47 protein-coding genes (1 of these 47 only partly in view) are annotated in these 57,671 nt (G+C 36.1%); 14 read left to right on the top strand and 33 right to left on the bottom strand.

Annotated elements, in window-relative coordinates:
- Positions 1-123: 123 nt before the first annotated feature.
- The 8 genes from E0I26_RS07015 to E0I26_RS06980 all read right to left on the bottom strand — a co-directional run bounded on the left by E0I26_RS07015 (position 124) and on the right by E0I26_RS06980 (position 14,545).
- Entirely contained in the window at positions 124-462 is a 339-nt protein-coding gene (locus tag E0I26_RS07015; RefSeq protein WP_131915781.1) for a cupin domain-containing protein, read from the bottom strand.
- Positions 463-467: 5 nt separating this feature from the next.
- Entirely contained in the window at positions 468-2,678 is a 2,211-nt protein-coding gene (locus tag E0I26_RS07010; protein ID WP_131915780.1) for an alginate lyase family protein, read from the bottom strand.
- A 12-nt stretch (positions 2,679-2,690) separates the two neighbouring features.
- Entirely contained in the window at positions 2,691-4,127 is a 1,437-nt protein-coding gene (locus E0I26_RS07005) for an IPT/TIG domain-containing protein (protein WP_131915779.1), read from the bottom strand.
- A 14-nt stretch (positions 4,128-4,141) separates the two neighbouring features.
- Positions 4,142-6,442 carry a polysaccharide lyase 6 family protein gene (locus E0I26_RS07000; RefSeq protein WP_131915778.1) on the bottom strand — a complete coding sequence of 767 codons (2,301 nt, stop codon included), beginning with the start codon at positions 6,440-6,442 and terminating at the stop codon, positions 4,142-4,144.
- Between the two features lie 11 nt (positions 6,443-6,453).
- A complete protein-coding gene (locus tag E0I26_RS06995; protein ID WP_131915777.1) occupies positions 6,454-7,953 on the bottom strand; it encodes a RagB/SusD family nutrient uptake outer membrane protein in 1,500 nt (499 codons plus the stop codon).
- 14 nt (positions 7,954-7,967) lie between these two features.
- Complete coding sequence (locus tag E0I26_RS06990) at positions 7,968-11,108, bottom strand: SusC/RagA family TonB-linked outer membrane protein (RefSeq protein ID WP_131915776.1); 3,141 nt, start codon at positions 11,106-11,108, stop codon at positions 7,968-7,970.
- Positions 11,109-11,354: 246 nt separating this feature from the next.
- Complete coding sequence (locus tag E0I26_RS06985) at positions 11,355-13,136, bottom strand: chondroitinase-B domain-containing protein (RefSeq protein WP_131915775.1); 1,782 nt, start codon at positions 13,134-13,136, stop codon at positions 11,355-11,357.
- A 677-nt stretch (positions 13,137-13,813) separates the two neighbouring features.
- Positions 13,814-14,545, bottom strand: a complete 732-nt coding sequence (locus E0I26_RS06980; RefSeq protein WP_131915774.1) for a FadR/GntR family transcriptional regulator — start codon at positions 14,543-14,545, stop codon at positions 13,814-13,816.
- A 547-nt stretch (positions 14,546-15,092) separates the two neighbouring features.
- Here E0I26_RS06980 and E0I26_RS06975 point away from each other — a divergent pair.
- On the top strand, positions 15,093-16,997 hold the full coding sequence (locus tag E0I26_RS06975; protein WP_131915773.1) for a sialate O-acetylesterase: 1,905 nt from the start codon (positions 15,093-15,095) through the stop codon (positions 16,995-16,997).
- A 148-nt stretch (positions 16,998-17,145) separates the two neighbouring features.
- On the opposite strand, the gene E0I26_RS06970 is transcribed toward E0I26_RS06975, so the two are convergent.
- The 11 genes from E0I26_RS06970 to E0I26_RS06920 all read right to left on the bottom strand — a co-directional run bounded on the left by E0I26_RS06970 (position 17,146) and on the right by E0I26_RS06920 (position 32,380).
- A complete protein-coding gene (locus tag E0I26_RS06970; protein WP_131915772.1) occupies positions 17,146-17,343 on the bottom strand; it encodes a hypothetical protein in 198 nt (65 codons plus the stop codon).
- An 11-nt stretch (positions 17,344-17,354) separates the two neighbouring features.
- On the bottom strand, positions 17,355-19,007 hold the full coding sequence (locus E0I26_RS06965; RefSeq protein ID WP_131915771.1) for a sodium:solute symporter family protein: 1,653 nt from the start codon (positions 19,005-19,007) through the stop codon (positions 17,355-17,357).
- 126 nt (positions 19,008-19,133) lie between these two features.
- A complete protein-coding gene (locus tag E0I26_RS06960) occupies positions 19,134-19,808 on the bottom strand; it encodes a beta/alpha barrel domain-containing protein (protein ID WP_131915770.1) in 675 nt (224 codons plus the stop codon).
- A 29-nt stretch (positions 19,809-19,837) separates the two neighbouring features.
- A complete protein-coding gene (locus E0I26_RS06955) occupies positions 19,838-20,842 on the bottom strand; it encodes a sugar kinase (RefSeq protein ID WP_131915769.1) in 1,005 nt (334 codons plus the stop codon).
- A 21-nt stretch (positions 20,843-20,863) separates the two neighbouring features.
- A complete protein-coding gene (locus E0I26_RS06950) occupies positions 20,864-21,748 on the bottom strand; it encodes an SMP-30/gluconolactonase/LRE family protein (RefSeq protein ID WP_165929416.1) in 885 nt (294 codons plus the stop codon).
- Positions 21,749-21,758: 10 nt separating this feature from the next.
- A complete protein-coding gene (locus E0I26_RS06945; protein WP_131915767.1) occupies positions 21,759-22,547 on the bottom strand; it encodes an SDR family NAD(P)-dependent oxidoreductase in 789 nt (262 codons plus the stop codon).
- A 38-nt stretch (positions 22,548-22,585) separates the two neighbouring features.
- Positions 22,586-23,752 carry a mandelate racemase/muconate lactonizing enzyme family protein gene (locus E0I26_RS06940; RefSeq protein ID WP_131915766.1) on the bottom strand — a complete coding sequence of 389 codons (1,167 nt, stop codon included), beginning with the start codon at positions 23,750-23,752 and terminating at the stop codon, positions 22,586-22,588.
- A 255-nt stretch (positions 23,753-24,007) separates the two neighbouring features.
- Positions 24,008-26,926 (bottom strand): glycoside hydrolase family 2 TIM barrel-domain containing protein, encoded by a 2,919-nt coding sequence (locus E0I26_RS06935; RefSeq protein WP_131915765.1) that lies wholly within the window; start codon positions 26,924-26,926, stop codon positions 24,008-24,010.
- A gap of 97 nt (positions 26,927-27,023) precedes the next feature.
- Positions 27,024-27,716, bottom strand: a complete 693-nt coding sequence (locus E0I26_RS06930; protein ID WP_131915764.1) for an RraA family protein — start codon at positions 27,714-27,716, stop codon at positions 27,024-27,026.
- A gap of 116 nt (positions 27,717-27,832) precedes the next feature.
- Positions 27,833-29,332, bottom strand: a complete 1,500-nt coding sequence (locus E0I26_RS06925) for a RagB/SusD family nutrient uptake outer membrane protein (RefSeq protein WP_131915763.1) — start codon at positions 29,330-29,332, stop codon at positions 27,833-27,835.
- Positions 29,333-29,359: 27 nt separating this feature from the next.
- Positions 29,360-32,380, bottom strand: a complete 3,021-nt coding sequence (locus E0I26_RS06920; RefSeq protein WP_131915762.1) for a SusC/RagA family TonB-linked outer membrane protein — start codon at positions 32,378-32,380, stop codon at positions 29,360-29,362.
- 131 nt (positions 32,381-32,511) lie between these two features.
- On the opposite strand from E0I26_RS06920, the gene E0I26_RS06915 reads away from it, so the two are divergent.
- Complete coding sequence (locus tag E0I26_RS06915) at positions 32,512-33,381, top strand: AraC family transcriptional regulator (RefSeq protein ID WP_131915761.1); 870 nt, start codon at positions 32,512-32,514, stop codon at positions 33,379-33,381.
- Between the two features lie 198 nt (positions 33,382-33,579).
- Here the strand turns inward: E0I26_RS06915 and E0I26_RS06910 are convergent, their stop codons facing one another.
- The 13 genes from E0I26_RS06910 to E0I26_RS06850 all read right to left on the bottom strand — a co-directional run bounded on the left by E0I26_RS06910 (position 33,580) and on the right by E0I26_RS06850 (position 45,587).
- Entirely contained in the window at positions 33,580-34,842 is a 1,263-nt protein-coding gene (locus E0I26_RS06910) for an alginate export family protein (RefSeq protein ID WP_131915760.1), read from the bottom strand.
- 2 nt (positions 34,843-34,844) lie between these two features.
- Positions 34,845-35,513: an SCO family protein gene (locus E0I26_RS06905; protein WP_131915759.1), complete on the bottom strand. Its 669-nt coding sequence runs from the start codon at positions 35,511-35,513 to the stop codon at positions 34,845-34,847.
- A gap of 30 nt (positions 35,514-35,543) precedes the next feature.
- Positions 35,544-36,242, bottom strand: coding sequence for a formylglycine-generating enzyme family protein (locus tag E0I26_RS06900; RefSeq protein ID WP_235831731.1), 699 nt, complete (start codon positions 36,240-36,242; stop codon positions 35,544-35,546).
- A 101-nt stretch (positions 36,243-36,343) separates the two neighbouring features.
- On the bottom strand, positions 36,344-36,721 hold the full coding sequence (locus E0I26_RS06895; RefSeq protein ID WP_131915757.1) for a c-type cytochrome: 378 nt from the start codon (positions 36,719-36,721) through the stop codon (positions 36,344-36,346).
- A 53-nt stretch (positions 36,722-36,774) separates the two neighbouring features.
- The gene (nirK, locus tag E0I26_RS06890; RefSeq protein WP_131915756.1) at positions 36,775-38,265 is read right to left on the bottom strand and encodes a copper-containing nitrite reductase; all 1,491 of its coding nucleotides are present in this window, start codon (positions 38,263-38,265) and stop codon (positions 36,775-36,777) included.
- 109 nt (positions 38,266-38,374) lie between these two features.
- A complete protein-coding gene (locus E0I26_RS06885) occupies positions 38,375-38,611 on the bottom strand; it encodes a cytochrome C oxidase subunit IV family protein (RefSeq protein WP_131915755.1) in 237 nt (78 codons plus the stop codon).
- A gap of 3 nt (positions 38,612-38,614) precedes the next feature.
- On the bottom strand, positions 38,615-39,196 hold the full coding sequence (locus tag E0I26_RS06880; RefSeq protein WP_131915754.1) for a cytochrome c oxidase subunit 3: 582 nt from the start codon (positions 39,194-39,196) through the stop codon (positions 38,615-38,617).
- Positions 39,197-39,219: 23 nt separating this feature from the next.
- The gene (locus E0I26_RS06875; protein ID WP_131915753.1) at positions 39,220-39,945 is read right to left on the bottom strand and encodes a carbonic anhydrase; all 726 of its coding nucleotides are present in this window, start codon (positions 39,943-39,945) and stop codon (positions 39,220-39,222) included.
- Between the two features lie 126 nt (positions 39,946-40,071).
- Positions 40,072-41,037 (bottom strand): DUF438 domain-containing protein, encoded by a 966-nt coding sequence (locus E0I26_RS06870; protein WP_131915752.1) that lies wholly within the window; start codon positions 41,035-41,037, stop codon positions 40,072-40,074.
- 8 nt (positions 41,038-41,045) lie between these two features.
- Positions 41,046-42,821: a nitric oxide reductase activation protein NorD gene (locus E0I26_RS06865; protein WP_131915751.1), complete on the bottom strand. Its 1,776-nt coding sequence runs from the start codon at positions 42,819-42,821 to the stop codon at positions 41,046-41,048.
- A gap of 11 nt (positions 42,822-42,832) precedes the next feature.
- On the bottom strand, positions 42,833-43,612 hold the full coding sequence (locus E0I26_RS06860; RefSeq protein ID WP_131915750.1) for a CbbQ/NirQ/NorQ/GpvN family protein: 780 nt from the start codon (positions 43,610-43,612) through the stop codon (positions 42,833-42,835).
- Positions 43,613-43,719: 107 nt separating this feature from the next.
- Positions 43,720-45,141: a cbb3-type cytochrome c oxidase subunit I gene (locus tag E0I26_RS06855; RefSeq protein WP_131915749.1), complete on the bottom strand. Its 1,422-nt coding sequence runs from the start codon at positions 45,139-45,141 to the stop codon at positions 43,720-43,722.
- An 11-nt stretch (positions 45,142-45,152) separates the two neighbouring features.
- Positions 45,153-45,587: a c-type cytochrome gene (locus E0I26_RS06850; RefSeq protein ID WP_131915748.1), complete on the bottom strand. Its 435-nt coding sequence runs from the start codon at positions 45,585-45,587 to the stop codon at positions 45,153-45,155.
- Positions 45,588-45,893: 306 nt separating this feature from the next.
- Between E0I26_RS06850 and ric the strand changes: the two genes are divergently transcribed.
- The 10 genes from ric (at position 45,894) to E0I26_RS06805 (ending at position 53,118) form a co-directional block, all read left to right on the top strand.
- Positions 45,894-46,625, top strand: coding sequence for an iron-sulfur cluster repair di-iron protein (ric, locus tag E0I26_RS06845; RefSeq protein WP_131915747.1), 732 nt, complete (start codon positions 45,894-45,896; stop codon positions 46,623-46,625).
- Positions 46,626-46,664: 39 nt separating this feature from the next.
- A complete protein-coding gene (locus tag E0I26_RS06840; RefSeq protein ID WP_131915746.1) occupies positions 46,665-48,770 on the top strand; it encodes a ribonucleoside triphosphate reductase in 2,106 nt (701 codons plus the stop codon).
- A 201-nt stretch (positions 48,771-48,971) separates the two neighbouring features.
- Positions 48,972-49,133 (top strand): anaerobic ribonucleoside-triphosphate reductase, encoded by a 162-nt coding sequence (nrdD, locus tag E0I26_RS06835; RefSeq protein WP_131915745.1) that lies wholly within the window; start codon positions 48,972-48,974, stop codon positions 49,131-49,133.
- Positions 49,117-49,806: an anaerobic ribonucleoside-triphosphate reductase activating protein gene (locus E0I26_RS06830; RefSeq protein ID WP_131915744.1), complete on the top strand. Its 690-nt coding sequence runs from the start codon at positions 49,117-49,119 to the stop codon at positions 49,804-49,806. The genes nrdD and E0I26_RS06830 overlap by 17 nt, the downstream gene beginning before the upstream one ends.
- Positions 49,807-49,860: 54 nt before the next feature.
- Complete coding sequence (locus E0I26_RS06825) at positions 49,861-50,310, top strand: CopD family protein (RefSeq protein ID WP_131915743.1); 450 nt, start codon at positions 49,861-49,863, stop codon at positions 50,308-50,310.
- 11 nt (positions 50,311-50,321) lie between these two features.
- Positions 50,322-50,786, top strand: a complete 465-nt coding sequence (locus E0I26_RS06820; protein WP_131915742.1) for a hemerythrin domain-containing protein — start codon at positions 50,322-50,324, stop codon at positions 50,784-50,786.
- Positions 50,787-50,862: 76 nt separating this feature from the next.
- Positions 50,863-51,297, top strand: coding sequence for an RrF2 family transcriptional regulator (locus E0I26_RS06815; protein WP_131915741.1), 435 nt, complete (start codon positions 50,863-50,865; stop codon positions 51,295-51,297).
- Between the two features lie 175 nt (positions 51,298-51,472).
- On the top strand, positions 51,473-51,646 hold the full coding sequence (locus E0I26_RS16470) for a hypothetical protein (protein WP_165929415.1): 174 nt from the start codon (positions 51,473-51,475) through the stop codon (positions 51,644-51,646).
- Positions 51,647-52,252: a hypothetical protein gene (locus E0I26_RS06810; RefSeq protein ID WP_131915740.1), complete on the top strand. Its 606-nt coding sequence runs from the start codon at positions 51,647-51,649 to the stop codon at positions 52,250-52,252.
- 146 nt (positions 52,253-52,398) lie between these two features.
- Positions 52,399-53,118 (top strand): GNAT family N-acetyltransferase, encoded by a 720-nt coding sequence (locus tag E0I26_RS06805; RefSeq protein ID WP_131915739.1) that lies wholly within the window; start codon positions 52,399-52,401, stop codon positions 53,116-53,118.
- 174 nt (positions 53,119-53,292) lie between these two features.
- On the opposite strand, the gene E0I26_RS06800 is transcribed toward E0I26_RS06805, so the two are convergent.
- On the bottom strand, positions 53,293-55,107 hold the full coding sequence (locus E0I26_RS06800; RefSeq protein WP_131915738.1) for a hypothetical protein: 1,815 nt from the start codon (positions 55,105-55,107) through the stop codon (positions 53,293-53,295).
- A gap of 411 nt (positions 55,108-55,518) precedes the next feature.
- Here E0I26_RS06800 and nadA point away from each other — a divergent pair, with 411 nt between their 5' ends.
- Both nadA and nadB read left to right on the top strand, forming a co-directional pair.
- Positions 55,519-56,448 (top strand): quinolinate synthase NadA, encoded by a 930-nt coding sequence (gene nadA, locus E0I26_RS06795; RefSeq protein ID WP_131915737.1) that lies wholly within the window; start codon positions 55,519-55,521, stop codon positions 56,446-56,448.
- A protein-coding gene (gene nadB, locus E0I26_RS06790) for an L-aspartate oxidase (protein WP_131915736.1) crosses the window boundary here: on the top strand, positions 56,448-57,671 show its 5' portion. The gene runs 339 nt beyond the window's last position; only the first 1,224 of its 1,563 coding nucleotides appear in the window; the start codon lies at positions 56,448-56,450; its stop codon lies off the right edge, out of view. The genes nadA and nadB overlap by 1 nt, the downstream gene beginning before the upstream one ends.

Genomic DNA, 57,671 nt, shown 5'->3' with positions numbered 1-57,671 from the left:
ACTCTAATTACTTATAAAATCTCTGCTAGCAAAGTGTGTTTTTCCATAATTCGATAATTTAAAAACGCTATTCGTCTCGAGAATTTGATAATTCCATACTCAACAACAATTGGAAGATTTTTATTAAATAAAATCTTCTCTAATCGGACTGAAAACATCAATCAACATTCCGCCTTCTAGGCAAATTGCTCCGTGAAGAATGTTGGGTTCAATGTAAAAAGCATCTCCTGCCTGGAGAATTTTCTTTTCATCATTGATAGTCACTTCAAATTTCCCTGAAACAACATAAGACGTTTGTGAGTGATAATGTTGGTGAATCGGGCCAATTCCTCCCTTTTCAAAGGCTACTTTTACCATCATAATACTGACATCATAACCAGTGATTTGCCTTTTTACACCTTCGGCTACTGCTTCCCAAGGATTTTCGCTTTCTACATAAAATGCATTTGTTCTGATATTCATTCTTTCTAATTTGTAATTAATGTATAACTGCCCTTCCACTCCATATTTTTTCCTTTGAGGAAAATTTTATGTTTTGAAGTTGACGATGTTTCTTTATTTGCGAATATTAATGTGTACGATTTATTATTTTTGAAGTTAACCAAAATCGCCGTATAATTTTCGTCCTGTTTCAAAACCTGGATGGATTCTAATTTTGAATGCGGATCTTGAACGGATTCTAATTTTGCATCAAAGCTTCCGTGAGGTTCTATAACACTAACGAAAGTGTAATTTTGCTTATCGTTAGTTCTGATCATATAGCCTGATTCATTTCTCAAATTGAAGTTCGGATCGTTCGCTCCAAGTCTTGTAACTACTACTTTATTTGAATCATCTGTCAAAGTTGAAATGGTGTAAAATCGGCTGTCATTCAACCATGTGAATTTTGAAAGACCTTGATTTCCTTTGGCTTCTGCCAATTTCCATAAATGCTGGTAGCCGTTGTCTTTTCCTAGTGGAGTAAGATTTGTAAGCGATGGTACATAATCAAAATTTGTTTCCATAATTTGCCCGCTGAACATGAAATTCAGGTCATATTGATGTTTTTCTTTTGATTTTAAAGAAAAAATATCCAAAACAAAAGGCATTTCGGCCCCAATCAAAGCGACCGTTCTTTGCATTTCAACTCCAGCATAAGCATTGTTTTCCACAGCACTTGCAATCTGGATGATTTTTGGATTGGAAATATCCGAAAAGACAGTGTGAGGAACTTGTTTTTCGGCTTCTTTCCAATCACCATTGTAATGTGATTTTTCGTCAACAATTACAGTATTATGCGCCACAGATTGTTGTGCCCAAGTTTTGTTTTCATCTAAATATCTACCGCCGTTTTTTGATTCTACATTTAAGAAGCGTGCCGCACCATAATCTTGAAGAATTTCTCTGTCATTATTGAAAAGCATAATTCCTAAACGATCAAAATGTCCGTGTCCCATTCCTTGTGAAGCGAATTTGAAAACTGCTGTCAATTGCTCGTCTTTTTTCTTCGTATCCATTCTGAATAAAGCCAAACCACCTGATTTTCCTTCTGGTCCGTCAGTAATAATCATTGGATCTTTTACGAATTCTTGCTTTTTCATATTCTGAACAGCCTCTGAAGATTTCAAACCAGCTCCAGTAATAGAAACCTCATTTTGCTGTTGGATTACAGGAAGAATCGAAGTGTCGCTATAATTTTCGAAAACAATATTCGTAGCGAAAACCAATTCTTCAGTCATAAAATTCTTTTCCTTCAAAGCATCATTTATTGGAAAAAAATAACCGTTTGAATCGGTTAGTTGCAAAACCGTATTTGACGCTTTTTTCAGTAATTGATTCCTGTATTCAAAAATCTTTAATTCAGGTTGGTTTCTGTTGATTGCTTCTGCAAAAACCATAAACGGTTGCAATGCATATCTTTGGTAATAAGGCCCTTCAGAATAATATCCGTCAGGAGAGAAAAGCATATCGATCTGTTTCAGGAAACCCGATTTTTTATCTTTTGAAGAACCTGTTAAAGCACGTACCACCATATCTTTATCCCCTAAAACATAACCAGTCATTCCAACAGCGGCTACTGCCCAAGTTCCATGATTATGGATTTTGTTAAAGGTGTCTTTCCCGCTTTCGCTTTCGCTCAAAAAGGCAGCCATACTTCTAAAGACATCTCTTTCTATAATCGCTCTGTTTTTTGGGCCGATACTTTCTTTAACCAAGTCATAAGCCTGAATTCCATTTACAAGCCAAACACAGTCGTTCAGACCTTGCCAGAATAATTTCCCCGAATTTTGCTCTGCTTTTCTCTTTGGATGCAAAGGCAAACCGGGATAAATCTTTGCATATTCCAAAAGCATCTGTTCTACAAATTTCGCATATTTTTTCTCAGCGGTAACTTGAAAAGCCAATCCGGCATAATATAAATCCCTGTAATTTTTTTTATGCTTTTCGTGCGTATATCCACCTCCGTTGTCAATTGGAATTGGAACCTCGATTGGCTTTTCTAAAGCTTTGTCAGCATCCATTTTTACTTTTGAAAAAGACTTTCCCAAAATTTTATAATCGCCTAAATGCTGACTGATATTTTTTGCTTCTGATTTTGACAAAAGCAAAAGTGGCTCATATTGCTGGGCAAAAGTGATGTCAGACAACACTAAAAAAAGTGCTGTCAGACCAATTGCTTTTATTGTTTTAAATTTCATTCTGTAAATTTATTAATTAAATGAGCTGGTCAAATCGATTGCGCCAACTCCAGTTAAAACTTCATCTGTAATGATAAACCAATCTGCATTCACTTCTAACGGAACATTAGCCTGATTATCAGTCAAATAGCTAATCCTCATATAATTTCCACTTACAAAATCAGAAGCCGTAACCGTTGGAAATAAATCTCTCAAACGAACTGCGACCAATTTCCATGCACCACCAGTATTATAGTGAACCAATTTTTTACTTGCTGCAGAAGTCGCATATAATCTTAAAGTAGGAGTTGTATTATTTGTATTTAGCCAAAAATGCAAAACTGGATTATTATTGAAAGCTCCTGCATCGAAAGCAGTTTTCCAAGTTGCATTTGTAGCAAAAGAAAATCTCATAAAAGCAATGCTGCTTCCATTATCAGTTGGCGAAAGCATTTTTAAATGGTGGTAATTGGTGCTGTTTGGAAATGGTGATTGATCTACTGTTCCATTCAATTTGTTTGCCGTAATTTGTGCCGCTACACCGGTTGAAATCACTTCCATTCCTTGTGCTTCAAAGTTGAAATAAGTCTGAATATCCCGATTTATGTAAGCAATTTGAGGGCTTAAGACTTCCATTCCGCTACCATAAATAAGTTTGATTACATAAAATCCTGTAGGCAAATCTGCTGGTGGAGTAAAAGAAACACTTGTTGGAGTCACATTAAAAGTTGCAATAGCTCTAGTTCCAAAAACGATTCCTGTCACTAAATTCATATCCGTTCCTCCAATTTGAACCTGCGTATTCTTAATCATCAATTTTGGATAACCGGTCACTTCTGGAGATGGAATATCAACAGTGTAATTGCTTTCCAATGGAACCGCAACTTCTCCTGAAACTGTATTATAGCTGTATGCCAAAACCAACGGACTTGGCCCTGTATTTGGAGTTTTTACAATTAAAGTTCTGTTGTCTTGGTATTCAATAATTCCGTCAACTGTACCAAAAGTAACTCTTTTAATTACTTGAAGATTTTGTCCTGTAATCGTAATAACCTCATTAACGATTGAGATTGTTGGAATTTTCGACTCTATAACGGGAACTGGATATGTAATTAACACATTTTCGGTAGCTGAAGCTTCTTTACCAGAATCAGTAGTTAATCTGATAATTCCATTTACAGCGCTCGCAGGAACTTTTATAATCAATGTACTTGAGTTTTCTCGAGAATAAATTTCTGCTTCAACAGCTCCAATATATGCTTTGGTCACAAAATTCAAATTAGTGCCTTTAATGGTAACCAGGCTTTGAATTGGCGCTGAAGTTGGCGAAAAAGATTCCACAGTTGGCTGTGCTGCAAGAATCTCTTCAAAAGTTTTATCCACTTCGATACCTGCATCGCAGGCAAAAAATACCATCGCAAAGATGATGCTGATTAACCCGAATATTTTTTTGTATAATGTGTTTTTCATATTTTTTGTTTTAATTATTTAACAACTGAAATTCCAATATCCTTTTTGTCTGTTCCTGCTACTTTCAATGGAGATTTGTCTTGTAGGATAAAATTTTGCAAATCTTGATAAGAAGGATTCTTATAGTTTAAATTTTCTGAAACTGCATTTCCTGAAAGTTTGATTGCTCCGGAATTATAGATCACAGAATTTTTAATCGAATTATTTTTTCCATTCAAACGAATTGGATTTGTGACTTTTGAATTTTCAAAAAATACACTGTTTGAAATTTTCAGGTTTACGATTCCTTTGTTTTGGAATACTAAATCTTTTTCTGTAGCACCAACTTTTGTAAAAATGCAATGATCAATTACTAAATTTCCGCCAATTGTTGATTCATCGTTTCCGCCTCTGTAATAATTCAAAACCCATTGCGAAAAATCTGTGAAAACGGTATTTTCAAGAATTACATTTTCAGCATTGTATTTTCCTTTATCCTCCTTTTCAGAAGAAAGATTGATACCTCTGAAATTATTTCTTAAAACAGAATTACTGATTTTAATTGTGTCAGCAAAAGTTCCTTTTGAAGCTTTGAAAACCGAACCCCCTTCTGCATTTGTAAAATCAGAAATAATAGATTTATTTATAAAAACGCTATATAAACCCGGAGTATCATCCTTTGGAGAAACAATTGCATACTTTACAGCCTGTGTGTTCTTTGCTGTAAGGCTTACATTTTCAAGCAATAATCGTGCTCCAGATTCCACTCTGAATAAATAATTCGAGATTTTTTCCGCATCTGGATTAAAGCTGATGATTGTTGTTGAAGCTACATCTTCTCCTTGAATCGTAATATTATCCGTGATAATTATCGAATGGTCTAAAAGATACGTTCCTGGAGCCAAAACGAATTTGGTTTTTCCTTTCACTTTTTTTATTGCTTTTTCAAGTGTTCCTATTCCTGGTTCTACTTTGATGGTTTCCTCTTGAATGGCAACTTTTTTAGCAATAGGATTCCAAGAAGTTCCTGTTTTGTTAGCAATTACTTTTGAGAAAACGGAAAAATTAACTCCACTTTTTTCATTAGGAATAAAAATTTCTCCCTCTTTTTTCCAAGACAATTTCTTTGACGTAAACCCTTCTAATTTTTTAGAATTTTTACTGTCAATGATGTTGTTTTTAAAAGTAATTCCTTTCCTATCATCAAAGAAAGTGATTGCTTCAGAATCGCTTTCGGAATATACAATATTATCAGAAATTGTAGAATTTATAGGTGCTAAAGATCGCTCTTCATCTTTTCCAGCACCAAGTTGGAATGCACTGCAATTGTAAAAAAAGTTATTCATCACTTTTGCGTTTTTCACTTGGTTGTAGCGATTCAATGGACTGTTTGGAACACCATTCATTAAGACCAGCGAGCCTCTGAAATCTTGTCCGGTCAAGCCATAGAAATAATTATTTTTTACCGTATGTCCTTCGTTAATGACACGAACGCCACCGGTATAAGGTTGATTATTCCCAAGGAAGACATTGTTCTCCACAAGACAATCATTTCCGTGACGGAAAACCATGGAACCTTGAGATTCTAAGAATAGATTGTTTCTAAAAATATTATTGCAAGACTTGTTTGAAACGATTTCAGTTTCACCGTTGCATTTTTCAAATTTATTCCATTCCACTATTGTATTGGATTGAAACATGGAGTTATGACTTGTTCCAATTCTGATGGTTTCGCCACCATTTGATCCCAAAGGCGGGCGTTCTCCAAAATAATTGTGGTCAATTCTGTGGTAGTTTTGGTGACTTTCTTCTCCTTTCAGCCAAACAACCAAAGTGCATCCTCCATTATTTTTTCCAGCGACATAATTGTTATCGAAACGATTATTTTTTCCCCATAATTCGATCCAATGATTCTCTTCTGTTTTCGTTGTTGGATTGTAATCAATTATAGCACAATTTGTTACTCTTGAATTGGTAGCTATTTTGTCTTTGCTTGAAAAAGAAATCACGAATTTACTATACCCATTTTTGAACCAAAGTCCTTTTGCTACAAGGTATTCACCCGATAATTTCAAAGAAGAATTTCCAGAAAGAATTACTTTTCCGGCTGTTTCAGCTTCCAAGAAAATAGAATCTTTTATAGCTCCGTTTGCATGGAACTCAATGGCTGTATCTTTCCAGATCCCGTTTGACATTATGATGCGATCACCGGGTTTCACTTTGGAAATCGCTTCTGTCAATTCAGTTGCATTTGAAACTTTAATTTCAATAGCGTTTGCATTTCCAAAGAAAATCAGACAGAATGTAACGGTTAATAAATATTTTAAATTTTTCATATCCCTAAAAATTAATATCCGGTGTTTTGAGCAATATTTGGGTTCAAGTCAATTTCATATTGCGGAATCGGCAAGAAAATTTGGTAATGTTGTAGCGGTCCCATATTCAAAGAGGGATGTGCAGGATCATTATATTGGAATTCTGTAGCAAAATGTTGTGTCATAACAATTTCAGCTCTGCCTGTTCTCACCAAATCAAACCAACGGTGATTTTCAAAACCGAACTCTAATCTTCTTTCGTTTTCCAAAGCTGCTTTGAAATCAAAATAAGTAAAAACAGTGTTTAAATTTAAAGCAGCGGAGGCTCCTAACGAACGTGTTCTCACTTGGTTTAAATATCCTAAAGCTTCTTCAGACGGGCCACTTTGCTCGTTGATTGCTTCAGACAATAACAATAAAGCATCGGCATAGCGAAGAATAATCCAGTCATTTCCTCCATCGTCAACGGTGTTGAAAGTCGAATTGTATTTTGTTATGTGTTTGTCTTGTCTGATTGCTCCGTTGAAACCAATCCAAGTATCGGCCATTGAAGATGCTTTTCTGGGGTCTCCTGTTGAATAAGCCGCTGACATATTAGCCGTTGGAACATTTAATCCATCACCATTTCCAAAAACTACATAGTTGTCACTTTGCAATGGTGCGAAAAAATTGGGATGTGGAGAACCTAAACCAACACTACCCGACTGATAACGAACAGCAAACATAATTTCATTGTTGTACTCATTTCCGATATTGAAAACCGCCCCATAAGTGGATTGCAATCTGAAATTTCCAGTAACAACTTCTCCTAAAACCGATCTGGCTTCGGTTAAATTCGCATCACCTCCTGCTGTGATTAACACTTTTCCTAGTAAGGTTTTTGCAGCATCTGCTGCAACTCTTCCTAAACTTGCCCCAGATTGAGACAAAGGCAACATATCTGAAGCCAAACGAAGGTCATTTGCAATAAATGCGTAAACTTCGCTTTGCGGGCTTCTATCCATCATTTTTGCTTCGCTTCCAGAAACGGGGGCTTCTATGAGGAAAACGCCACCCCAAAGACGTACAAGATTGAAATAGGCATGGGCTCTTAAAAACCGTGCCTCTCCTTCATATTTATTTCTGGCATCTTGATCTGTTACAACAGTAAGATTTTGTAAAACAATATTGGAAAGATTAATGGTTCTGTAACATGCTTTCCAATATTCCTGAAGGTAAATATTTTGAGAACTTTGTACAAAACGATCGATTTCACGTACTGCTAAATCTTTAGTTTCAGTAGAATTTGGGTTCATATACGTGTTATCCGAACGCAATTCTGTTAGCATCCATTCTCTATTTTGCATGCCATAAAGACTGTTGTAGATGGAGATTACTGCTAAATTTACTTCTTGCGGCGTTTTGTAAAACTCACCCACCCCAATTTCAGAAATGGGTTCTAGATCTAGCGTTTCATTACAGCTTATGAATAAAAAAGCGGTACTCAGAAATAGCAATTTTATACTTTTAAAAGGGAAATTATATATTTTCATAACCAATTATTTTTTTAGAAATTAATGTCAATTCCGAAAGAAATTGTTTTTTGAATAGGGAAAGCACCACGCTGATATCCAGAAACCAAGGGAGAACTATAAATGCCTCCAGTTGTGATTCCTTCAGGGTTCAATCCCCAGAAATCAGACGCTTTTATGTACAAAAGGTTTTCTCCTGAAAAATAAAACCGTGCTTTTGAAAGTCCGATTTTTTTAGTGAAATCTTTTGGGACGGTATAACCAAATGTCACTGTTCTCAAAGACATATAAGAAGCATCTTGAACTAAATAGTCCGTGTTTTGCCAAGCTCTACCATTGTTTTCACGCGGTTTTGTTGCTGGAACACCCTCGTTAAACCATCTTCCTTCGGCAAAATCTTTATATAGATATCTCATCTCGTTGTAATATCCGTCTCCGAAGAAAACTTCTCCACCAACAGAGCCTTGAACTAAGAAATTCATATCAAAATTTCTAAATGTAAATGCGTTGTAGAATCCCCAAGTAAAATCTGGAAATGGACTTCCTAAGGCTGTTCTGTCATTTGCATTGATAATTCCGTCACCGTTGACATCTGCAACCCTGATTCCACCAACAGCGTCATCAGCTGAATGTGGGTTATTAGCTAATTCTTCCGCACTTTGCCAAACACCAATCATTTTATATCCATAAAATTGAACTGCTTTTTCTCCAACTTTTGCGATATATTCTTCATTTCTTTCTCCTTGACTGATAAATTGTGCTTCTCCTCCAAGAGAAATTAATTTGTTTTGGTTTGCTGAAATATTAAAAGCTGGTTTCCATGTGAAATTTTTGTTTTTGATGTTGCCAGAAATTTCAATTTCAAAACCTCTATTCTGAATTTTTCCAATATTATTGAAATATTGAGAGTGTCCTGTTATATAAGATACATTTTGCTCTAACAATAATTTATCAGTAACAGAATAGTAATAGTCAAGTGTAAAATTCAATTTATTACCGAAAAAACTGATGTCAGCCCCTGAATCATATTCTAAGGTTTGTTCCCAACCAATACCTGGATTTCCTAAAACATTTCCTGTTTCTCCTAATCCGGATGTTACATTTCCAGCTCCTTGGCCTAAAGAATAATTCGAAGAGTATAAAAGATTTGTGAAAGAATAATTCGTAATATCATTATTTCCGGTAACACCAAAGCTGGTTCTTAACTTAAATTTATTGATGAAATTTATATTTTCTTTCCAGAAATTTTCTTCGCTTACATTCCAACCGATAGAAGCTGAAGGAAAAATCCCGTATTTATTTTCTGGTCCAAATAAGGACGAACCATCAGCTCTGGCTGCAATAGAAAGTAAATATTTATCTTTATAGGAATAATTTACTCTTGCTAAAAAGGACAACAATCCAATTACTTCTTTTCTTGTAAAAGTTTCATCAGCGTCGATAATATTTGCCGCATTTATTGTTTCGATATAATCTGATGGAAATTGAGTTCCGTAAATTCCAGTTCCTTTACTATTTGTTTTTTGGTACGTGATTCCTCCAAGAGCATCAATGCTGTGATTGTCATTTTTCCACTTATAATTCAAGGTGTTTTCAGTAAGAAGATCTGTTTTCATGTTACTGTCATCTTCTCCAATGGCCTGACCAGTTTGATCGGCTTGCGTATTTCTAAAACGTCCATAATTTGAATAATCTACGTTTGCGCCACCAGAAGTTTTGAATGTAAAATATTTATTAAATTTATATTCTAAGGCAAAATTGGTCAACAATCGATAGTCATTAATAACCCTTTTTTCGTTTTCCATTCTTGAAATTGGGTTATTATTATTGGTTCCAAAAAGGGATGTGGTGAAATTTTGTTGTACTCCATCTTCATCAAGATAATTGAAGTTTACATTGTTAAAATGCCTTCCATGAGCATATTCTCCGACTTGGTATCCTGTTAAAGCGGAGGTATATTCGTTGTGCCTTGCAGGCATAAATCCTAAAGAACGGGTCAAATCTGAATAAGAAATTGTTGATCTTCTTTTTTGACTGTAGGAAGGTCTGATGTTGACATCTAGCGAAAGTTTATCTGATAGTTTAGCACGTACTCTACTTTGAAAATTGATCCGTTTTAGCAAATTATCTTTCATCAACCCTTCATCTTCAATATATTGACTGGAAATATAGTAATTGGAAGCTTTCCCCCCACCAGAAACATTTAATTGGTAGTTTTTAATCGTTGCAAAATTTCTAATCCCTTCATCTTGCCAATCGGTTCCTCCATTTGAATTATTGGCAACTTGACGCATCCCTTTTTCACGAGAAGTATAAGCAATTTGTGCAGGTTCAGTTCCAGCTAATCCTGCCGTATAATTTTCAGCAAGTTGACGTTCTTTTCTAAGCATATTTGTATACCCATAAGTGTCATACATGTCGATTTTTTCATAAACCGATTTTATACCAAAATAATTTTTGAACTCATACAATGTTTTAGTTTCTGAACCCGATTTTGTAGTTACCAGAATAACTCCGTTTGCTCCACGAGAACCATAAATTGCGGTTGAACTGGCATCTTTCAGTACTTCAATGGATTCAATTGTACTAGGGTTTATGAACTCTAATCCGTTTTGAACAGGGAATCCATCAACAACTACTAAAGGGTCACTACTTGCGCTAATCGAACCCATTCCGCGTATTCTAACTTGCGGTGCTTCGCCAACCTCAGAAGTTGTATTTTGAATTTGAAGACCTGCAATTCTACCTTGTAAAGCTTTATCAACACGAGAAACTGAATTTTCGTCAAGGTTAGTATTTACAAGTTTAGATACAGATCCCGTTACTGATGACTTTTTCTGGGTTCCATAACCAACTACGATGACTTCATCCAACTTGTTACTTTCATCACTAAGCGATACCGTTGTTTTTGTAATTCCTCCTAATAAGATTACTCTTGTTTGTTTTCCAATAAAAGAAACTTGAATGGAATTAGTACTATTTACTTTTATGGAAAATGCGCCATTAATATCAGTAATTGCAGATGTTTTTGTTCCAAGAACGGTTACCAAAGCACCAGGAAGAGTGGAGTTGTCTTCGGTTGAAATTACTGTTCCAGTCAAAGTGTAAGAATCTTGTGCAAAAATAAAACTCGACAGCAGTAAAGCTGAGAGTAGAAAAAAAGTTTTTAATTTCATAAATTTTTTAATTAGATGTTATAATAGTAAGGCTAAAAAGCAACTGGGTGGTCATTTGCTTTTCCCTATAAAAAGAAATCTGAAATTTCAGATTTACACTCTTGACATTAATATTTAGTACCAATCAACTTCTCCAAGCGATCTAACTTTATAATGGCATAACCGTCAATTCCTATAAAAGGAGTACAAAAAACTTTTGTTGCCCTATAAAGTATTTGCATTGGAACTATAATTAAACTGTATTTTTTATTGTTTAATTACTCTATAATTAACTGGATTACCGTCTAAGTTTACCCTTAGAATGTATAACCCTGCAGGTTGGTTATCAAGATTTAACTGTATTTTTCCAGAAACAACAGCATAAATCCCTTTTGCAATAACCTGCCCGTGAATATTATATAATTCTATCGTTAATTCATTTTGTAAAAATGGAACTGATAATTCAAAATCCCCTTTTGTCGGATTTGGATACAATAACATTGCAGGAACATTTGATGTAATAACAGAAAGGGTTTCTTCTGGTGCATTTGGACCTACATCAGCAATTGTTACAGGAAAATAAGTAACAAGTCCAGTGCTGAAATGATCGGCCCCTGCATTACTAATTGTGGGTCTTAGCTGACCGTCAATATCTTCATTCACATTTAAAGCAGGAACTGCATTTGCAATAACCGGAGAAGTACTTGTAGCTTTCCAGATGGTGCCATTTGAAGCGAGATTAGGATTTTGAACTACAACTTGATCATTTGTAAATGCGGGTCCACCAGTAACTATCTGTGCGGTTCCAGTTGCATACATTATATTGTTAAACCATGTAACTCCCCCCTGTTGATCAGTATAAATTTTAACCAAATTGTTTTGTGATCCTACAACCAAATTGTTCGCAATTTTAATGTCTAACAATTTTTTATTATAAGAACCATCTGATTTTGGATATCCAATTTCAATTCCGTAAGCGTTGTTTACTAAAGTATTGTATGCAATGGTAATACGTTCCCCTCTATAATGCAGACTATAATTAGTACTTGAACCTGTTATTACTTCTCCCTGAGTTAATGTTATCGGCGCATCCCATACCGTTCCCTGTAAACCTTCAAAATAATTATTTACAATAATATGGTCCGTTCCATACGCTCTAATACCCCCTGTATAAATGGGCTGTGTTTCGAACATTCCATTTGCTTTTCCTCCTCCAAAGAAATAATTACCTTCCACACGGCTTCTATTTCCTTGACGAAGTGTTAAGCTTCCGTGATTTCTATTAAAAGTATTATGTCTAATAAGATTATCGTTAGATTTCACAGATACAATTTCAGGATCGCCGTCGCACTCTTCAAACAAATTAAATTCAACTGTTGTAAACCCACTGGAATTACACAACTGACTGTTTCCTATTCTGATGGATTCTTTCTCATTTACAGCTCTTGGAGCGTTTTTGTAAAAATAATTGTGGTCAATTCTGTCATGATGAGACTGATAATTTTCAGTTTTTGTTTGGTTATACGTTCCATCAATTGTGATAAAATTTCCTCCAGTAAGTTTGTTTTTGAAGATATTGTGGTCTATTCTATTATGATGGCTCAAAAATTGAAACGTGTAATCATCATAATACCCCCCAACAACAATCCATTTTATGGCAACTGGTGTATCTAATTGAAAAACATTTCTTGTAATTCGGATATTATTGGATGCTTCTAATTTCATCAAAGTATTACTACCAGTGCAATCAAAAACAAAACCTTCAAAAATAATATGTGCTGATTTTTTAAATACAAAACGAGAATCTCCTGTTAAAATAACACCTCCAATTGTTTCTGCTTTGATCGTAATCGGATTTTCTACGGTAGCTACTTTAATAAAAGTTGCATAAAAATCAGCATAAGTTCCATTTTTAACTATAATTGTAGCTCCTGAAGCAGCTTCGTTAACGGTACTCTGCAAGCTGGAAGCAGTCGTGACGATTTGCGAATAGGCATTCACGCCAAAACCAATTATTGTTGCTATTGCAAAAAGGAATTTAAAATTCATAATTTAAAAATTTCTTATTATTATTTCTTTGACTTATGTTGAAACTCAACTACTACTTAAAATAAAAACTTCCGTATTTTTAACCCATTCGTATAGCAACATTTGGTATAAATTACTTTCAGTTTCTTCAATAGAATCCCTTTACGTAATAGGATCATTATACATTTAGTATAAAAATCTATTAAATAACAATGGCGTACTAGTCTGTTTTTGTGGACGTATTGTTTACATTCCAAAAGCTTTATCTATAAATCAGCTGATTTTTGCTTCTTCAATGTCTACCTTGATTTTGCTTCTTTTTCTTTTTTGTAATTTGAGTTGTAAAATGGATTTGATAATCCTTTATATTCATTTTCTTCTATAATTAATTTTAGCAAAAAAAATAAAGTAAGTATTATAAGCAATCCTATTATAAACAGTCCTGTTATTTGGTATTCCATATTTATTTATGTCTTTTGAAGTAATATTTTTCAGATTTAAATTCTATTTTTTTGATTTTATAACTTCAAATTGATCATTTAGGTTAGTATTATTAAAGAAGCTGCTATGAAGTATTATTAGTTCCATAATTTATGGCTAGCTAAGTTGATATTAAATCCTTATTTTCTATTGATTTATGCGTCATTTACTAACCACACAAAAGGTAATAATGGTTATCATAAATTATTTAAAATAGATTACATGATTTTATCATATAAATTCATTAAAGTATCGGTTTTACTACAATATTCATATAATGTTTTGAAATGAAACTGCAGTTCACGTTTTGCTTTTTCTGGATTTTTTTCCTTTATAGCTTCAAAAATTTGTTGATGTTCAATTATATTATCTCCTGACATCGATTTAGCACAAACGTGATATTTTTCAAAGTTTGTAATAATTTCAGGAGTTATAATAAGCATTAAAGTATTCAAAACTGGATTGCCGCTGGCTTCAGAAATTCTCAAATGAAATATTAGATCTTCTTCTACTGCATTTTCGTTACTTTCCACCTTCTTCTTATAGGCAATCAATGCTTCTTCTATATTTTCAAGATGCTTTTCGGTTCTTCTTTCGGCTGCAAGGGCAACTACTTGCATCTCTAACATAATTCTACTTTCAACCAACGACTTAAAATCAGGTGTTTTTAATTGCAGGATATCAGTTATCATTCCACTTAGTGCTGGAACACCAAGATTAACTAAGAAAGTACCACTTTGAGGAGAGGTCTTTAATATCCCATACAATTCTAGTTTTTTAATTCCTTCTCTGACATTGCTACGGCTCTCACCAAATTCTTCGGATAATTTCCTTTCAGAAGGAAGCCTGTCACCTGGTTTCAGTTTTTGTGAAACAATTAAATCTTTCAATTTCTGTATAATTTCTTTTCCTTCCGAAATTTTAAATTCGTTTAAATCAAGCTCTTCCATTTTTTATTAAATTGGTTAACCAAAATTAGTTCTTTTTTCTACATAAAAAAATAAATAGTTATTTTTTTTGATAATTAAATTTTAAACCAATTTTTATGAGAATAACACATTAAAATAGTTAATTTAATTTTTTAATTACAAATTCCTTGAATTAAAAAATTTAAACTACAACGTTTTCCATAGTAAATCGATTCGATTTGTTTAAATACTATTGATTTTTTTATTAACCATTAGAAAAATCAATAGTAAAATAGCTCTTCAATCCCAGAAGAGCAGTCATTTTATGCCTATTTATAAGTAAAATCATTATTTGGTCTCAATAAACGATAAATTTCAAGAAATACATCTAAAACCCTCCAAATAGCGACTTTACAACAATAAAAACGCAATTATACATTTAATATATATATAATCAACAATAATTTATGCTTAAAATTAAATACGAACTGCTTTTTATTGATTAAAATAAAACAATTAGCAATCGTAATTTTGGTCAACCAATTTTAATTATATATTTTAGCGAGATTAATTTTTATCAAAATCAATTATGAAACGTATAATTTCCTTTCTTTTAATAATTATTTCGGGTCCAATCATTGCTATGGTGACATTGCCTAAGTTTTTTTCAAACCATATGGTCTTGCAACGGGACGCCTCAATTACAATTTATGGTTGGGCAGATGCAGGCAAAACAGTAAAAATCAACTTCAATAATAAGAATCTAGAGACCAAAGTCAATACAAATGGTGAATGGAGCATTGATTTACCAGGACAAAAAGCAGGAGGTCCTTTTATAATGACAATTAAGGAAGACAATGAAATTACTTTTCAAGACATATATATAGGAGATGTCTGGTTTTGTTCCGGGCAATCCAATATGGGTTGGAAATTAGAAGATGCCTTAAATGGAAAAGAAGAGCTTTCGAAAGCGAACTATAAAAAAATAAAGCTATTGCAAGTTTCCAGAACTATGGCTGGAACACCTCAAAAGGACATTGAAAAAGGGCAATGGGAGCCTTGTTATCCTGAAAATGCGAAGGGATTTTCTGCAATTGCCTATTTTTTTGGAAGAGAGCTCTATCATGAATACAAAGTCCCAATAGGGTTAATAAATTCTTCATGGGGAGGAACCAATATTGAGGCATGGATGAGTGAGGATATAATGGGGAAACATGAATCTGCAAAAAAAGTGATTGCTGAAATGAAGAACATCAATTTTCCTGAAGTAATAGCGAATTACAATAAAGATTTCAAGATCTGGGAAGACAAAGCAGATAAATTAGATATTGGAATGCAAGAAAGATGGTATGATAGTTCTTATGATACATCATCATGGAAAACCATAAATTTACCTATATATTGGAGTATGGCAAAAATAATTCCAAACGATGGAATCATATGGGTTTCCAGAACTTTTGAATTGTCTCAAAAAGAATTATCTCAAAAAGAGTTCATTTTAAGTATTGGACGCATCGATAATGAAGACGTTACCTATATCAACGGAAAAATTGTTGGAGAAAGCAAACTAAAAGATTTAGATCGTTTTTATAAAATTCCTAAAAACATATTTACCATTGGAAAAAACACTATTACTATTCGTGTAAAAAACAGTGGCGATATAGGTGGTTTCCGCAGCGCTAAAGAGGCATTATATCTACAAACAGCATTACAAAAGATTTCTTTGGCCGGGGAATGGAAATATGAAACGGGAACTAAAAATATCGAAGAAGTACCTGTAAGACAACACCCAACAAAATATGCAACTTCATTATATAATGGAATGGTTGCCCCTTTTTTCGGAATTAAAATCAAAGGAATCATTTGGTATCAAGCTGAATCTAATTCTAATAACGCTACTGAATATGCCGGTTTATTCAAAGAAATGATTGCCGATTGGAGGAAAAAATGGAAGTCAGATTATCCATTTATTTTTGCTCAATTACCAAATTACGCCAACCAAAATAATCGTTGGATTACACTTCGTGAATCACAAGCCAAAGCATTAGAATTAAAGAATACTGGAATGGCAGTCTTGATTGACGTGGGTGACGACGATAACATTCACCCAGTTCGCAAACAGATTGTAGGAAAAAGAATGGCAACGATTGCTGGAAATTTAGCTTTTGGCAAAAAAGAATTGACTATTTCAGCACCTGTTTTTGAAAATCACAAAACGGAAGGAAATTCAATAATAGTTACCTTTAAAAACGGAACATTTGCACCGGAAACTCCTAAATCAGGAATCAACGGCTTTATGATTGCTGGAAACGACAAAAAATTCTACCCTGCAAATAGTTATTTGCAAAATGACATGAAAACCATAAAGTTAAGGAGTGAGAAAGTTTCTAATCCAAAAGAAGTTCGCTATTTATGGGATGATGCTCCGGGGAAAATAATGCTCTACAATAAAGATGGACTTGTAACTCCTCCTTTTAGAACCGACACTTTGTAATTTTTAATCTTAGTTTTGTCCTAAATAAGCAATACTGAATTATAATGACAAAACAAAAAACATTCAAAATTACCGATTTAACAGTGTATTTGCTTTTTTGAATGTTTTAAAACGCATCATATTTTCAGCCTATTTTTCCTGTTCCTTACTATACCTCATCATCTTTATTTTTCTGCTTCAACATAAACATGAGCAATGCAAATGAAGAAAATAACAATCCACAATAGAGATTAACTTCCTTTTTGTATTCAGTAGCATCTGAGAGGAAACTATAACCTATCAATAATAAGCCAATAATCAGGAAAAAAAGCCCGATAACAAAACGTAAATCAAATAATTTGTTCATAGTAAATACTTTTAGAAGAAGATTATATTAAATACAAGAGTAACCACTAACACTATTACACCCAGCCAAAGCGGGTTTTTGTACCAAACTTTACTGGAATCCTTTTGTTTTGGAGTAAGACTATAAACCAAACCAACCAATTCTTCATCAGCTTTTGGTTGCGTAACAAGACTGATCAATATGGTAACTACAAAGCAGGCTATAAATGAAATCCATGCGATATTGAAAGCTTGGCCAGTTCCGGAATAGTACTCATGTATATTGGCTATCCAACCTCCCTTACCCTCGGCTACAGTCAAACCATGCGTAAGTGCTGCAGTACCTGTACCGGCAAGTAATCCCCAAAAGGCACCATGACCGGTAGTACGCTTCCAAAACATCCCTAAAAAGAATGTGGCAAAAAGCGGAGCATTTACAAAACTGAATACCAGTTGCAACAAGTCCATTATATTGTTAAAACCACGGGCAACATAAGCGGTCATGATTGAAATTAATATTCCTGCAACAGTAGCTGCCTTTCCTATATAATAATAGTGCTTCTCCGAGCCGTTTTTCTTTATATGCGATTGGTAAATATCAAATGTCCATACGGTATTAAAAGCGGTGACATTTCCTGCCATTCCACTCATAAACGAAGCAATTAAAGCGGTAATTCCCACTCCTAATATTCCGTTTGGATACAGTTTTTGCAACAAAATAGGCAATACCATATTATAATTTGGATCGCCATTTGGATTAGTTGGAAGATCAAAACCAGTAAATTTACTTTGCAAAGCAAGGATTATTATCCCAGGAAGAATAACAATTGCTGGCATCAATATTTTGGGAATGGCAGCAATGATGGGTGTTCTTTGAGCATCGCTTAGGTTTTTACTGATCATGGCCCTTTGTACCACCAAAAAATCGGTACACCAATATCCAAAAGCCAAGACAAATCCAAGACCAAAGACCATACTAAAGGCATCCACCCCCATCGGATTATTGGTGGGACTATCCAATCCTTTCCAAACATGAAGTTTCGCATCATCGACATTTTGGACAATTCCTTCCCATCCTCCTACTTTATCCAATCCTATAAAAACCAAAGGTGCTATTCCCAATACAATCAAAAAGAATTGTAATACCTCATTATAGACAGCGCTGGTTAGTCCACCCAAGAAAATATAAATGAACACCACAGTTGCAGCAACCCAAATTGAAAGATCAAAATTCCATCCTAACACCACTTCCATCAGCATGGCTAAAGCATACAAAGAAACACCTGATGAAAAAACAGTCATTACTGCAAACGTGAGCGCATTGAAGGTTCTGGTCTTTTCATCGAAACGAAGTTTAAGGTATTCCGGCACACTGCGTGCCTTGCTTCCATAATAAAACGGCATCATGAAAACCCCTAAAAAAATCATTGCCAAAGCCGCTCCCAACCAATAAAAATGAGCCGTATACAATCCATACTTGGCACCATTTGCAGCCATACCCAACACCTCTTGCGCACCCAAATTGGCAGAAATAAAAGCGAGACTGGTAATCCATAACGGAATGTTGCGGTTACTCATTAAAAAATCATTTCCCGTTTTTACTTTCCGTTTCAGCAGAAAACCAATCCCAATTACAAAAATAAAATATATGCCAATAATGAGGTAATCAATTAATTCCAATTTCATAACAATCGTTCTTATATTATTAGTATTTCTTTTTAAATATTCGTCTTAATTTTACATTTAACCAGTTGCACAACATTTCTAGAGAAATGAGAAATCTTCTGCATTTAGGTTTTTTCATTATCCTTCTTATATTCTTTTTAGCAAATCAAACTCACTCACCAGAACCGATAAATGTTCACTCATTTTTTCATATGCTTTCTCTCGTATCATTTCTTTAGGGAATAATTGAGACCCCAAACCAACCGATGATACACCGGCATCATACCATTTTTGTACTTCTTCTCTGCTGGCTTCGACTCCTCCGGTTGCCATAAACTGCATTTCCGGAAATACCGCTTTTATCGCCTCTATATAAGAAGGTCCACCCAGTTGTTTTGCAGGAAATATTTTAACCAATGACAAACCCCAGTTTTCTGCCAAACAAACCTCCGACGGTGTAGCACAACCGGGAATCCACAATATATTTTCCTTCTTACAAACCTCTTGGATTTCTTCCAAAACAACCGGTGAAATAAGAAAATCTGCTCCGGCTTCGATGAATCGTTTCGCTTGGTCTGCATTTTTAATGGTTCCAATTCCAATCTTCATTTCAGGTAATTCGGCATCACGGTATCGCCGCAATTCAATAAAAATCTCGAAAGAGTTTGTGTTCCTATTGGTAAACTCAAACACTTTTATCCCATTTTCATAACATATACGCATTACATTTTTACACACTTCTAAATCTGTATGAGTATACAAGGGAATGAATTTTTCCTGTAAAACGCGTTCTTGCATTTCCGATGGTTTTAAAACTGCCATATTTAATTTTATTTTAATTCTCAAAAAGATTAACGGATAATTCTTCCGCTGCCTTTTTGCGTTATAATCATTTCTACTTCTTCTTTTGAAGCAACATTCATATCTCCAACTATACTGTGCTTCATCACTCCGCAAGCTGTTGCGTATTCTATTACTTGTTGCAAGGGTTGATTTTGGTGCAAACCATAAATCAGTCCGGCCATAAACGCATCACCCGCTCCAATGCGCTCGGCGATGCTGTCTATACTATACTCCGAAGAGGAAACTATTTCATTGTTATGCCACAGATAACCCGTATAGCCGTTTGAAGACGCACTCTTTTGGCTGCGCATTGTCATGGCTATATACGTAACATTTGGCAACTTTTCCTTCAATAACGCACAGGTACTTTCTACCAAATTATCCTCGTCAGGATTGATGTTGAAATACAATTTTGCGGAATCAACGTCAGCAAGAACCACGTCACAATAACTGAGTAATTCCGGCATTATTTCACTGCTGGGTTTTCCATATTGCCATAGGGTACTTCGGTAATTAAAATCGGCGGAAATCATCACACCATTTTGTTTTGCAACTTCCAAAGCGTCTAAACAAACTGCTGCTAAATTTTCGTTTAAAGCAGGAGTAATGCCGCTCCAATGAAACCAATCAGCAGCTGCAAAAACTTCTTTCCAGTCGACCTCTCCTACTTTCAACATACTAAAAGCCGAATAATCCCGATCATAGATTACCCTGCCTGGTCTGACTCCGACACCGCTTTCGTAATAATAAATCCCGACACGGCTATTTTCTTTTTCAATAACTGTAGTAGGCACGCCATAACGGTGAAGCTGTGTAATCCCTGTTTGCGCAATTGTATTTGGCGGCAAAGCGGTTACATAACGTGCTCTTTCTCCAAATAAGGACAATGAAACAGCAATGTTAGCTTCGGAACCCGCCCAATGCATCTCCAAATTTTCAGCTTGTAAAATTTTTTTGCTCCCTGGTGGAGTTAACCTTAATAAATATTCCCCGAATAAAATTATTTCCTTCATCCTAAATTGATTGTTTTTTTGTTAATGTTGGAGCGCAAATTGGTGCATTTCCATTCCCCTGATTCCCACATCAACAATGAATAAAGAGCCACTATCCGGATATTGCAGTAATTGCTCTTCATCCAGTCCGACTCTGGCTGTCGTAATCAATAGTTGTTGCATCCCATTTCCTCCAAAAGCACAAGAGGTAACATGGGGAGCATCAACTTCCACTTTCCCTACTAATTCACCTGTAAATGCATTGTATCTATTTACACATCTGCCCCCCCACATAGCTACCCATAACATTCCTTCCTCATCTATAGTCATCCCGTCCGGCGTGAAACCAGGTTCAGTCACTTCAACAATAACACTCTCATTTGAGATAGTACCATTGGTTAAATCGAAGTCATACCTTTTGATATTATAATCAAAAGAATCTATGTAATACATTGTTTTATTATCCTTGCTCCAGCAAATGCCATTCGACACTTTTCGGTTAGACATTTTTTCTATCAAACTTTTTCCATCGAAACAATACAGAGCGCCTTCAGCACCTTTTGCCTCTTCGTGCATTGTTCCTATCCAAAGTCTTCCAAGCGCATCGCATTTACCATCGTTAGAACGATTGTTTGGTTTCTCAACTTCAATTTTTATCAGTTCTTTCTGTTCACCTGTGTCAAAATTTAATGACACTATTGAACTTTCCAATGCAAGAACAAGACTACCATTATCTGCCGGCACAACAGTTCCTATTCTTTCACCAACATTCTTTTCTTCTGTAATTTTAGTAATAGGATCAATGCATCCCACTTTTTTTCCTTCTATATCCACATACAAAAATTTCCCCCAAGCGGAGTGCCAATGTGCCCCTTCACCAAGAAGCAATTCAGTTTTGCATAAAGGCAATGCTTTCCATGTTTCCATTGTCATTTTCTTATTCATCCTGCATTAACGCACTACGCCCTCCATCTAATAAATAAGTTACACCACTAGCAAATGAGGCATACTCACTTGCCAAAAACACACACCAAGCTCCCACTTCTTCTGGGGACCCAATCTTTTTTACAGGATGCAAATCAATGGTTCTTTGTCGCTCTTTTGCGGCATCCGGAAAGGAATCAAACCAGTTTTGATTGCCAGGCGTATCAATAAAACCAGGAGCAATACCAACGGTTCTTATAGTTGGTCCCCACTCTATTGCAAGACTTCTTACCAATCCTGTCAATGCAGTTTTGGTAACATTATAAGGAAAACATCCAGGAATGCTCGAATAGGCATGATTGGATGTCATGACAATAATGACTCCATTGTTCTTTTCTAAATATGGTTTACACAACTTCGCCAACCGCCAGTGCGAAGCAAGATTCAGCTCCATATTTTGTTGCCAATGTTCTTCATCACAATTGGCAGCGCCTTCAAATACATTTGCACCAGCATTGCTAATCAGAATATCTATTCTACCAAATTTATCAATCGTCTGTTGGACTAGCTTTTGTAAATCATCGGCAACAGTAACATCCGCTTGAAGATACAAGGCCTTTTGTTTGAAATCGTTTACACGGTTCACAAAACGCACGGCTTCTTGCGATGAAGCTTCATGCCTTCCACAACCCGTTACATGGGCTCCCGCTTTTGCAAAAACCTTAGCTATGGCAGCACCAATTCCGGATGTTATACCCGTAATTAATGCCACTTTATCTTTTAAATCTATTTGTAATGGCATATAAAGAAGTTATCAATTAGTCCTTTTAAAAAATAAATTTACACATAAAAACCCGGTCTAGGAATTAATATCCCTGGATGTTTTTCCATTTCTTCTTCTATCAGATCAACGCCTAAACCGGGTCTGTCACTTAATTGCAGATGACCGTTATGAATCATGTCTTTTATAGGATGGGTAATCACGGTATCTCTCCAAGGCACATCATTGAACATAAATTCCTGACGGAAAAAGTTAGGAACTGAAGCACATACATGGGCAGATGCCAAAGTTGACAATGGTCCATTAGGATTATGTGGTGCCAATAAAACATTGTATGCCTCCATCATGGTAGCCATTCTTTTCATTTCTGATGGCCCTCCGCAACGGGTGATATCTGGCATCATGATATCACATATATTTTTTTCCAATACAGGGCGGATCCCGTGTCTGGTATAGTGTCTTTCTCCAACACAAATAGAGACATTTGAAGGAATACGTTCACGCATTGCCCTTAATGTATCAGCACTTTCAGGACCGGCAGGTTCTTCGTACCAGGTAATATCTAATTCCGATAACCGTTGTGCCATTTTAACCGCAACACGATAATTCAACATGGCATGCGTCTCAATCATGATGTCAAAATCAGGACCTACGGCATCACGAACCGCTTTACTAACATTAAAAGCTAAATCCTGTTGCTCTGCAGTAAGGGTAAGATTTGAAGACAAATCTTCCCCATATAAATAATTGGTATGGGCAAAAGGATCAAATTTTAAACCAGTAAACCCTGCCTCTTTAACCTTTTTGGCCTGTATTGCGTAATCTTCGGCATTATGTCCACCTCCTGTAAACCAATAGTTGGCATACAATAAGATATCTTTTCTAAAAGCACCGCCCAATAATTCATAACATGGAGTGCCTAACACTTTTCCTTTTAAATCAAGTAAAGCCATGTCAATCCCGCTAATGGCACACAAACTGGCACCATAGGGACCTATCCAGTTGAGATCACGGTATAATTTTGTCCAGATAAAATCGGTTTTCATTGGATCAAGTCCAATGATTCTTTCACCCACATGCTTTGCGGCATTATAAACGATTGGACTTCCTGGCCAGTTGGTCGCTTCGCCCACACCGGTGTGTCCAGTATCTGTATAAATTTTCAATAGTGTCCAGTTGTATTTGACACCTTCTACCATCCACACTTTTACATCTGTAATTTTCATAATATCTCTATTTATTTTTATTGAAATATGGAATGTACCCGTTTAAAGAAAACTTTATGATTGTCGTATTTCTCTCAAACATGGTTATTTCATACCTGCTTAATTTTTTTGAATTAATTTTATAACTGCCGTCCCTTTACTATTTTTTGAACTGTTTCTTCCAAGGCTTTCCTTCCTTAGACAATAAATTGCTGTGCATTTACGGCAGAAGCCATAACAGCAAAAATTAAAATTACAAAAATATTTTTCATCTGTTTATTTAATTATGAGTATCAATTTTCCTTTTAACGTTTTGTTCTTCGTTTTTATTCGGCCATCTGTATGTGGTGAACCGTAAAAAGGTTCAGAACCAGTATTGCTGTAATCAGCAATCAGCCATTGTATGCGTTCGTCTTGCAACCAGCTTCGAGAGGCTTGAGTCCCGTCAGACAATACTTTGATGCTGTTTCCCATTTTATCCTGCAATACCGCCGATTTGATATATCTTTTTGTCGAACGGAAGTCATTGCTTCCTAAGTCATTGGCATCATCCTTCCAATCGCCATTAGGGATAACTCCAGGTTCTTCCACCCCATTTACATGTTTTGCATTCAGCATTGCTGTTCCTTCGTTTCTTGCGATGTCATTTTCAGGATAGGTTGTGAATTCCCCTTTTCTTTTCCACCTTAACTGCTCAAATTGTTTTGGCAACTGCATTAATAAACCATATTGATACGGACTCACATCGTAATCTCCACATTCTACCTCATATTCCGTCACCAATTTCCCATCGGTTGTAAATAAATAGGATTGCTTTCCTTTGGCATTGGTATAAGTAGTTTTCATGCTTACTCGAATACCTTGGTCAGTTTGTGTGGCTGTAAGTTCTTTTGCAAACAAAGTGTATAAAGGATAATTTTTTACCGGGTAAATATTATTCTGATACGTTTCTCCCGCTACATTGGGTTTCCCGCCATCTTCATCGTTCATTGGCACCATACAAAATACGGGGCCTTGTGTCAATACGGTTTGGTTGTTCTTTGTTACACTAGTAATGATACCTGTTATTTTATTGATTAAATAATTCACATCACCCTGCTTCACTGTTATAGCCGCTTCATTTTCGGAAAAAGAAACCGCTACTTTTTTATCTTGCTCTTCGACAATAGTCGTGTTTTCATATTTCTCTTCATCAGCCATGAAACCACGCGGATCTGTAAACGAAATATACAATTCCTTCGCATTTTTAACTGCAGGAATTCTCAAAATTCCCTTCCCACGAGCAGGTATATCAGACGAAACTGATTTTGAAACACCATTTATTTTTACTTCGATACTTACCTCTTTGAGTGACGTAAAATCGTAACGGTTCTCTACTGTCAATTCAACATATCCTTTATGGAGCGTAGACCAATTTACATTGGTAACACGAACAGGAGAATAGGCTTTTTTAACTCCAAAATATTCTGGCTTTGGCCTTCTCCAAGCATCCAGAGGACCCCAAGGGCCATAACCAACAATTCTTCCGTCTGGCATATGAAAAGTATCATCAATACCACTCCATATCGCGCCTCCTAAATTGCCCTTGTGATGATAAATCGAATCATAAAATTGCACCAGAGGTGCATTGTAGGCACTGCGAACTCCTGGATCTGACAACAATTCCCTGCGATTATAAGTCGTTAGATGCGAATACTCCCCAAACAATGTGGGACGGGACATGGTATCAGTAGCTTTTGGCCCATCAATTCCGGGATAATGATAATTGGCAATATCAGCTTTACTTCCGGCATTATTGAACCCTCCCCAACACTGATCGTGAAAACTGGTTGGTCTTGATTTATCCATTTGCTTTACCACCGCATTTACTTTTTCCCAAAGCGGGCTCCATCTTGATTCATTCCCCAACGACCAAATGATTATGGAAGGATGATTGCGTCCCGCCAATATATTATCCATGTTGGCGCGTACCATGAAAGGAAGTAATTTTTCATCCGTATAATTCCACAATTTCCATATTGGTGATGCGTGATGCTGAATCCAAGTCAATGAAGCTTCACTTTCCACAAATAATCCCAACTCATCTGCCGCATTCAAAAACTCTTCGGATGGAGGATAATGTGAAGTACGGATATAATTACAATTGGCTGCCCTAAACAATTCAGCATCTTTTCTATCCAATTCAGGAGAGATGCTTCGCCCGGTTAAAGGATGAACTGAATGGCGGTTTACTCCATGTAATTTTATGGGTTTACCATTTACGAAAACCTGATTGCCTTTTATAATAATTTGGCGAAAGCCAACCCTTTGCTCATTTGTTTGTTGCAAGATTCCGTTAACCAATAAATCTGTTTGTAGTTTGTATAAATATGGGTGCTCCGGATTCCAATGCTTTGGCGTTTTGATTACCAAAGTCGTTTCAACATCATTAGTACCGTTTATATCGATTCCTTTTTCAAGTGCTGAAGATTTTTTTGCTACAATTTTTCCATTTGCATCAAAGAGCGTAAACTCCAGCTGTGCATTTGCAAGAACTAACGAATTATTTAAAATAGAACTTCCAATAACAAGGGATGCATTTTTATATTCCCCATCAAAGACCGTATTAATCGTAGGAGAAATGATATGCACGGGAGCAACTGCAAATAGTGTTACTTTCCTTAATAATCCGCCTACCGTATGACATGCATATTGAGAAGTGCAAGCCAAACGATCGCTGACAGTCAAAGCCTGGACTTCTACTTCCAACACATCATTTTTGTAATTTAAAGCACTAGTAAGATCCACTTCAAAAGGAACAAAACTGCCTTCATGTTCCCCTAATTTTTTTCCGTTTACTTTTACTAAAGCGTGTGAACTTACACCATCAAAACGAATTTTAATTTGCTTTCCTTTCCAGTCGGCGGGAATATCAAGACGTTTGGAATATACAGCTGTTTGACCTTCGTTTACAGTATAGTCCTGCATTTCCCACTCCCCAGGCACCTGAATATTCTTCCCTTTTTGAGATTGTTCTTTAATGTCGAATCCCCAACTGCCATTCAAGGAAATCTTTGAAGAAGCAACTCCTGTAATCGTTGATGCAAAAGGAGTAATCACAGGCACATCATAACCCAATATGTTTTTTGCTTGTGCATTTACTTGATTAAAAGAAACAAACCAGCTTAAAATTATTACGACTATTATTTTATTCACTTTATTTTAGATTTAATTTTTATTGTCATTTCATTAAAAGAAAAAACTAAACATTAAGGCATGCCATAAAACAAAAGACATATCCTATCCATTTATATTACATGATACCAAATTTGGCAAAGGCCTCAACAGTACTCATTCCTTCTTGTATCTTTTTCTGTACCATTTTCTCGCCTCTTGCTTTTTCTATTGCAAGGCGAAACACTTCTACTTCAGATTCTTTTGGTACCACACAAACTCCATCAATATCTCCTATAATAATATCTCCTGGATTAATGCGCACCCCATTCATCTCTATTGGCACACGAAAGTCAATCACTTTTCCTCGTGGTGCCTGATCTTGGGCGTAACGTCCATAAGAAAAGGAAGGGAAATTCAATTCCAATATTCCTTTGGTATCTCTCGAATACCCATCAACAACAGCACCAGCCGCACCCAATATCTGGGCTCTGGTAGCCATTAATTCACCCCATAAAGCATACGATGGCGAAGAACCCGTACATACATATACTTCATTTTTTTTCAAATCATCCAAAGCTTCGAGCATTAGCCCAAAGGGTCTGTTTAAAACAGGGTTATTGCTACTGGAATCCGAAACCACATCGGCTTCCAAGACAGTCATAGCACGCCCAACCACAAACATATCGTCTCTTAAAGGTTGTATTTTTGGTGATAGGAATTGGTGTAACAATCCCAACTTATCCATAATATCGCCTACCACTGCGGTATAAAGCTCCTCACGGATAATATCAAAAAGTTCATCATCATTCTTCCAAAATGCAGTTTCCATATCTATTTATTTTAATTTATTTCTTGTTTCAATTTATTATCTCTTCAAATGGAAATTAAATAAACTACCCCAAGATTTTCAGGGGTAGTTTATTACCTTTATTTTAACAAACTAACTTAATTACCGTATCCTGGGTTTTGAACCAATCTTGTCCCTCTTATATCAAATTCTCCCCCCGGAATAGGCCATAGATAATCTTTACTTGCTGCAAAAACTCTTATTCCTCCCGGATCGGCAAGCCCATTTAAAATTCCCTCAGCAATGTTCCAACGTCTTAAATCGGAATATCTTGTTCCTTCAAGGACAAGCTCAATCCTGCGTTCATGCCTAATGGCCTGACGCATTTGATCTTTAGACAATCCGGCAGGAATAACTGGCATGTTTACAGTTGGTCTGGTTCTAACCATGTTAATGGCATCGTAAACGGATTGATCTGGCCCAGATACTTCATTTTTTGCTTCTGCATAAGTCAATACTATTTCAGCATATCTAAATATGATTGCGTTAATCCCAGATGCAACTGCATCAGATGGTGCACCAAATACACCCGTTTCATCATATTCTGTGTATTTTTTGAACATAAATCCGCCAAATTCACCTACATGATTAACAATTCCATTGACCGTAGCCCCTGGAACAGAAATAGTTTGTTTTAACCTTGGATCCCTATTGTTATAAGGGTTACTGGAATTATACAAAGGGGATTGACTAATAGACTTACCATCGGTCATCTCATAATCATTTACCAAGTTCTGCATTGGTACAATAGAAGACCAGCCTCCAAGGGTATAGCTTGCGAGGTACAGTCCAAAATAATTCCCTTTTTCCGGTGATTTGAATTGTACATCAAAAATAACCTCATTATTGTTTTCATTTGCTTCACGGAATAAATCCCTATAGTTAGGAAATAAAGAATACCCCATGCTCATAACTTCTTGAGCCGTAGCCGCAGCTTCAGACCATTTCTGATTGTACAATAATACTCTGGCTTTTAAAGCTTTGACAGCTCCTTTGGTTGCTTTTCCTGTTTCAGACTGGGTTGATGGCAATAAAGTTGCTGCCTCATCCAAATCTTTGAGTATCTGGTTTACCACATTTTCCTTAGTATCCCTTGGTATTTCAGCATGCGCTAATTTTGGGCTTTCTAAAATTATAGGTACCCCTCCGTAGAATTCCGTTAATCTGAAATAAAAATAGGCTCTTAAAAACAGCGATTCCCCTCTAACCGATTTTTTGAAGGCATCACTAAGGTTTCCAACTTTTTCATAATTATCAAGAACCACGTTAGCTCTACCAATACCACTAAAACAATTAGCCCACATCCAATCAATAGCGCCGCCACTTCTTGGACTGTGTGTTCCATCAGCAATGGCTTTATACCCTTCCCATGGATAGTTCCCATACGCATTATCTGAAAGTACGTCATAATAGATGTAATTTTCTTCCACATTAGCTAATGCGCTATATTCCCCGTTTAAAGCTAAACGAACATCTGCTTCTGTTTTCCAAAACGTTTCCGAAGAAATTTGTGTAGTGGAAGCCACTTCCAAAACCTCATTGTCACAAGAAGTAAGGACGAAAAATGTCCCCAAGATTAATTTTACATATGTTTTCATATTGTATTTTTTTATTTTTTTCTACGTTTATAAAGAAATATTAAAACCCAAAGAATACACTTGTACATTAGAATAAGCTCCCCTGCCTCCAAAACGGTCTTTCTCAGGATCTAATCCTCTATACTTCGTAAAAGTTAATGGGTTAGTTGCATTGATATAGATTCTAAATTTGTTAATATGTATTTTTTCCAAGAATGCATCGGGTAAGGAATAGCCCAATTGGATGTTTTTCATTCTAAGAAAAGAAGCATCTTGAAGTAGAAATGATGAAGGCCTCCAAGCATTATTAACATAATTACTCGATCTAACCAGTCTTGGATAACTGTTATTTGGTTTTTCCGGAGTCCAAGAATTCTCTACCCAAAATTTTGATATTCCCGCACCGTTAAAAAACGGCTTTTGTTCGTGTTCGGTGATTGCCTTTTCGCCCTCAACCCCTATCCAAAGCATGGAAAAATCAAATCCTTTGTATGAAGCGGACAAATCAAAACCATAGGTGTATTTTGGTATGGATTGTCCCATAGCCTGCTTGTCTGAATTATCAATTACACCATCTTTGTTCAAATCTTCAAATTTAATATCTCCCGGTTGTGCAGTAGGTTGAGCTCCATGAGCAGTTACTTCCGCAGCATTTTGAAAAATCCCCAACATTTTAATCACATAGAACTCATTAATGGAGCAGCCTTCAGCTAACCTGCTATACTCGTCAATTTGCGGAGCCGCAATTTTGGTAACTTTATTATCATTGGTGGTAAAGTTCACACTGGCACTGTACTTAAAGTCGCCAATGTTGTTTTTGTGGTTCAATAAAAATTCAAACCCTTTGTTTTCCACCGATGCCAAATTTACCAAAGGAGCTGACAAACCGCCAATAACTCCAGAAATAACGGTTGGACGTAAAATACCCGTAGTCGTTTTTTTATAATAATCGGCCACCAAGTCCAGTTTTCCACCTAAGATGCTTAGATCCAATCCAAAATCCGTTTGGGCAGAAGTTTCCCAAGTAATATCAGGATTTGACAAATTGGTTTGGGCAGCACCACCAGCCAAAACACCACCGTAGGAGTATTCTTTTCCTAGATCATAAATAGAACTATATAGATTCGCTGTGATGTCTTGATTTCCTAATTCCCCCCAAGATGCCCTTAATTTCAGGTTGTCTATAAAAGTTACATTCTTCATAAATGCTTCATTAGAGATATTCCATCCCGCTGAGACGGAAGGGAAAGTTCCCCATTTATGGCCTTCACCAAAATTAGAAGACCCATCGTATCTCAGATTAGCTTCAAAAAGATACCTGCTATCGAAGTCATAATTCAATCTCCCGAAATAAGACTGTAATCCGAAACGTGAAGAAGATCCATTAGCTTGAGGATTTAAAGAGGCTGCGTCTATTTCTTGAAGTGCATTACTTGGAAGTCCATCCTTAGTCGCACCTACACTTTTAAACTTGCGCGTTTCTTGACTAAAACCTCCCAGTACATCAAAATTATGACGCTCACCAAGAGTCTTTTTATAATTTAATGTTGATAAAAAGGTAATGTCTCGTCTTGTACCATAACCTCTTGAAGCAGACAAAGGGAGACCTCCCACATTTAAAAGAGAAACAGTACCATTCGTAGGTCTAACAAGTTTAATTTGAGGCCTAAAAACGCTTCTTAAATTATGCTCCGTTTCTATTCCTAAGGTACTTTTTAATTTCAAGCCTTTAAGAAGTTCGTATTCTCCGGACAAATTTGCTATCAGTTTATCATATTCGGTTCTGTTTTTCCCCTCCAAAGCACCTGCAAGGGGCTGCGTAGTATCTTGAAAACCTATCCATGCAGAACCATAACTTCCATCTGCCAAACGCGAGCTTTGCATAGGCGAAGCTCGGTCTATCCAACCTATAACCGTACCAGAGCCAGTAACAGGTTGGTTGGTATCATCGTGCCTTCCGGAAATTTTCAAAGAATAATTGAATTTATCAGAGACCTTGGTATCCAAATTTAATCGGGCTGAGTAATTCTTAGTGTCGGTACCCAATAGGATTCCTTCTTGATTAATATGTCCTACGGAAAAGGAATAGGTCGTTTTATCTCCTCCACCTCTCACACTTAGATTGTGACTCGAAATTTGAGCCTGACGGTACAATTCATCTTGCCAGTCCGTATTGGGATACAAATAAGGATCCGTTCCATTTCTGAATTTATCGATATTGGCCGCTGAATATGTCGGTGCAGCGGTTGGAGATTCATTAAATCTTGCCAAATTAAACAATTCCATAAATTGAACCGAATTAGTCACATAATCCTTTTTACGAGTACCCGCTTGAATACCGGTATACCCATCATAGCTTACTTTAAATTCCCCTTTTTTTCCGGCCTTGGTAGTAACCAATATCACGCCATTGGCAGCCCTGGAACCATATATGGCAGCCGAGGCAGCATCTTTCAAAACAGTCATAGTTTCAATATCCGCAGCATTGACATCGCTAAGGCGCCCTGTTAAACCATCAATAATCACCAAAGGATTATTGTTTCCAAGGGTTCCAATCCCCCTGATTCGAATAGCAGCTTGATCAGCTCCTGGTTGTCCTGAGTTTTGTGTAACCACAACCCCGGCCGCTTTACCGGCTAAAGCCTGTGTAGCATTTGTGATTGGCCTGTTGACTGCATCCCCCATTTTAACTGTGGAAATGGAACCTGTAAGATTTGCTTTCTTTTGGGTACCAAAAGCCCTAACAACCACTTCGTCCAATTTAGCTGAATCTTCGGTTAGACTAACCGATAAATCTTTTTGATTCTTTATTACGATTTCTTGAGTTTTGTACCCAATAAAGCTAAAGACCAAAACACTTTTAGGCGATACATTTTTAAGAGCAAAATTACCGTCAAAGCCGGTAGTAGTTCCATTTTGCGTCCCTTTTACAATAACATTTACCCCAGGTAATGGCAATCCACTCCCCGAAGATGTCAATTTTCCTTTCACGCTTTCGCCCTGTGCAAAGGTCAGGCTCACCGTGAATAGCGCAAACAGAATTAAAAGTTTATTAACTTTTGCTTTCATAATTAGTTGTTTTTTTTAGTTAAATTTTTGGTTAATTTTAAAAATCAAAGATATCTCAACATTATTACGCTTACTTGCTCTCAATTATCAAAAGCATTCTCTATATTTGCCTTATACCATTTATTTATCGCATGAAGGCAAATTTTAGAAAACTAGAAGACCCTATTGGGCAAGCTTTCCATATCCGAAAAGACAAGCTTACTCATTTTAATGATAAGTGGCATTTTCATGATATGCTTGAACTCGTTGTGATTTTAAAGGGACACGGGAAAAGGTTTGTTGGAGACTCAATAGAAACTTTTTCGAAAGGGGATGTTATTTTAGTAGGAGAAAAACTTTCACATGTTTGGAGAAGCGATCCTCCAAAAAAAATAAATCCTTCAAAGATGAAATGCTCGGCAATTATAATTCAATTTCCTTCCACCTTTTTAGGCACTAAATTTTTGGAACTGCCGGAATCCGTTAAACTTAAGGAGCTCTTTAAAAATGCAGAAAGGGGTATTTCTTTTCAGAATGAAACTGGAAAAAAAATGACAGACAAAATAGAAAAGCTGTTAGAATTTGAAGGCATGGAACGACTGTTGTCTTTTATTGATATTCTGTATTTTGCTTCCAAATCAAGTGAATATAAACTGCTGGCCACGCCTTTGTTTAAGGAAACCATATTTAACGGTGATTTGAAAATTAATCAGGTGTTCGAATATATCATGGATAATTTTTCTAATCCAATAACATTAGATGAAGTGGCCGCAATTGCTTCCATGAATAAAACCGCCTTTTGCCGCTATTTTAAAAATAGGACAAAAAAAACATTTTCGTCTTTTCTAAATGAAATACGAATTGGATACGCCTGTAAATTGATTAGGGAAGATAATTGCGGTATTACAGAAGCAGCCTATTTAAGTGGTTATAATAGCCCTTCCCATTTTAACAAACAATTCCGCTTAATAAAAAATATATCCCCTTCAAAATTTTATCAAGATTCAAAGGATATAACCTAGAGTTGCAATGGAGTGAGAACACTATGGATTAAAATACCAATTGATCTTTTTTATAAGGAAACCTTTGACCATAGAGAGTAAATTTATAAAATTCAAAAATGTGAATTCCCTGAATAGTCATCAAGATAATTAAATAAAAAACCTCGTTTATAATTACATAAACGAGGTTTTCTTTGAATTAGTTAACCTGGGTAAAATCTATTTTAAACTAAATATTCTAGGGCTAAAAGAAACCATTACCCAAACCCAATTGTTGGTATTGGCGGCATCAGTACCATTTTTTAATCTTTCTAAAGTTCCCGAACCAAACATTTGAGAGTATCCCGCTGAAGCAACAATGTCCTTCTGAAGGGTGTAACCGGCAGTAAAATCAAGTTCCGTTCCTAAATAGCTGTCCATTTTATTATTGGAAGCATCCAAAACAGTATTCGGCGCATTAAAAACATGTGGCATTAACGTAAATTGCCATTTATTAGACGTATAATTTAACTTTAAATAGGCATCTTGCAATCCCACACTATTTTGATGATTTCCTACATAAAAATAATCCATGAAACCATTAAAACCATGATTGGTTCCAAAAATTGGACTAAACGATTTTATGTCAGAACTGCTGTCATTTTGGTTTTTACCCGAAAGATATTCATATCCTAATCCCGCTTTGAATGTATTGGTGACTGCATAACCAAGGAATGCTCCTGCATACCAAGCGTTCACCTTTTTATCGGCGCTTTTTCCTGTTTGTCCGTAAGCTCCAAAATTAGTATCCCATTTTTTTTCCTTGAAAGAAAGGTAGGTACCAAAGGTTTGTTTGTAATCTATTTCTAAATTGCCAATTGTTTTTTCAAATTCATATCCGGTATTTAACAGTAGCAAACTCAAATTTAATTTACTAAACTGGGTATGATACCATGCATATTGTAAGTTTTTGTAGTTAGTCGTGTAGGCAGTTTTCGGCTCCAATAAATTTTCTGCATTGGCATTCAAAGCAAAACCTAAATCCAATTGATGATTTGCCGGATGAAACGTAATCACTGCGGCATCATGACTTTGTCCTTGTTGTGCCCAATCAATTTCTCCAAAAATACGCTGATTGTCATATGAAATCACTTGGCGACCCAAGCGCGCACTCCATTTGGCATCAAAATCATATTGTGCCCAAGCTTCAAATAAAGCGATTCCGTTTTTATCAACCTGTGTGGTGGTTGCCACATCACCCCAAGTGCGAATGTTTTGCAATGTTAATTTGGCTTTTAATTTTTCTTGCTTGTAATTAAAATTTAATCGGGAACGTTGCGATACAAATGAGGTTGCCTTTTCGTCATTTGGAATAAGGCTTTTAAAACCGTTTCGGTATTCGTAACGCGGTCTGAGTTGCAGATTGGCATCCAACTCTTGGGCATAAGTTCCCATGCTTACCATTCCTAAAAATGACAAACCAATTATTTTAAATAGTTTCATGTTTAATTTATTTTTTGTGCTTCCTCAGTAATCTTTTGAATGGTTTGGTCTGAATTGACACCTAAACCCTCTTGTTGATACGCTAATTCCCCATCAGCATTAAATACACTTATGATATTGGAATGGGAGAATTCCAAAGGCGCTATTTTTTTATAATTTACAGCCAAAACCGCTGCAAATTCTCTTGTATTTTCTTCTGATGAACGTAAGAAAACCCATTGTGCGCCGTCCATTTTATTTTCAATGGCAAATGCTTTTAAACGTTTGGGCGTATCTACAGCAGGATCGATACTCACTAAAACCAAATTCACATTATCCTTTATGTTGTTCGGCAATCTTTGTTCAATATTTCGCATGTCGGCCACTAATCTTGGACAAGCAGATTTACAAGAAGTGTAAATCATAACCATAACCAGCACTTTTCCCTTCAAATCCTTCATTTCGATATCTTCTCCTTCTTCATTGGTCCATTTTGACGGAAGATTGTAAATGGATAAATCCGAAATAGGTTTGTCTATTGTTTCCGCTTTTGATTTATTAACACAGGACTGAAGTGATAAAAGAATTAAAAGGAATCCTAAAAAAAGCGTTTTGCATGTGTTTTTTTCAGTTTTTACCTTTAGAAGATTCGCCTGTTCAGATAAGCTGGGGTTGTGACTATTTGATTTCATTTCTGTTATTATTTGAATTGATTTTGAGCGCTACTTTTTATCTTTTGCACATCGAAAACCGAGGTTTTTAGTAGTAAATCGTGCCTTAAGACTTCCTCGGAAAGCATAACGCATAAAAGCGGCATAATTCATTAAATCTGTTGCATTGACAGAACCGCTTCCGCAAAATAGATTCCGGTCCGTATCTTTGTCTTTTCTGGATTCCCCGGAAAGAAAAACACTATTGAAATCGGCTGTCCATTCCCAAACTAATCCATGCATATCATAAACACCCCAATAATTTTTGAAGGTCTGACCTACCGGATTTGCATAAGTTTTTGGCTTTTCATACCAAGACAAGATGTAATTATTAAAGCTTTCTTTGGTACGTGCGTCAATCCGTTTCTCATCGGCCATGGCGACATATTCCCATTCGTCCATGGTGGGTAATCGTTTTCCTTGGCATTCACAATATTTTTTGGCTGTAAACCAAGAAACATTCGTTACCGGAGCAGTACTTAAATTGGCAGAACCATAATTAAAATCACTTTCCCATTGCGATAAGTAACTTTTATCGGCAAAAATACCTTTCATTCTAGAGCGACTGTTTTCTGGATATTTCTTCAAAAATTCCAAAAACTGGGCATTGGTAACCGGATAAATATCCATGCTAAAAGCGTCAACTTGTACTGGTTTTTTACTTGTAGCTCCATAAAGGGGAACAAAAGTTCCCCTTTCAATAGAAGCCATTTTAACAACTTGGGACCATAGCGATGCTGTAATAAGAAACAAAAATAGTGGCAAAAATCTTTTCATATTTAACATGGCTAATTTCTTTTAAGCTGTACGAATTATTTTCTTTGGGCTTTTACCATTGCTGGTGTAACCGTGGTTTTGTTATTTCCCCAACTGGCGTAAACATAGGTCATCGCATCCGCTATTTGTTGATCGCTTAATGCTTGTGCGGGCATGGCACCACTGAATTTTTTACCATTTACAGTAATTGGCCCGGTTAACCCTTTTACGACACCTTTTACAGCGCGATTCACATCTTTATTTAAGTAATCTGATTTCGCTAAAGGAGGGAAAGCACCCGGAATTCCTTGCCCGGCAGCTTGGTGACAAGCGATACACGTTTTCGCATAAATTCCTTTTCCTTTATCAGCGCTTTGACTGTATCCTTGTAAAGCCAATCCCATCATTCCGATGCATAAAATATACTTTTTCATATTATTATAATTATTGTTTAAATACTTGTTTAGATTTGGATTCAATCCCGTTTTTATTCATGAATATCTTTTGCTTTTAGAGCTACTTTTCCTCTTAATGTTTTAACCATTGCAGGCGTTACAACCGTTTTATTATTTCCCCAACTATCATACACATAAGTCAACACGCTGGCTACTTCATCGTCGGTCAAATTTTGACTGGTCATGACATTATTGAATTTTTCACCATTTACAGTAACTTCTCCGCTCAATCCGTGTAAAACAGCATTTATTGCTCTGCCAGAATTAGCGTTTAAGAAATCTGATTTGGCTAATGGAGGGAAGGCATTTGGAATTCCTTGCCCTTCAGATTGGTGACAGGCTAGACAGGTTCTACCGTAGAGTTCTTTCCCTGCTTTAACATGTTCAGCAACAGTTTTTACCGCAACGCTTTGAGCCGAACCTTTCACTTTAGGCATATTTTGTATGGTACCGCCCTCTGGCAAATAAATTCCTTCTTGTGTTGTTCCGGAATAGACTAACTTATTATCATCCCCTTCTACTTTTAACATTCCCAATGCCCCTTTGTTGAAAGCTCTAAAAATAGAGTGATCTACCAGGATAAACGTACCGGGAACATCCACTTTAAATTCAACTATTGCAGCACCACCGGCTGGTATCAAAGTTGTTTGGACATTTTTGTTAATCATATCGCCACCTTCAATATGAACTTTATCGAATATTTCACCAATTGCGTGGAAAGAAGAGACTAAGTTTGGTCCACCATTACCCACATAGATACGCACTGTTTCCCCTTTTTTGGCTGTTAATGCTTTATCTCCTGTTAACGCCCCTACTTTTCCATTAAACACTACATAATCAGGTTGCTCTTTAATCGCTTTATTCATATCAAATGGTTGAGATCCTTGTTCCCCATAATTTCCTTTGGTATAAAAATCGCCTTGCATAATGTAGTATTCTTTGTCAACCGGAGGCAAACCACCTTCAGGTTCCACTAAAATCAAACCATACATACCGTTTGCAATGTGCATCCCAACTGGAGCTGTGGCACAATGGTATACATACAAGCCAGGATTCAACGTTTTGAAATTGAATACTTTTTCATGTCCCGGTGCCACTAATGAAGAGGTTGCTCCTCCTCCTGGTCCAGTTACCGCATGTAAATCTATATTGTGCGGCATTTTATTATCGGGGTGATTTTTCAAATGAAATTCTACCTCGTCACCAACTCGAGTTCTTATAAAACTTCCAGGAACTGATCCCCCGAAGGTCCAATAGGTATATTTAACACCATCTACCATTTCTCCCTCTTGTTCTTTAATCTCCATGTTCACAACCAATTTCGTGGCTGCACGATCGCCCACGGGTTTAGGAACAAAAGGTGGTGCAGTCAGTTCTGCTGTTTTTTGACCTTCTATCTTAATACTCTCATAATATTTTGCGTCTTTTTCCTCATTTTTAGAACAAGAAAACAAACCAAGGGCTACAAAAAAAGCAATGGCTACTACCCTACTTTGTTTGTTAAAATTAAATGTAATTTCCATAATAATCAGGTGTTAAATTAATCGTGATTTATAGTGTAAAAATAAAAGATAACTTTATCCTTTATTATGACATTTGTCATGTTTTTAACTTTTATTTAAGAGCCTTTTTTTACAAAACTAATCCTAAAACAATCAACCCTAAAACCGAAATCAAACTCACTTTCCAAAAAGCATTTGCCTTTTTAAGTTCCATGAATTCGAAAGAAACCAAGAGAAATTTCAGTACAGATAATCCCATAATTAGAATAATTGCAAGACGAGAAACAGACATTGTATTCGAAATCAAAGCCGTTGAAGCCGTCAATACAATCAATAAACCATACGTAATAAAAAGTGTTTTTTTCATTTTCTAAAAAATTAAGTACAAAACAGGAAATAGCAACAACCAAATCAAATCACACATGTGCCAGAAAGCAGCGCAGGCTTCAACATCGTCAATACCGGTATCTGAATTTTTCTTGGTCATTCCATAGTTGGTCCAGATTAAAATTACCAAACCCATGATTACATGAATCAAATGAAAAGCGGTTAACAACCAATAAAAAGTAAAAAAAACATTAGTTTCTGGAGTGATACCCGATTCCATTTTATGATAGTATTCAACTCCTTTTAAGATTAAAAATAATGTTCCGCCAAGCATGGTCAATTTAAAATACAAAGACGACTTTAAACGGTTATTGTTTTTAAACTCCAAGACTGCATTGGCCATAAAAAAACCACTCGTCAACAAAAAAATAGTGTTTATTGCTCCAAAAGTAGTATTGAGTTGCAACCGTGACTGATGAAACAATTCAGGCTGCTCTTTTCCGTAATAAACGAATGCTAACAGCGCCATTCCGAAAGTGATTAGCTCCAAGAAAATAATAATCCACATCAAAATACCTCCTGGCGGATAGTAGATGTTTTTGTAATCGATTTTGAGTGTGTTCATTTTATAGGATTGTATTTATAGTGTTATTTGAGTGCTTTATTATTTTCTAAAAAAGCTACTTTTCCATTAGTGATATCGTAATAAGCACCAATAATTTTTATTTCTTTATTTTTTAATTGATGTTCTAGTGTGGCACTTTTCCGTATGATGTTTTCAATGGTCAAAACAACATTTTTCCGCGAAGTATCATCAATGGTATAGTCCGATAATGGATAAGTTTTGTGTGGATTTATGGATGGTTTGATTTGCGAGGTGAGTTGGGTTAAATGTTCTAAACCAACATTATCAATTGCACCTTGAACTGCACCGCAATGATTGTGTCCTAAAACCACGATAAGCTTGGTGTGTTTAATTGTAGTGGCAAATTCCATACTGCCTAAAATGTTATCGTCTTCTATATTACCGGCAACTCTTGCTACAAATAGATTTCCAATACCTTGGTCAAAAATAATTTCAGGAGGAACCCGAGAATCAATACACGTTAAAACCAATGTATGCGGATGTTGCTCTTTTTTTGTAAGATCAATTTCATGCGCATAATTGAGGTGAGCGGACTTATTTTCTAAAAAACGCAGGTTGCCATTTTTTAAATCCATAATCGCTTCATCAGGGGTTTTTATTTCAAGATGATGTTCTTTTGCTTTTTCATTTTTAAAAAATATGAAACTGAAAAGAGTCAGTGCAAAAAGTGGACATAATAGAAATAAAAGTAGTGTTCTTCGGTTATTGCGTTGGCATTTTGGACACATATAGTTCAAATTTATTTTATTAACCCAATGTTTTAAGAATAACCTCCCCTTCACAATTTATGAGTTGGAATCTGGTTGCAAGCAAAGAGGAGGTTAAAAAAAATAAGGGCTATTTTCACAGTGAAATTAATCCCAGTCCAATAATCGTTTCTCGCCTTCTATTTTCTTGATGTCGGTAATGTCCTGAGACATTTCTATGACACCTTTGTAGTTTTTATCGGCATCCCTGACAGCGAAATAGCGAATGTAAATCAGGCGTTCTTTGTAATTAATCCAAAATGAAGACTCATTTTTTGTTCCTTTCCTAAATTCATCCAAGATTTTAAGCACAGTTCCCACACTTTTTGGCGGATGGCAAAACTTGACTTCACGACCAATAATCCCGGCACTTCTGGGAAATACGCGTTCTTCTCCCCGATTATAGAAAATCACTTTGTCGTTTTCATCAACATAAGTAAGATCTAACGGCATCGTTTTGAAAAGTAAATTCACCTGCTCCACCGTCATATATCCCTCATCGTAATGAGACGTATTTTCGAGCGAAAAAGACATTTCTCTTTTGGTAAAATCTTCACTTGGGTGAATGTATTCTTGTTTTGGATAAGGAGCTGGAGCTTCTGGCAGCATCCAACCTATTTCTTCTTCGCCCTTGCGCATTTCAATCCAGTCGGCTTCGGTAAGGAGGTCTAAAGCATTTGGAAACAAAACCGTTTCTTCCATCTGCATCAATCTGTAAATTCCATTGACCAAAAAAGGAGTATTGACATTGATTTTCTCCGGATTATTCATTTTAAGATAGTACTGAATTAAACGGAATTGCTCTCTTAAATTATCATGAAAAGACCACATTCCCTGTGAAGGCCCTACCCATCCTTTTTTTTCTAAAAACGGAAAAAGCTGATTTTCTTTACGGGCAAATCGTTTCTCGATGGTATGAAGCTGGTTGAAAATATTGGTGTATTTCTGTAAATCATCCTCAGGATTTGCTGCTGATAATTCTTCTAAAAGTGCATGAATAATGTCGTTTTCCTGAAAGTAAATCTGAACCGGATGTCCTTCTGGAAGTGTTGTGGTATTGGAAATAGCGTTCATTATAGTATTTATTTTTGATGTTTAATTTTTTCGTACAATTGCACCAAGGATCGCAATAATTCGACTGGTGTAGTTAAAATTTGATAGTGATTTTGCCCGAACATTTGTGGCAGATAATATTTTGCCTGGGCTTCAATAGCCAAAGCATAGGAATTAATATTCCTGTTATTGAGTTCCCGAAGTGCTTGTTTCACATCATTGATGCCGTACTTTCCTTCGTATTTATCATAATCGTTGGGCTTGCCGTCAGAAATCAGGATCACCCATTTGTTTTTAGTGTTTCTTTTATCGAGTCGTGCGCCGGCATGACGCAAAGCGGCTCCAATTCTGGTATATCCATTGGGTTCTATCGCTCCAATTTTATGTTTGGCGATGTTCCAATTTTCATCAAAATCCTTTACCGTTAAATAGGTCGAAAAATTTCGTGTTTTGGAGTAAAAACTGTCAATGGAAAAATCAATATTGAACTCGTTTAAGATTTCTCCAAAAAGAATAGAAACTTCTTTCTCCACATCAATCACACGGTTTCCTGCGGCATATCCATCACTGGAAAGGCTAATATCCAAAAGGATTAAAATCGATAAATCCTTCTCTTTTTTTCGATTTGAAATGTATATATTTTCCGAAGGCGTTCGTTTCGAATGAACATCAGTATACAAATCTGTAATGGCATCGATATCGAATTCATCTCCTTGTGTCTGGCGTTTTTGCTGTTGCATTCTGTTATTGACATTGGTCAACATTTTACGCAAACCCAATAAGGTCGAAGCATTTTTTGCAATGGTCTTTTTATAGTAATTAGGGTCCGTTTTCTGTTGAGATTTCGGATATACTTTACAGAAATTCTCCTTATAAATACGTTTGCTAAAATCCCATTCGTTATACGTAAGATGGAATCCTTTGGCATCAATTTCGGCACTTTCGGAGATGGAAGTATTCTCAATAAAATCAGATTGATAAACGGAATGTGCCGTATCATCTACCCGAACCGTGTATTTCATATTCAACTCTTCCAATGCTTCCTGATGCTCTTCCAATTCGTCAGAACCATCAAAGTCACGCCAAGTTCCATTGAATTCTTCGGCAGTTTCCACTTTTTCAAAATTGTGAAGCAAGACATAATCTTCCTGTTGTTTTTTATCGACCTCAACAGTAATCACTTCTTCTACCGCTTTTGTTTTTAAAGTTGTTAAAGCCTGATTTTCATTCGCTTTTTTGGTTTTATCAGAGAAATTTTCGAGAATGGTATTGCTGTTTTTTTCTATTTCATTTTGCATCCATTTGCCATACAGCCAAGAAAAATCAGGAGCATTTTTCCCATTCTCTTTTTGAATGAAATGCTGTTTTGTTTCGGTATGAAATTTTTTATCGATCGAAAATTCTTCAAACAAAATGGCCAGAACAGCTTCAGATGTTTCAAATGCTTTTTGTTGTGAAAGTGCCAAAGGCTGGTCTTTTTCTTCCAAAGTCCAATTCAAATTCAACCGCTGCTGTACGCTCAGGTACAAAATCCTAAAAAGATAAAAAGTAAGGTTATCTTTTTTCGTAGGTAATTTGGAAAAAGAAATGGGAAGAAAAAAATTATTATTCTTATATCCTCCTTCTCTTTCGGCAGGGAAAATTTCGATTGGTTTCCCCGTCAAAGCACGAGCCAAAATAGTCAACCGAGGTTTTATGTCATTAAGCGTTACAGTTCTTGCAATAATTTCGGGATGTATCTTTTTACTTTTTTTTAAGTGTCTGAATAACTTCCCAACTATATATTCGTCTATTTCGAAACCCATTTTTTTCTGATTTAAATCATCAAATCACACAAATCCTTCAATGCTTCCACCGTTTGTAAATCATCGGTTAACGGTTCTACAATAGCCACATGAACCGACAATCGTTTTGGAAGACCAGAATGAATAATTTTGGCGGCATCTACCAGAAGTCGGGTCGAAACGGTTTCTGTCAAACCTAATTCGGTTAGGTTTCTAATTTTGTTTCCAATGGCTACCAGTTTTTTGGCAACATCAGGATTAACATTCGTTTCTTTTACCAAAATTTCAGTTTCAATCTTCGTTTCCGGATATTCAAAAGAAACGGCAATAAATCGTTGACGAGTCGATGGTTTTAGTTCTTTAAAACCTCTTTGATAACCGGGATTAAAGGAAGCGACCAACATAAAATTGTTATGCGCTTTTACGGTTTCGCCTAATTTGTCTATGAATAATTCCCTTCTGTGATCCGTCAAAGAGTGAATGGCTACAATAACATCGGGCCGCGCTTCGGCGATTTCATCCAAATAAATAATCGCTCCTTCTTTTACAGCAGTGGTTAACGGACCATCCAGCCAAACCGTTTCGGCACCTTTGATAATAAATCGGCCAATTAAATCCGTAGAAGATGTTTCTTCATGACAGCTAATTGTGATGATTTTTTTATCCAATTGATGCGCCATGTATTCCACAAAACGGGATTTTCCTGTTCCGGTTGGTCCTTTCAACAGGAAAGGAATTTTGTTTTTATAAGCGTGTTCAAAGACCTCTTTTTCTTTGCCTACCGCGTGGTAATATGGGATATTTAGTGTCATAATTATATTTTAAAAAAACGAAACCCACTCTAATGTTTACAGGCGATGACAAGTTCTGTTTGCAATAGTGATGAGTTTCGTTGGCTATACTAAATTTTTAAGAAGCTCTATTTTGTTTCTTCTGAAAATGCGTCTTTTTTCTTGGAAGCATGATTGAGTCCTTTTTTTATTTCAGGAAAAGAAAGGGGTTCGTTATGCGGTCCTTCTAAAGCTTCATCTGTAGGTCTGCCGTATTTGATAAAATCAAAAATAAATAGACCAATTCCTATGGTAAACATGGTAGCACAAATAAGAAGCACTACAAAATGGATGCTGATTTCATGCTGAACAACCATGAAATCCATTTTCATTTTTCGTTCCATATACACTTGAGCAACTCCGGCAACACCAAAGGCTACGGTCATCCCCAAGATTCCAATATTAGACAGCCAAAAAGCCATCATACCCTGCGAGCTTTCGTAACGTTTACGTCCCGTTAAGTTGGGTAAAGCATAACTAATCATCGCTAGAACAATCATCGCATAAGCGCCCCAGAATGCATAGTGAGCGTGCATTGCAGTTACTAAAGTTCCATGCGTATACAAGTTTGTTTGTGGCAATGTATGTGCAAAACCAAGTAATCCCGCACCTACAAAAGAAACGATAGCCGAACCGATAGTCCAGAATAAAGCGATTTTGTTCGGATGACTTTTTTCCCCTTTTCTGTACATGTTCACAGCAAATAATGCCATCGCTAAGAAAGCCAAAGGTTCTAAGGCAGAGAAAATTCCACCAACGATTAACCAAATTTTATTTACTCCAATGTAATAGTAGTGGTGCCCAGTCCCCAGAACTCCGGAAAGAAAGGTAAGTCCAACAATTACGTACAACCATTTTTCGATAACTTCTCTGTCAACTCCAGTTAATTTGATCAATAGGAAAGATAAAATACCTCCCATAATTAATTCCCAAACACCTTCAACCCACAAGTGAACTACCCACCAACGGAAAAATGAATCCATTACCTGGCTGTCAAACCAAATCATTCCGGGTATATAAAGCAGGGCCGCAAAAAATAATCCCATTGTTAGTACTAAAGCCGTAGTAGTTTGTCGTTTTCCTTTGAAAAGTGTACCCAAAATTATGAATAAGAACAACAGTACATTTACAACTACTAAATAGTCTAATTCTCTTGGTATTTCTAAAAATTTTCTTCCTTCCCAATGGTTGAAGTGAAAGCCAATTATCGTAACAACGCCTACAATGGCTAATGAAATCAGTTGAACATAAGCCCATTTCACGCTTATTAATTCGCGTTGCGCTTCTTCGGGAATAATGTAATAAGCGGCACCCATAAAACCGGTTAGCAACCATACTACTAACAAATTGGTATGCACCGCTCGTGCCACGTTAAAAGGAATAATTTCATGTAAGCCTTGAATTCCTATTCGGTCAAAGCCCATGATAAAGCCATAGATAATTTGCAGCGAGAACAAAAGCATGCATAGTGCAAAAAACCAGTAGGCTACTTTTTGTGATTTATATTTCATTTTTAAAAATTTTAATTATTTTCTTTAGCTAAAGGGGAAACGATTCGGTCGAAACCATTTAAATCTAATTTTCCAATCCATTGGAAATAGGCAACCATGGCATTGGCATCCGCTTCATTCATATGATAAGCCACCATTTTTCGTCCATTTGGTGCCCAAGGAATAGGCGACATCAAAACCGCTTTGATATATCCTTCGCCGCGACGATCCACCACTTTTGTTAACTCGGGAGCATAATACCCTCCCTCGCCCATAATGGTATGACAGCCCATACAATTGTTGGTCTCCCAAATTTCTTTTCCTCTCACTACATCTTTGGTAATCTTGCTGTAGTTTGTTTGATCATTCCTTGGCATGAACGAATAAATGGTCAATCCTATAAAGATTAAAAAGGTGACCAATGTTCCTCCTAAAAAAAATGCTCTTGCCTGTGATTTTGAAAGCATAAGTATTTCGTTTTTGTTAGTTAATAAATTTACTCTAATTTAAATAAAAGATAAAAATGTCTTTTATTTGTTTACTGCAAATTAATGCCTTAAAAAAAGGCTAAAACATGATAAAAATCATCTTTTGATTTTTATTTAAATTGTAAAATTATAATCCATTAAAAAAAAATTATAAAAAACACATCTATTTGACAACTATTGAATTACAAATAAAATAAATTAAAAAATTTAAATTCGGATAAATTTGTCTTTTATTTAAAATAATGATTATTTTTGCATAAATAATTTTAATCGAAAACAGATCTCATGGAAACTTTAGAGAAAATAACAATCGGAGAATACGTTGCAAAAGATTTTAGAACCGCAGCAATATTTTCAAAATACGGAATTGATTTTTGCTGCAAAGGAAATCGAACAATCGAGGAAGCTTGCGAAAAAAAAGACATTGATACAGATCAATTAATGGAACAGTTAAATACTATTTTGGCAACCAAAAATGACAGTGCCATAGATTTCAAAACGTGGCCTTTGGACCTATTGGCAGATTATATTGAGAAAACGCATCACCGTTATGTAGAAGAAAAAACGCAAATTTTGCTTCCTTTTTTAGACAAACTGTGCAAAGTTCATGGTGCAAATCATCCTGAATTATTCGAAATCAATGAACTCTTCATCGGTTGTGCAGGCGAATTAGCGCAACACATGAAAAAAGAAGAACTGATTTTGTTTCCTTTTGTAAAAAAAATGGCAAAAGCAGCGCTTACAGAAGAACAAATTGCGAAACCACAATTTGGAACAGTAAAAAACCCCATTGCCATGATGATGGAGGAACATGAAGCCGAAGGAGATCGTTTTGTTAAAATAGCATCGCTAACCAATAATTATACACCGCCGGCCGATGGTTGTAGTACTTTCCGTGTGACTTATGCTATGCTAGCTGATTTTGAGCAGGATTTACACAAACACATTCATTTGGAAAACAATATTTTGTTTCCAAGCGCCATGCTTTTAGAAAAAAAATTCTCCGAACAAGAATAAAATAAACCCCAATAATCTAACCTTAAACCATCACATGCTATGGAAAAATATGTTATCAAAAGAAACGGCGAATACAAACCTTTTGAGAGTTTTAAAATAAAAGACGCGATTGAAAAAAGCTTTCAGAGTGTTTCCATAGCATTTGATGAAATCCTTTTCGAAAAGATTATTCAAGATTTACAATCCAAAGAAACCTGGGCTGTTGAGGAAATTCAGGATTTAATCGAGAAAAACCTTTTTGAAAAACAGTATTTTGAAGTCATGCGTTCCTTTATGTTGTTTAGACATACGCGCAAATTGCAACGCGAACATGTAAATGGCTTAAACGAAGACACCACTTATGTTGACAGCACACAAACCATCGAAGAATACATCGAACAAACGGATTGGCGCATCAATGCCAATGCCAATACCTCCTACTCTAATGCGGGATTGGTCAACAATGTTGCCGGGAAAATCATTGCTAATTATTGGCTCGACAAAGTATATACAAAAGAAGAAGGGTATGCGCATCGCAATGGCGATATTCACATTCATGATTTAGATTGTTTGACCGGATATTGCGCCGGTTGGAGTCTGCGGGTATTGCTCAACGATGGTTTTAATGGCGTTCGCGGACGCGTGGAAAGCAAAGCGCCTTCGCATTTCAGAGAAGCTTTGGGACAAATGGCGAATTTCCTTGGGATTTTGCAAAGCGAATGGGCCGGAGCGCAAGCCTTCAGTTCGTTTGATACGTATTTGGCTCCTTATGTTTTCAAAGATGATTTGTCTTTTGAGGATGTCTTGAAAGCCGTTCGCAGTTTTGTTTATAATTTGAATGTTCCGGCGCGTTGGGGACAATCGCCTTTCACGAATATCACTTTGGACTGGGTCGTTCCCGATGATTTGAAAACCCAAATTCCGACGAAAAATGACTATCATTTTTTTGAGGACAATTTTGATTTTGATCTCTTATTGCGAGCCCGGGAAAGAGGCGTTACAAAAGTAACCGAATTGCGTTACGAGCATTTTCAAAAGGAAATGAACCTCATCAACAAAGCGTATTACACCGTAATGACCGAAGGCGATGCCAACGGACAGCCGTTCACCTTCCCTATTCCAACAGTAAACATCACCGAAGAATTTGACTGGGATGGAGAAAACACCGATTTACTTTTTGAAAATACAGCAAAAATCGGTTCTTCCTATTTCCAGAATTTCATTGGAAGTCAATATGTTTTGGATGAAAATGGCAATAAAGTAGAAAATGAAAACGCCTATAAACCCAATGCCGTTCGCAGCATGTGTTGTCGTTTGCAACTCGATTTAAGAGAACTGTTAAAACGTGGAAACGGACTTTTTGGAAGTGCAGAAATGACAGGAAGCATTGGCGTAGTAACCATCAATATGGCGCGTTTGGGTTATTTATTCAAAGGAAATAAAGCGGAGTTATTCAAACAATTAGATCGTTTATTATATATTTCTAAATCGACTTTAGAGAAAAAAAGAGTGTTTATACAAGAAATGTACGACCGCGGTTTGTATCCGTACACCAAACGATATCTGCAACATTTCAGAAATCACTTTTCGACCATTGGTGTAAACGGAATGAACGAAATGATTACGAATTTTACCGGAAATCAAGATGCTATTACCTCTTCGTCAGGAATCGAATTTGCATCAGAAATCTTGGAGCATATTCGAAACCGAATGAAAGAATTCCAAGAGGAAACAGGAAATTTATACAATCTGGAAGCCACACCAGCCGAAGGAACCACCTACCGTTTTGCCAAAGAAGACAAAAAACGTTTCCCGAACATTATACAAGCCGGACAGGGCGACAATATTTATTACACCAACAGTTCCCAGATTCCGGTGGATCACACTGAAGATCCTTTTGAAGCGTTGTTTTTACAAGACGAATTGCAATGTAAATATACCGGAGGAACAGTTTTACACTTGTATATGAGTGAAAAAATCAGTTCTCCGGAAGCCTGCAAACAGTTTGTGAAGAAAGTAATATCTAATTTCAAATTGCCTTACATTACCGTTACGCCAGTGTTTAGCGTGTGTCCCATTCATGGTTATTTGAATGGCGAACACGAATATTGCCCGAAATGTGATGAAATTCTAATTGAAGAAAAAAAGTTGAAATTTAATGAATAGCCGTTGGCTAAAGCCAACGGGATCGAGAATAACATGGACATGGTTTGGCTTTAGCCTAAATAAATGTTATCTATTGGGCTAAAGCCCAATATTATATTCTGATCTGCAACCGTTGGCTAAAGCCAACGGCAATTCAACAAGGACAATATAGCCACTCATAACTTTTAACTCATAACTAATAATTCGTAACCTCTAAAAAATATGAAAACAACAAACCCGATTTTAGAAAAAAACCAACATTTGAGAACCAAATGTTTAGTGTACACAAGAGTAATGGGCTATCACAGACCCGTAGAAAGTTTCAATATTGGAAAAAAAGGAGAACACAAACAGCGAACCCATTTCAATGAAGGAAAATGTTAGTAATCCCATTTACAGCATAACGCCTTTTACTTTATTAGATTATGCGCATAAATCAGCTTGCATTCTTTGGTTTGCAGGCTGTAATATGCGCTGTTTGTATTGTTACAATCCAGAAATTGTACTCGGAAAAGGAGCTATTTCATTCGAAAAAGCGCTTACTTTTCTTCATTCCAGAAAAAATTTGTTGGACGCGGTGGTTTTTAGCGGAGGCGAATGCCTGTTGCATAAAAACTGTATTCAACTCATTACCGAAGTCAAAAAAATGGGCTTTTTGGTAAAAATTGACACCAATGGATCACGACCTGAGGTTTTGCAACAATTACTTGAAAAGAAATTGATCGATTATGTTGCGTTGGATTTTAAAGCCATGCCCGTTCATTTTGAAAAGATAACACAGTCTAATCTTTTTTTGCCTTTTGAAAAGTCGCTGCGTTTATTAGTCGAAAATGGACTCCCGTTTGAAGTTCGCACCACGGTACATTCGGATTTGATTGATAAGAATCACATGCAAGCCATGATACAGTATTTAGAGCAGCAAAACTATCAGGGAAATTATTACATCCAGCATTTTGTGAATGGAGCGACAACGTTAGAAAAATTGGGCTATTCTGTTAAGGAATTGGAAAAGGAAAATCTTTCTACCGCACGTATTAAAGTACATTTTAGAGGTTGATTCTAAAGTAGCATTGCTGACAAAAGCGTATCTTTAAAAACAAATAAAATTTACATGAACCATCATTTTTTGTTAATTATCCATCTTTTAAGTGCCACAGTTTGGGTGGGCGGCCATTTGTTATTGGTCTTTGGACATTTGCCCCAAGCCCTTAAAGAGAAAGACCCGAGCATTATTTTGAATTATGAAAAAAAGTATGAACCTGTAGGAATGACAGCACTGGTTGTACTGGTTGTAACGGGGATTTTAATGGCTTATAAATACGGCGTTAGCATCGAATATTGGTTCCAGTTTGCCACTCCTATTGAGAAAGTGGTTTCTACAAAATTACTTTTATTGTTTTTGACGGCAGCCTTCGCCTTGAGCGCACAGTTTAGGGTAATTCCCAAACTTAAAAATAATCCAGACAAGTTGCCTGAAATGGCTTTTCACATATTATCTGTTACGATAATTGGTGTATTGATGCTCATTTTTGGTTCTTTCATCCGTTTTGGCGGGTTTTAAATTTATATACTATGATATCAAATAAACCATTAAAAAGAGCTCCGGAATTACAACCTTTAAGCCACGATCATCATCATGGTTTGCAATTGTGTTGGAAAATACGAACCGGTTTTTCGAAGCAAATTGAACCCGATCGCATCAAAAAATATACGGACTGGTTTTTTAAAACGCATTTGAAACCCCATTTTGAATTGGAAGAAAAACACGTATTTCCCATTTTAGGGGCAGAAAATGACCTTGTAAAACGAGCGTTGACAGAACATCGTCGATTGAAACGCTTATTCAAACAAACTACCGATATAGAAAAATCTTTAGGACACATTGAAGAAGAATTGGAAGCACACATTCGTTTTGAGGAACGCATTCTATTTGTTGAAATTCAAAAAATAGCCACCGAAGACCAGTTAGCCAAAATTAAAGAAATTCATACCGAAGCATCTTTTACAGAAAAGAACGATGATCTTTTTTGGAAATAAAAAACGGTCGACCCAAAGAATAAAAAATATTCAAAAGGAATAGCACTTATTTCTATAAATTTGTAAAAAAACAACTATGTTTTCTAAAACCTGTGAATACGGAATTCGAGCCACCATTTTTATAGCATCAGAATCCTATCAAAATAATAGGGTTGGGCTCAGAGATATTGCTAAAAAAATAGATTCACCCGAGGCTTTTACGGCCAAAATTTTACAAATACTATCCAAGGATAATATTATCCATTCGATTAAAGGGGTTGGTGGCGGATTTGAAATCCCAAAAGAAACCATGAACCAAATAAAACTGTCCCAAATTGTAACGGCATTAGATGGAAACCGCGTTTTTACCGGTTGCGGTCTGGGATTAAGTCACTGCTCCGAGGATCATCCTTGTCCGGTTCATGATAAATTCAAGGCCATCAGAAATGAATTGGCTTTCATGCTCGAAAACACCAATCTGGAAGAATTGGCAATGGGAATAAAATCAGGCGATACTTTCTTACGGTATTAACCAAAAGCAATCTTATCTTTACAAAAACTATTTTACGGCATGAAGTCTAACGGTTTTGGGTGGATTCTAGCCATTCTATTGTTGGTATAAACAAGTTGTATGTAAGCTAAAAAATACCGAACTAAAGAAATATTGATATAATTTTGTATATTTGAAAAATAATTATCCTTGAATTATGAATAAAAGTCAGACAGCATTGCTAATAGCTTTAGCGAAAAAACTTGAAAAAAGACAGAGCTCTAAAGAATCAGCTATTAAATCTTTGAGTTCAGCTGGCATTGTTACTAAAGAAGGAAAAATGACTAAATCTTTTCCAAATCTGGAACGTGTACTATCCATTGCTGAATAAATGTATAGTTCGAGATCTAATCTTTTAATCGGATTTCATGGTTGCGATGAATCTGTAGCGCAACAACTCCTTACAAAACCCAAAAAAGTAAAAATTAGTGAAAAACCATTTGATTGGCTAGGTCACGGATTTTATGTATGGGAAAACAACTATGATAGAGCCTTACAATGGGCTAAAGACAAAGAAAAAAAAGGTCAAATTAAAAAAGCTTCTGTAATTGGCGTTGTATTTACACTTGATTATTGTCTTGATTTAATTGATAGCGAATTCATTAAAATGCTTTCGGTATATTATGAATTAATGCAAAAGGATTTTTCCAGCATCGAAAAAGAATTACCAAAAAATAAAGATGTAAAAGAAGACGAACACAAAGACCTATTAATACGAGAATTAGATTGTGCAGTAATTCAGTATCTTCATCAAAAAATAAAAGAAGAAATAGAGCAAGATAATACAACTCTCTTAAAAGAGTTTGACTCAGCAAGAGGTGTTTTCACAGAAGGTGGACCTGCATTTCCTGGTGCAGGTGTACAAAAGAAAAGTCACATACAAATATGCATCCGAAATATGAACTGTATTAAAGGATTCTTTTTACCTCGAAAATAGCCTACATAGATGCTACAACGGATTTAGGCAATTGACTTAATGGAAAGTTAGTTTTGTATTTGCGTTCTTTTGGCAAATCCGAAAAACGGACTTAATTTAGTCCCTAACCTAGCCAAGCATGGGAACGTGTGTAAAAAATCGTAAAAATGAATTCTGAATATCAAATTAACACAAAACCAAGTATTGAAAATTTAAATGAAATCAAATTTTGGTTATCCGAAGAGTATGAAAAAACTGAACAAGGATTTTATTGCAATTGGAATGTCATAGAAAAAGGTTTTGAAAATAACGAATTAATAATTTTTCACAACGAGATTTCAATTATCGGTTTTGTCATATGGACAAGTTGTGAAATTTATGCTTTAATTGATATTTTAGAAATAAATCCAAATTTCAGAAAAAGAGGTTTTGGAAAATTGTTTTACGAAAAGATTGCAGAATACTATAAGAGCAAAGATTTATTAGCTATAAAATTATTTTGCTCACCAATTGAATCTGAACAATTTTGGAAAAAAATGGGTTTTATTAAATTTCCAAATAGAGGATATTCTGAATCTGATTTGACATATTTTAAACCTTTAATTGAAATCAATTTTCCTCTTGAAAATGGTAGTTTTGACAATAAACTTGAATTATGGGATTTAGAACCATATCAAGTGGAAAACCAAAAACCAAAATGGACTTGGAAAATTGAAAAAGAAAATTCAGAATTTTCAAAACCAATAATCCATCCTTCCAACTCAAATTGGAATTTACGATGGACAAAAAACAATGAAATTATAAAAGAAGACAAAATAAAATATTTTGCAAAGAAAAATAACCCAATAGATTTTAGCCCTTTTCTTTACATTAAAGATTTGAACTAAAGAAAAACACTACACCAATAGATAAGGTTTCGCTGGATTTGGGCAATTGGCTTAATTTAAAGACTGCCTTGTACATAAATTATAAGCGACTAACAAAATATCAAAAAACCCTCTCCAGCTTTCGATAAACGAATGTGAAGAGGCCTTATTTTTTAAAACTCTATTGAAATAGTTTTATGCTAATTCCAGTTCCGGAATTTTAATGCCAAACAATTCCTCTTTATAGAAATGCAACAGGTATTGTGTACTTTGATTCTTGTTTTCAGCAGCATCCGATGAAGAGAACAGCGATTGATAATACGCGATTCCTTCCGCCAAATTGTTCTTGAACAAGTTCCATTTTTTTATTTGTGGCGCCGTAAGTTCGGCAGAAACCGTTGCAATTTCGTTCTTCAAATAATCCAGATACATTTTCAATTCTTTGACAAACATATTCGGACGATTGGTGACAGTCAATACCGAAGTGTTTCCATAAATGTGCTGAACCATTTCAGAAAGTGAAACTTCATGGTCAAAATAAGCCATATTAGGCCCAGGACAAATGACAACACCTTGCGCCTGTCCTTTAATCTTAATGCCATTTTCCAGATAGGAAGCATTGGCTAAACCAACACAAAGACAGGATTTTTCGGTGATTTTGTTTTTCGCATTTTCGAACATTTCAGCAGTCAAAGTATCTTTCTTACTGTCCAATTCCTCTAATTTTAAATCTTGAAATTTTTTGGAAGCAGAACAAATTCCTTTTGCTCCGTATTCTTTGCTTAACGCCAAAAACTTTTTCGGACAAGAACTTCCCGCGTTATTATCATGAATACGCTTTTGTTTGAAGTGCTCGTTGGTTGTTCCTCTCAAGGTATTAAAAGGAATTCCCAAAGGAGAAATATGACTCAGGTATAAATCTTTTTCTTTGGCATTTGCCAATAATTTACGCGTGGCTTCATCTACAGAAGTGGCTTCGGGAACCAATAAAAATGGAGTCCCCCAACCCACAGAATCCACATCATAATAATCCAATAAAAAGTCATGTTCTTCGGCTGTACCTACTCCGCCCTGAACCGTTATTTTTAATTCCAATGGATTTTCAGGAACGTGCATTCCCTTTTGCACTAAAGCTTTCACCATTAAATCGTGCGCAGACTGGATCAATTGTTCTTTTTTTTGTTTGAATTCTTCCAAAATGGGACCTAACAAATAGCCATCAGTAGCAAAAGCGTGTCCGCCACAGTTTAATCCGGATTCAACTCGGTATTCAGAAACCCAAAGTCCTTTTTTGGCCAAGAAATTCCCTTGTATCATTGCCGAACGGAAATCGCTCACTTTCAGAATTATTTTCTTCTTTAAAGTGTTATTGCTGTCCGGGAAAAAAACCTCGAAATTTTCGAAATAACTGTACAATCTCGGATTCATCCCTGCCGAAAGCACTACCGAAGAAGTTAAGTTGCTATTGGCAAAACCACGAAGTGAAGCATGGGCGTCATTGAAAGCTACCGGTAATTGTTCGTCTTTAATGAAATTATCCTTGTCGATTTTGGTCATGATATTTACATCAATGGCACCAGCGCTCAGGTTATTTTCAAGATAATTTTTGATGTTTTCCTTAAAAGCAATTCCGTCATCCATTAGATGCTGAAGTCCTTTTTTTATCTCTGACTTGTTGGGCAACATGGCAATATAATTCTCTAATGCCAATTTACTTTCAGCCAGTTCATTCTTGAAATTCTCGAATTTGTCTTTTACGATTTTGTCTACCAAATTCAGATACGACGTGATGCGTTCTGCTCGATAATCGTGCATTTTTTGAGAAATTTCCTGATACGGAAGGCTAAATTTTTCGCTGTAAAAAGCATTCATTTTTTCTATAAGATCATCGTCTATGATCGAAATCACTGAGGATATCCCATACTTTGCCACTCGAATTGGACTGTCTATGGTGTAAGCAAGTCCCATCACGGGGATATGGAAAGTATGTAACGGTTTAGTTGTTGTCATGCATTAAATAATTTATTAAATAGGCAACAAATATCGCAAAATGGAATAGTTTAAAACCTGATAAATATCATATCCATTCGTCTGTTATTAAAGTACTTTTACGGGTTTAAAACAACTTAAATCAGAATAATAAGAAATTATGACTATCCGTAACTAATACCAAACAATACTTTTTGCCACAGATTTAAAAGATTCCCACAGATTAAAGAAAAGTGAATTAGATTTATTACGAAAAATCAGTGAAAATCTTTTAAATCTGTGGCAAAAAAACAATGTTATTCCGCAAAGCGGACAGTCATATAAGAAATACCTGATTTTAAATTCAGCAGTGGTATTTCCTTAATTATTATGTCTAAATAAAAATTCCTTTCAGTAAGCATTTAAATAGTAAAACCAGAAAAATTAAAAACGATGAATAGCCTTAAAGAACGAATATTAGCCTTAAAAAAAGAGAAAAATGCGGTTATTTTAGCCCATTATTATCAGGAACCCGCTATTCAGGATGTAGCAGATTATGTGGGAGATAGTTTAGGATTGTCAATAGAAGCCAGGAAAGCAGATGCAGATATTATTCTTTTTGCCGGTGTACATTTTATGGCTGAAACCGCAAAAATTTTAAACCCAACCAAAAAAGTAATTCTTCCCGATTTAAAAGCAGGATGTTCTCTTGCCGAATCCTGTCCTCCTGATTTATTCAAAAAATTCATTGACCAGCACCCCGATCACATTGTCATTACTTACGTGAATTGTTCCGCCGAAATTAAAGCGTTGAGTGATATTGTCTGTACCTCATCGAATGCTTTGAAAATAGTGGAATCCATTCCCAAAGAAACGCCCATTATTTTTGCACCGGATAAGAATTTAGGAAAATATATCATCAGCAAAACAGGAAGAGACATGCTGCTTTGGGACGGTTCCTGTGTGGTGCATGAAGCTTTTTCCTTGGATAAATTAATAGAAGTCCACAAACTGCATCCCGATGCTAAAATCATTGCGCATCCCGAATCAGAAACGCATATTCTGGAAACCGCCAGTTATATTGGTTCGACAGCCGGAATGATTGATTACGTAAAAACAAACCCAAACAACACGTTTATTGTCGCTACCGAAGCGGGAATTCTTCACAAAATGCAACAGGAAGTGCCCCATAAAATACTGATTCCGGCGCCATCACAAGAAGATAATACCTGTGCTTGCAGTGAATGTGGCTATATGAAAATGAATACCTTACAAAAAGTATATGACTGCTTGCTTAATGAAACTCCCGAAATTATCGTTCTGGAGCACATTAGAGAAAGAGCATTGCTTCCTATTGAACGAATGCTAGAATTATCTAAATAATGATTACAACAAACTATTTAATCATTGGTTCAGGAGTTGCCGGATTGACTTTTGCCATAAAAATTGCAGACCGTTTTCCCGACAAGAAAGTGACTATTGTTACCAAGTCAAATGCCGATGAATCCAACACTAAATATGCGCAAGGCGGCATTGCCATTGTTACAGATGAAACCGAGGATTCGTATCAAAAACACATTGAAGACACCTTAATCTGCGGCGATGGTTTGTGTGATGTTGAAGTCGTCAAAATGGTCGTTACAGAAGGTCCAAAACGATTGAAAGAACTCATAGCATGGGGCGCAAAATTTGATAAAACCGCTAAAGGAAATTTTGATTTAGGCAAAGAAGGCGGACATTCCCAAAACAGGGTGGTACATCATAAAGACCAAACCGGCCATGAAATTGAACGTGCTATTTTAGACCAAGTACATCAAAAAGGAAATATCACGGTTTTAGACCATCATTTTGCGCTGGATCTGATTACGGAAGACAATCAGTGTCTGGGAGCTTTTGTTTTAAATCAAAAAACGAATGAAATTATCACCTTCCAATCAGATTTTACACTGCTTGCCACTGGCGGAATTGGGCATCTTTACGGACACACCACCAATCCGATAATTGCGACAGGCGATGGCATCGCGATGGCTTTCCGTGCGAATGCCTCCATTAAAGACATGGAATTTATTCAATTTCATCCTACCGCATTGTATAATACTTCCGTTGGATCGAAGTTTCTAATTTCGGAGGCAGTGCGCGGTTTTGGAGCCTATTTACGCACCAAAAAAGGCACCCGGTTTATGCTCGATTATGATAACAGAGCGGAATTGGCTTCCCGTGATATCGTTTCCCAAAGCATCGATTTGGAACTTAAAAAAACGGGGGATGATTGCGTTTATTTAGATTGTACTCATTTAGATTTAGAGCCGTTTACAAAACACTTTCCGATGATTTACGAGCATTGCAAAAAGATTGGAATAGACATTACAAAAAATTGGATTCCCGTGGTTCCCGCACAACATTATCTCTGTGGCGGAATTACAGTTGATAAAAATGGGAAAACATCTATAGAAAATCTATTTGCTTGTGGCGAATGTTCCCGTACAGGCCTGCATGGTGCCAATCGATTAGCGTCCAATTCCTTGCTGGAAGCTTTAGTGTATTCGGATAAAATTTATAATTACTTGGCAGAAGCTCCTTTCGAAAACGTCCTTTTTATCAGTTCC

The organism is Flavobacterium rhamnosiphilum (assembly GCF_004349195.1).
Lineage (GTDB): Bacteria > Bacteroidota > Bacteroidia > Flavobacteriales > Flavobacteriaceae > Flavobacterium > Flavobacterium rhamnosiphilum.
The sequence above is the reverse complement of the archived record's forward strand: the minus strand, read 5'-3'. Positions and strand labels throughout refer to the sequence as shown.

What these genes read in the sequence shown, in the direction of transcription:
- E0I26_RS07015 (WP_131915781.1), bottom strand. Translation starts at nt 462, where the DNA reads ATGAATATCAGAACAAATGCATTTTATGTAGAAAGCGAAAATCCTTGG.
- E0I26_RS07010 (WP_131915780.1), bottom strand. Translation starts at nt 2,678, where the DNA reads ATGAAATTTAAAACAATAAAAGCAATTGGTCTGACAGCACTTTTTTTA.
- E0I26_RS07005 (WP_131915779.1), bottom strand. Translation starts at nt 4,127, where the DNA reads ATGAAAAACACATTATACAAAAAAATATTCGGGTTAATCAGCATCATC.
- E0I26_RS07000 (WP_131915778.1), bottom strand. Translation starts at nt 6,442, where the DNA reads ATGAAAAATTTAAAATATTTATTAACCGTTACATTCTGTCTGATTTTC.
- E0I26_RS06995 (WP_131915777.1), bottom strand. Translation starts at nt 7,953, where the DNA reads ATGAAAATATATAATTTCCCTTTTAAAAGTATAAAATTGCTATTTCTG.
- E0I26_RS06990 (WP_131915776.1), bottom strand. Translation starts at nt 11,108, where the DNA reads ATGAAATTAAAAACTTTTTTTCTACTCTCAGCTTTACTGCTGTCGAGT.
- E0I26_RS06985 (WP_131915775.1), bottom strand. Translation starts at nt 13,136, where the DNA reads ATGAATTTTAAATTCCTTTTTGCAATAGCAACAATAATTGGTTTTGGC.
- E0I26_RS06980 (WP_131915774.1), bottom strand. Translation starts at nt 14,545, where the DNA reads ATGGAAGAGCTTGATTTAAACGAATTTAAAATTTCGGAAGGAAAAGAA.
- E0I26_RS06975 (WP_131915773.1), top strand. Translation starts at nt 15,093, where the DNA reads ATGAAACGTATAATTTCCTTTCTTTTAATAATTATTTCGGGTCCAATC.
- E0I26_RS06970 (WP_131915772.1), bottom strand. Translation starts at nt 17,343, where the DNA reads ATGAACAAATTATTTGATTTACGTTTTGTTATCGGGCTTTTTTTCCTG.
- E0I26_RS06965 (WP_131915771.1), bottom strand. Translation starts at nt 19,007, where the DNA reads ATGAAATTGGAATTAATTGATTACCTCATTATTGGCATATATTTTATT.
- E0I26_RS06960 (WP_131915770.1), bottom strand. Translation starts at nt 19,808, where the DNA reads ATGGCAGTTTTAAAACCATCGGAAATGCAAGAACGCGTTTTACAGGAA.
- E0I26_RS06955 (WP_131915769.1), bottom strand. Translation starts at nt 20,842, where the DNA reads ATGAAGGAAATAATTTTATTCGGGGAATATTTATTAAGGTTAACTCCA.
- E0I26_RS06950 (WP_165929416.1), bottom strand. Translation starts at nt 21,748, where the DNA reads ATGGAAACATGGAAAGCATTGCCTTTATGCAAAACTGAATTGCTTCTT.
- E0I26_RS06945 (WP_131915767.1), bottom strand. Translation starts at nt 22,547, where the DNA reads ATGCCATTACAAATAGATTTAAAAGATAAAGTGGCATTAATTACGGGT.
- E0I26_RS06940 (WP_131915766.1), bottom strand. Translation starts at nt 23,752, where the DNA reads ATGAAAATTACAGATGTAAAAGTGTGGATGGTAGAAGGTGTCAAATAC.
- E0I26_RS06930 (WP_131915764.1), bottom strand. Translation starts at nt 27,716, where the DNA reads ATGGAAACTGCATTTTGGAAGAATGATGATGAACTTTTTGATATTATC.
- E0I26_RS06925 (WP_131915763.1), bottom strand. Translation starts at nt 29,332, where the DNA reads ATGAAAACATATGTAAAATTAATCTTGGGGACATTTTTCGTCCTTACT.
- E0I26_RS06920 (WP_131915762.1), bottom strand. Translation starts at nt 32,380, where the DNA reads ATGAAAGCAAAAGTTAATAAACTTTTAATTCTGTTTGCGCTATTCACG.
- E0I26_RS06915 (WP_131915761.1), top strand. Translation starts at nt 32,512, where the DNA reads ATGAAGGCAAATTTTAGAAAACTAGAAGACCCTATTGGGCAAGCTTTC.
- E0I26_RS06910 (WP_131915760.1), bottom strand. Translation starts at nt 34,842, where the DNA reads ATGAAACTATTTAAAATAATTGGTTTGTCATTTTTAGGAATGGTAAGC.
- E0I26_RS06905 (WP_131915759.1), bottom strand. Translation starts at nt 35,513, where the DNA reads ATGAAATCAAATAGTCACAACCCCAGCTTATCTGAACAGGCGAATCTT.
- E0I26_RS06900 (WP_235831731.1), bottom strand. Translation starts at nt 36,242, where the DNA reads ATGGCTTCTATTGAAAGGGGAACTTTTGTTCCCCTTTATGGAGCTACA.
- E0I26_RS06895 (WP_131915757.1), bottom strand. Translation starts at nt 36,721, where the DNA reads ATGAAAAAGTATATTTTATGCATCGGAATGATGGGATTGGCTTTACAA.
- nirK (WP_131915756.1), bottom strand. Translation starts at nt 38,265, where the DNA reads ATGGAAATTACATTTAATTTTAACAAACAAAGTAGGGTAGTAGCCATT.
- E0I26_RS06885 (WP_131915755.1), bottom strand. Translation starts at nt 38,611, where the DNA reads ATGAAAAAAACACTTTTTATTACGTATGGTTTATTGATTGTATTGACG.
- E0I26_RS06880 (WP_131915754.1), bottom strand. Translation starts at nt 39,196, where the DNA reads ATGAACACACTCAAAATCGATTACAAAAACATCTACTATCCGCCAGGA.
- E0I26_RS06875 (WP_131915753.1), bottom strand. Translation starts at nt 39,945, where the DNA reads ATGTGTCCAAAATGCCAACGCAATAACCGAAGAACACTACTTTTATTT.
- E0I26_RS06870 (WP_131915752.1), bottom strand. Translation starts at nt 41,037, where the DNA reads ATGAACGCTATTTCCAATACCACAACACTTCCAGAAGGACATCCGGTT.
- E0I26_RS06865 (WP_131915751.1), bottom strand. Translation starts at nt 42,821, where the DNA reads ATGGGTTTCGAAATAGACGAATATATAGTTGGGAAGTTATTCAGACAC.
- E0I26_RS06860 (WP_131915750.1), bottom strand. Translation starts at nt 43,612, where the DNA reads ATGACACTAAATATCCCATATTACCACGCGGTAGGCAAAGAAAAAGAG.
- E0I26_RS06855 (WP_131915749.1), bottom strand. Translation starts at nt 45,141, where the DNA reads ATGAAATATAAATCACAAAAAGTAGCCTACTGGTTTTTTGCACTATGC.
- E0I26_RS06850 (WP_131915748.1), bottom strand. Translation starts at nt 45,587, where the DNA reads ATGCTTTCAAAATCACAGGCAAGAGCATTTTTTTTAGGAGGAACATTG.
- ric (WP_131915747.1), top strand. Translation starts at nt 45,894, where the DNA reads ATGGAAACTTTAGAGAAAATAACAATCGGAGAATACGTTGCAAAAGAT.
- E0I26_RS06840 (WP_131915746.1), top strand. Translation starts at nt 46,665, where the DNA reads ATGGAAAAATATGTTATCAAAAGAAACGGCGAATACAAACCTTTTGAG.
- nrdD (WP_131915745.1), top strand. Translation starts at nt 48,972, where the DNA reads ATGAAAACAACAAACCCGATTTTAGAAAAAAACCAACATTTGAGAACC.
- E0I26_RS06830 (WP_131915744.1), top strand. Translation starts at nt 49,117, where the DNA reads ATGAAGGAAAATGTTAGTAATCCCATTTACAGCATAACGCCTTTTACT.
- E0I26_RS06825 (WP_131915743.1), top strand. Translation starts at nt 49,861, where the DNA reads ATGAACCATCATTTTTTGTTAATTATCCATCTTTTAAGTGCCACAGTT.
- E0I26_RS06820 (WP_131915742.1), top strand. Translation starts at nt 50,322, where the DNA reads ATGATATCAAATAAACCATTAAAAAGAGCTCCGGAATTACAACCTTTA.
- E0I26_RS06815 (WP_131915741.1), top strand. Translation starts at nt 50,863, where the DNA reads ATGTTTTCTAAAACCTGTGAATACGGAATTCGAGCCACCATTTTTATA.
- E0I26_RS16470 (WP_165929415.1), top strand. Translation starts at nt 51,473, where the DNA reads ATGAATAAAAGTCAGACAGCATTGCTAATAGCTTTAGCGAAAAAACTT.
- E0I26_RS06810 (WP_131915740.1), top strand. Translation starts at nt 51,647, where the DNA reads ATGTATAGTTCGAGATCTAATCTTTTAATCGGATTTCATGGTTGCGAT.
- E0I26_RS06805 (WP_131915739.1), top strand. Translation starts at nt 52,399, where the DNA reads ATGAATTCTGAATATCAAATTAACACAAAACCAAGTATTGAAAATTTA.
- E0I26_RS06800 (WP_131915738.1), bottom strand. Translation starts at nt 55,107, where the DNA reads ATGACAACAACTAAACCGTTACATACTTTCCATATCCCCGTGATGGGA.
- nadA (WP_131915737.1), top strand. Translation starts at nt 55,519, where the DNA reads ATGAATAGCCTTAAAGAACGAATATTAGCCTTAAAAAAAGAGAAAAAT.